50 protein-coding genes are annotated in these 57,671 nt (G+C 35.7%); 9 read left to right on the top strand and 41 right to left on the bottom strand.

What is annotated here, in order from left to right:
* Positions 1 to 1,513: 1,513 nt before the first annotated feature.
* Positions 1,514 to 2,503, top strand: a complete 990-nt coding sequence (locus LACPOB_RS0102075; protein WP_017867180.1) for an aldo/keto reductase — start codon at positions 1,514 to 1,516, stop codon at positions 2,501 to 2,503.
* A gap of 91 nt (positions 2,504 to 2,594) precedes the next feature.
* Here LACPOB_RS0102075 and LACPOB_RS0102070 read toward each other — a convergent pair whose 3' ends face one another.
* Positions 2,595 to 3,341: a MurR/RpiR family transcriptional regulator gene (locus LACPOB_RS0102070; protein WP_017867179.1), complete on the bottom strand. Its 747-nt coding sequence runs from the start codon at positions 3,339 to 3,341 to the stop codon at positions 2,595 to 2,597.
* Positions 3,342 to 3,495: 154 nt separating this feature from the next.
* On the opposite strand from LACPOB_RS0102070, the gene pfkB reads away from it, so the two are divergent.
* From pfkB to lacD, 3 genes are read left to right on the top strand one after another with little or no spacing between them, the layout of a single operon-like run.
* Positions 3,496 to 4,428 carry a 1-phosphofructokinase gene (gene pfkB / locus LACPOB_RS0102065; RefSeq protein ID WP_017867178.1) on the top strand — a complete coding sequence of 311 codons (933 nt, stop codon included), beginning with the start codon at positions 3,496 to 3,498 and terminating at the stop codon, positions 4,426 to 4,428.
* Positions 4,429 to 4,449: 21 nt separating this feature from the next.
* Positions 4,450 to 6,402 carry a fructose-specific PTS transporter subunit EIIC gene (locus LACPOB_RS0102060; protein WP_017867177.1) on the top strand — a complete coding sequence of 651 codons (1,953 nt, stop codon included), beginning with the start codon at positions 4,450 to 4,452 and terminating at the stop codon, positions 6,400 to 6,402.
* A gap of 34 nt (positions 6,403 to 6,436) precedes the next feature.
* Positions 6,437 to 7,420 (top strand): tagatose-bisphosphate aldolase, encoded by a 984-nt coding sequence (lacD, locus tag LACPOB_RS0102055; protein ID WP_017867176.1) that lies wholly within the window; start codon positions 6,437 to 6,439, stop codon positions 7,418 to 7,420.
* 249 nt (positions 7,421 to 7,669) lie between these two features.
* On the opposite strand, the gene LACPOB_RS0102050 is transcribed toward lacD, so the two are convergent.
* From LACPOB_RS0102050 to LACPOB_RS0102035, 4 genes are all read right to left on the bottom strand, one after another.
* Positions 7,670 to 9,598 carry an acyltransferase family protein gene (locus tag LACPOB_RS0102050; protein ID WP_017867175.1) on the bottom strand — a complete coding sequence of 643 codons (1,929 nt, stop codon included), beginning with the start codon at positions 9,596 to 9,598 and terminating at the stop codon, positions 7,670 to 7,672.
* On the bottom strand, positions 9,561 to 9,956 hold the full coding sequence (locus LACPOB_RS0102045) for an MORN repeat-containing protein (RefSeq protein ID WP_017867174.1): 396 nt from the start codon (positions 9,954 to 9,956) through the stop codon (positions 9,561 to 9,563). Before LACPOB_RS0102045 ends, LACPOB_RS0102050 begins: the two co-directional genes overlap by 38 nt.
* 488 nt (positions 9,957 to 10,444) lie before the next feature.
* Entirely contained in the window at positions 10,445 to 10,768 is a 324-nt protein-coding gene (gene trxA, locus LACPOB_RS0102040) for a thioredoxin (protein ID WP_017867173.1), read from the bottom strand.
* An 8-nt stretch (positions 10,769 to 10,776) separates the two neighbouring features.
* Positions 10,777 to 11,601: a Cof-type HAD-IIB family hydrolase gene (locus tag LACPOB_RS0102035; RefSeq protein ID WP_017867172.1), complete on the bottom strand. Its 825-nt coding sequence runs from the start codon at positions 11,599 to 11,601 to the stop codon at positions 10,777 to 10,779.
* A 253-nt stretch (positions 11,602 to 11,854) separates the two neighbouring features.
* Between LACPOB_RS0102035 and LACPOB_RS12925 the strand changes: the two genes are divergently transcribed.
* A complete protein-coding gene (locus tag LACPOB_RS12925) occupies positions 11,855 to 12,589 on the top strand; it encodes an FMN-binding protein (protein ID WP_026142709.1) in 735 nt (244 codons plus the stop codon).
* Entirely contained in the window at positions 12,555 to 13,211 is a 657-nt protein-coding gene (locus LACPOB_RS12920) for an FAD-binding protein (RefSeq protein ID WP_258420980.1), read from the top strand. Before LACPOB_RS12925 ends, LACPOB_RS12920 begins: the two co-directional genes overlap by 35 nt.
* A 136-nt stretch (positions 13,212 to 13,347) precedes the next feature.
* Here the strand turns inward: LACPOB_RS12920 and LACPOB_RS0102020 are convergent, their stop codons facing one another.
* From LACPOB_RS0102020 to LACPOB_RS0101995, 6 genes are all read right to left on the bottom strand, one after another.
* A complete protein-coding gene (locus tag LACPOB_RS0102020; RefSeq protein WP_017867171.1) occupies positions 13,348 to 14,097 on the bottom strand; it encodes a TerC family protein in 750 nt (249 codons plus the stop codon).
* Between the two features lie 70 nt (positions 14,098 to 14,167).
* Positions 14,168 to 14,575, bottom strand: coding sequence for a helix-turn-helix domain-containing protein (locus LACPOB_RS0102015; protein ID WP_017867170.1), 408 nt, complete (start codon positions 14,573 to 14,575; stop codon positions 14,168 to 14,170).
* A 31-nt stretch (positions 14,576 to 14,606) separates the two neighbouring features.
* The gene (locus LACPOB_RS0102010) at positions 14,607 to 15,383 is read right to left on the bottom strand and encodes a tyrosine-protein phosphatase (protein ID WP_017867169.1); all 777 of its coding nucleotides are present in this window, start codon (positions 15,381 to 15,383) and stop codon (positions 14,607 to 14,609) included.
* A 215-nt stretch (positions 15,384 to 15,598) separates the two neighbouring features.
* Positions 15,599 to 16,534, bottom strand: coding sequence for a 2-dehydropantoate 2-reductase (locus LACPOB_RS0102005; RefSeq protein WP_017867168.1), 936 nt, complete (start codon positions 16,532 to 16,534; stop codon positions 15,599 to 15,601).
* Positions 16,535 to 16,627: 93 nt separating this feature from the next.
* Positions 16,628 to 17,059, bottom strand: coding sequence for a hypothetical protein (locus tag LACPOB_RS0102000; protein WP_017867167.1), 432 nt, complete (start codon positions 17,057 to 17,059; stop codon positions 16,628 to 16,630).
* 215 nt (positions 17,060 to 17,274) lie between these two features.
* A complete protein-coding gene (locus tag LACPOB_RS0101995; protein WP_017867166.1) occupies positions 17,275 to 17,742 on the bottom strand; it encodes a hypothetical protein in 468 nt (155 codons plus the stop codon).
* Between the two features lie 234 nt (positions 17,743 to 17,976).
* On the opposite strand from LACPOB_RS0101995, the gene LACPOB_RS0101990 reads away from it, so the two are divergent.
* On the top strand, positions 17,977 to 18,885 hold the full coding sequence (locus LACPOB_RS0101990; protein ID WP_017867165.1) for a glycine betaine ABC transporter substrate-binding protein: 909 nt from the start codon (positions 17,977 to 17,979) through the stop codon (positions 18,883 to 18,885).
* A 706-nt stretch (positions 18,886 to 19,591) separates the two neighbouring features.
* Here the strand turns inward: LACPOB_RS0101990 and LACPOB_RS11565 are convergent.
* The 6 genes from LACPOB_RS11565 to LACPOB_RS0101960 are packed head-to-tail and all read right to left on the bottom strand — an operon-like array spanning position 19,592 to position 26,041.
* Complete coding sequence (locus LACPOB_RS11565; protein WP_017867164.1) at positions 19,592 to 21,256, bottom strand: gamma-glutamyltransferase; 1,665 nt, start codon at positions 21,254 to 21,256, stop codon at positions 19,592 to 19,594.
* A gap of 14 nt (positions 21,257 to 21,270) precedes the next feature.
* The gene (locus LACPOB_RS0101980) at positions 21,271 to 22,563 is read right to left on the bottom strand and encodes a CapA family protein (protein WP_017867163.1); all 1,293 of its coding nucleotides are present in this window, start codon (positions 22,561 to 22,563) and stop codon (positions 21,271 to 21,273) included.
* Positions 22,564 to 22,585: 22 nt separating this feature from the next.
* The gene (gene pgsC / locus LACPOB_RS0101975; protein WP_017867162.1) at positions 22,586 to 23,038 is read right to left on the bottom strand and encodes a poly-gamma-glutamate biosynthesis protein PgsC; all 453 of its coding nucleotides are present in this window, start codon (positions 23,036 to 23,038) and stop codon (positions 22,586 to 22,588) included.
* A 10-nt stretch (positions 23,039 to 23,048) separates the two neighbouring features.
* A complete protein-coding gene (gene pgsB, locus LACPOB_RS0101970) occupies positions 23,049 to 24,233 on the bottom strand; it encodes a poly-gamma-glutamate synthase PgsB (RefSeq protein ID WP_017867161.1) in 1,185 nt (394 codons plus the stop codon).
* 14 nt (positions 24,234 to 24,247) lie between these two features.
* Complete coding sequence (locus LACPOB_RS0101965) at positions 24,248 to 25,426, bottom strand: hypothetical protein (protein ID WP_017867160.1); 1,179 nt, start codon at positions 25,424 to 25,426, stop codon at positions 24,248 to 24,250.
* Positions 25,427 to 25,438: 12 nt separating this feature from the next.
* Complete coding sequence (locus LACPOB_RS0101960; RefSeq protein ID WP_017867159.1) at positions 25,439 to 26,041, bottom strand: hypothetical protein; 603 nt, start codon at positions 26,039 to 26,041, stop codon at positions 25,439 to 25,441.
* A 604-nt stretch (positions 26,042 to 26,645) separates the two neighbouring features.
* Here LACPOB_RS0101960 and asnB point away from each other — a divergent pair.
* Entirely contained in the window at positions 26,646 to 28,604 is a 1,959-nt protein-coding gene (asnB, locus tag LACPOB_RS0101955) for an asparagine synthase (glutamine-hydrolyzing) (protein ID WP_017867158.1), read from the top strand.
* A gap of 54 nt (positions 28,605 to 28,658) precedes the next feature.
* Here asnB and LACPOB_RS0101950 read toward each other — a convergent pair whose 3' ends face one another.
* The 23 genes from LACPOB_RS0101950 to LACPOB_RS12405 form a co-directional block, all read right to left on the bottom strand.
* Entirely contained in the window at positions 28,659 to 29,039 is a 381-nt protein-coding gene (locus LACPOB_RS0101950) for a type II toxin-antitoxin system HicB family antitoxin (RefSeq protein ID WP_017867157.1), read from the bottom strand.
* Between the two features lie 39 nt (positions 29,040 to 29,078).
* Positions 29,079 to 29,267, bottom strand: coding sequence for a type II toxin-antitoxin system HicA family toxin (locus tag LACPOB_RS0101945; RefSeq protein ID WP_017867156.1), 189 nt, complete (start codon positions 29,265 to 29,267; stop codon positions 29,079 to 29,081).
* A 194-nt stretch (positions 29,268 to 29,461) separates the two neighbouring features.
* Positions 29,462 to 30,832, bottom strand: a complete 1,371-nt coding sequence (locus tag LACPOB_RS0101940) for an aldehyde dehydrogenase family protein (protein WP_017867155.1) — start codon at positions 30,830 to 30,832, stop codon at positions 29,462 to 29,464.
* A gap of 146 nt (positions 30,833 to 30,978) precedes the next feature.
* Positions 30,979 to 32,070, bottom strand: a complete 1,092-nt coding sequence (locus tag LACPOB_RS0101935; protein WP_017867154.1) for a C40 family peptidase — start codon at positions 32,068 to 32,070, stop codon at positions 30,979 to 30,981.
* Between the two features lie 189 nt (positions 32,071 to 32,259).
* Positions 32,260 to 34,230 (bottom strand): DUF6020 family protein, encoded by a 1,971-nt coding sequence (locus tag LACPOB_RS0101930; protein WP_017867153.1) that lies wholly within the window; start codon positions 34,228 to 34,230, stop codon positions 32,260 to 32,262.
* Positions 34,231 to 34,280: 50 nt separating this feature from the next.
* The gene (locus tag LACPOB_RS0101925; RefSeq protein ID WP_017867152.1) at positions 34,281 to 34,685 is read right to left on the bottom strand and encodes a GtrA family protein; all 405 of its coding nucleotides are present in this window, start codon (positions 34,683 to 34,685) and stop codon (positions 34,281 to 34,283) included.
* On the bottom strand, positions 34,678 to 35,643 hold the full coding sequence (locus LACPOB_RS0101920; RefSeq protein ID WP_017867151.1) for a glycosyltransferase family 2 protein: 966 nt from the start codon (positions 35,641 to 35,643) through the stop codon (positions 34,678 to 34,680). Before LACPOB_RS0101920 ends, LACPOB_RS0101925 begins: the two co-directional genes overlap by 8 nt.
* 72 nt (positions 35,644 to 35,715) lie before the next feature.
* Positions 35,716 to 36,828 carry a CDP-glycerol glycerophosphotransferase family protein gene (locus LACPOB_RS0101915; RefSeq protein WP_017867150.1) on the bottom strand — a complete coding sequence of 371 codons (1,113 nt, stop codon included), beginning with the start codon at positions 36,826 to 36,828 and terminating at the stop codon, positions 35,716 to 35,718.
* On the bottom strand, positions 36,818 to 38,002 hold the full coding sequence (locus LACPOB_RS0101910; RefSeq protein ID WP_017867149.1) for a CDP-glycerol glycerophosphotransferase family protein: 1,185 nt from the start codon (positions 38,000 to 38,002) through the stop codon (positions 36,818 to 36,820). The genes LACPOB_RS0101915 and LACPOB_RS0101910 overlap by 11 nt, the downstream gene beginning before the upstream one ends.
* Positions 38,003 to 38,032: 30 nt before the next feature.
* On the bottom strand, positions 38,033 to 39,676 hold the full coding sequence (locus tag LACPOB_RS0101905) for a CDP-glycerol glycerophosphotransferase family protein (RefSeq protein ID WP_017867148.1): 1,644 nt from the start codon (positions 39,674 to 39,676) through the stop codon (positions 38,033 to 38,035).
* A gap of 160 nt (positions 39,677 to 39,836) precedes the next feature.
* Positions 39,837 to 40,646: an ABC transporter permease gene (locus LACPOB_RS0101900; RefSeq protein ID WP_017867147.1), complete on the bottom strand. Its 810-nt coding sequence runs from the start codon at positions 40,644 to 40,646 to the stop codon at positions 39,837 to 39,839.
* Positions 40,646 to 41,869: an ABC transporter ATP-binding protein gene (locus LACPOB_RS11560; protein WP_017867146.1), complete on the bottom strand. Its 1,224-nt coding sequence runs from the start codon at positions 41,867 to 41,869 to the stop codon at positions 40,646 to 40,648. Before LACPOB_RS11560 ends, LACPOB_RS0101900 begins: the two co-directional genes overlap by 1 nt.
* 290 nt (positions 41,870 to 42,159) lie before the next feature.
* Positions 42,160 to 44,214 (bottom strand): XcbB/CpsF family capsular polysaccharide biosynthesis protein, encoded by a 2,055-nt coding sequence (locus tag LACPOB_RS12255; protein ID WP_017867145.1) that lies wholly within the window; start codon positions 44,212 to 44,214, stop codon positions 42,160 to 42,162.
* Between the two features lie 166 nt (positions 44,215 to 44,380).
* A complete protein-coding gene (locus LACPOB_RS0101885) occupies positions 44,381 to 46,303 on the bottom strand; it encodes an XcbB/CpsF family capsular polysaccharide biosynthesis protein (protein ID WP_017867144.1) in 1,923 nt (640 codons plus the stop codon).
* A 98-nt stretch (positions 46,304 to 46,401) separates the two neighbouring features.
* Positions 46,402 to 49,653 (bottom strand): CDP-glycerol glycerophosphotransferase family protein, encoded by a 3,252-nt coding sequence (locus LACPOB_RS0101880; protein ID WP_258420979.1) that lies wholly within the window; start codon positions 49,651 to 49,653, stop codon positions 46,402 to 46,404.
* Between the two features lie 1,044 nt (positions 49,654 to 50,697).
* Positions 50,698 to 51,570 (bottom strand): UTP--glucose-1-phosphate uridylyltransferase GalU, encoded by an 873-nt coding sequence (gene galU / locus LACPOB_RS0101875; RefSeq protein ID WP_017867142.1) that lies wholly within the window; start codon positions 51,568 to 51,570, stop codon positions 50,698 to 50,700.
* A 486-nt stretch (positions 51,571 to 52,056) separates the two neighbouring features.
* Positions 52,057 to 52,218, bottom strand: a complete 162-nt coding sequence (locus LACPOB_RS12590; RefSeq protein ID WP_017867141.1) for a CAT RNA binding domain-containing protein — start codon at positions 52,216 to 52,218, stop codon at positions 52,057 to 52,059.
* A 120-nt stretch (positions 52,219 to 52,338) separates the two neighbouring features.
* Positions 52,339 to 53,343, bottom strand: coding sequence for a hypothetical protein (locus tag LACPOB_RS0101865; RefSeq protein WP_017867140.1), 1,005 nt, complete (start codon positions 53,341 to 53,343; stop codon positions 52,339 to 52,341).
* An 18-nt stretch (positions 53,344 to 53,361) separates the two neighbouring features.
* Entirely contained in the window at positions 53,362 to 54,174 is an 813-nt protein-coding gene (locus LACPOB_RS0101860) for a PTS system mannose/fructose/sorbose family transporter subunit IID (protein ID WP_017867139.1), read from the bottom strand.
* Positions 54,164 to 54,967 (bottom strand): PTS mannose/fructose/sorbose/N-acetylgalactosamine transporter subunit IIC, encoded by an 804-nt coding sequence (locus LACPOB_RS0101855; protein WP_017867138.1) that lies wholly within the window; start codon positions 54,965 to 54,967, stop codon positions 54,164 to 54,166. The genes LACPOB_RS0101860 and LACPOB_RS0101855 overlap by 11 nt, the downstream gene beginning before the upstream one ends.
* A complete protein-coding gene (locus LACPOB_RS0101850) occupies positions 54,964 to 55,446 on the bottom strand; it encodes a PTS sugar transporter subunit IIB (protein WP_017867137.1) in 483 nt (160 codons plus the stop codon). The genes LACPOB_RS0101855 and LACPOB_RS0101850 overlap by 4 nt, the downstream gene beginning before the upstream one ends.
* A gap of 21 nt (positions 55,447 to 55,467) precedes the next feature.
* Positions 55,468 to 55,875: a PTS sugar transporter subunit IIA gene (locus LACPOB_RS0101845; protein WP_017867136.1), complete on the bottom strand. Its 408-nt coding sequence runs from the start codon at positions 55,873 to 55,875 to the stop codon at positions 55,468 to 55,470.
* Between the two features lie 285 nt (positions 55,876 to 56,160).
* Positions 56,161 to 56,325, bottom strand: a complete 165-nt coding sequence (locus LACPOB_RS12405) for a CAT RNA binding domain-containing protein (protein ID WP_017867135.1) — start codon at positions 56,323 to 56,325, stop codon at positions 56,161 to 56,163.
* A gap of 377 nt (positions 56,326 to 56,702) precedes the next feature.
* Here LACPOB_RS12405 and LACPOB_RS0101835 point away from each other — a divergent pair, with 377 nt between their 5' ends.
* Positions 56,703 to 57,023 carry a helix-turn-helix domain-containing protein gene (locus LACPOB_RS0101835; protein ID WP_017867134.1) on the top strand — a complete coding sequence of 107 codons (321 nt, stop codon included), beginning with the start codon at positions 56,703 to 56,705 and terminating at the stop codon, positions 57,021 to 57,023.
* A gap of 161 nt (positions 57,024 to 57,184) precedes the next feature.
* On the opposite strand, the gene LACPOB_RS12915 is transcribed toward LACPOB_RS0101835, so the two are convergent.
* Positions 57,185 to 57,671: UTP--glucose-1-phosphate uridylyltransferase (locus LACPOB_RS12915; protein ID WP_258420978.1), on the bottom strand; the 487-nt coding region annotated here is incomplete at its 5' end.

The following is a 57,671-nucleotide window of genomic DNA, read 5'->3' as shown; positions in this document are numbered from 1 at the left end:
CAAAAGCTGAACTGAAAACTAAATAAAAAAATATTTTTATTCTTTAAAACTGGAAAGTCCTGATATGTTTTAGTGCTCAAAAATTACTCAGATATATAACCTATCTTAAAAATTGTAACTCAGGCTGAGATATTCTTTACTAATCCCATAAATTGACCTGAATAACAACAGTTTACAAAACTTAACTATTTTTTTATAAATTCTGAGCCCGCGTTCAGTATGAATTGTAAAATTATCTCGAAATCTTAGTGCTTTTGGGCTGCCTGAACCAAACTAGTAAGAATTCAACCCGCAATAATGGTATTTAGTGCGTTTTTACGCGCACTTGCCCTTTACTCCGCTAATCCCTGCCAATCACGCTGAATCTGCAGTAAAAGTTACATAAAAAGCTAAGCCAAATTAGCGATAAAATGCAAGCCCTCTATTCTGAGAACTAACTTGCTATACATCGAAAGGGGAAAGTTTTTTAATCACGTAGCAACAACGTTTGATCTTCCAACGTTGTTTATGGTAATCTAGGGTCCGCCAAATCTCAGTCTTAATTGAAGTTAGTTTCAGTAAATCCTGAGGTGACAGCGTGAAGTGAACAAACGCTTACCTTCACTACAGTTTTGACTGCGGGTGATCCACACGGTTTGCGCAAAAAGCTTCGTTATATATCTCTGCATAGTAGTCATCTTGTCCAATCAAAACAATTTCAGTTGTTTTAAATTTTTGACCATATTTATGTAGTCGCCTTGTTTTTCCTGTCCGCTGAGAAATTCGATAGAGCACGTTGCCATTGAGAATACTAGCGATATAATCAAGATTATCGTGGAACTTTACAGAGTTCAAGGCATTTTTTAGTGTACCAACTGTCAGATTCGAAAATGATGTGTTGTTATTGACCGGTGATTTTAAGAGCTCGTTCAGCCAACTCGATTTCCATTTTAAGCTTAGAATTCCCTGCGGACTAGTACATTCAATAAGAACAAAGAGGGCCATAGAATATGCAGCGCAGCAGAATTCTGTGTGAGAAAAGCAATCTCCAAAGCAACGAAGTCATGCACATTTATAAATTTTTTCCAAGTAACGAGTATGGTATGGTCGTGTAAGATCTTCACTTGTTCAAACCTTTTACTGAACTTAGGATAGGGAGTGTCATCGGCTAAAAAAAGAACGGATATTGTTTCAACAATTCGGTTAAGTGCAGGGTCACAAGACACAAGGTTCCAGATCACTATGCTTAGAACTCACTTTTTCAAAGTGGGGGGTAGTATGAATGGAGTACTCTGTTGCGAAAACCGCTTAAAAAAAGTCATATTAATGACGGGCCAGAGAGATTTCCAGCAAACATAACATAGCTAAAACTAACGTAACAATATTTTGATAGTCGGAACTGACAACACTGTTGAAAAAATGACCTCATAATTTGCATTCTTTGTATTTCAGTTTTTGAGCTATAACCGTTATACTATACTTATAGTAAATATTTTTGGACGGATCACTGATCCGTTAGAGAGGGGCATTATCTATGTACGTAGCAGATGACGACAGATACAATAAATTACCACACCGACGAGTTGGTGAGACTGGTCTTCGTTTACCGTTGATTTCCCTTGGTTTATGGCACAATTTTAGTAGTGCTGACCCATTATATGATCGCAAACGCGTGATCTTAAAAGCCTTTGACCAAGGAATTTTCAGTTTCGATTGTGCCGATCATTACGGTTCTCCAGAAATTGGAACTTCCGAATCACTTCTAGGCCAGGTTTTAGCCAACGAATTAAAACCTTACCGTGATGAATTAGTGATCACTTCTAAAGTTGGTTATCGCACAGTCCCTGGTCCATACGGTCATTTCTTATCCAGAAAGACGATCTTACAATCGATCGACCGTACTTTGGAACGACTACAAACCGACTACGTTGACGTTTATTACGCTCACCGTTTCGATCCTAATACCGATTTATGGGAAACAGCCCAAGCATTAAACGATGTAGTCCGTGCAGGTAAAGCCATGTATATCGGCATCTCAAACTTTGATACTGATCAAGCTAAGACCGTTGCCAAAATGTTTGAAGATTTAGGTACACCATATACAGTCAACCAAGTTTCATATAACATGTTGAACCGTCGACCTGAACGTATCGGTTTAGTTGATGAAATGAAACGTCAAAACCGCGGTATCGTTGCTTATGGTCCGTTAGCTGAAGGTTTACTCAGTGACCGTTATTTAGACGGTGTTCCTGAAGACTTCGCTATTCATCCAACTAGCAAGTATGTTATGCAAGCAGGTGCCGATAAAGTTACAGATGATCTTAACAAGTTAAATGACATTGCTAAAAAACGTGACCAAACATTATCACAGATGGCTTTGGCATGGTTATTAAAAGATCCAGTCGTTTCATCCGTAATTATCGGAACGACTAACATCGATCACTTACAGGATAACTTAGAAGCAGCTAAGAATATCCGCTTCGATCAAGAAGAACTTGATGCGATCGATGCAATTACTAAATAAAAATTAACAAGTGCTTAGGTTTATCAATTTTTGTTGAATAGACCTAAGCACTTTTTTCTACCAAATTTTTATATTTTATTGGTGAACCAAATTATTTTTTCGTTCTAACTGCATAAGTATCTGTGAAGATCCGCATCATAACATTTAAGGGTAATCGTGAAGATATCTCATATTCTGGAAAATAACTTGTTGCAGATTTATGTCCTAAAAACAATAAATCAGAAAAAGGCACGATCGAAGAATTCTTATTAGTAGTAAAAGTTATTTTCGAAACATCACTTTTTTCTAAGTTTTTAGCTGCATATACCAGTTCGGGTGTTTCACCGTTTAAGGTAATAAAAATAACAATACAATTCTTTTTTATCTTCTTAGATATTATCTTTATTATATTCGGGTCACTAAACATTTCGGTATATTTTCCACTCAACTGAAGTTTAGTTTGCATCTCGCGCGCGATACTTTCAGACAAACCTCTGGCAAAAATATATACCATTTTTGCTTGTCGTGTAGCTGCTACACTATCCTCTATCGTACTCGTTTCTAAATTATTCAAAGTATTATTTACCTCGATCTCATTCTTTAAAATAACATCTTTAATTGTAGAATCAACAGAATTCAAAATCTTAAACTTTGCGTTATAATTTCCAGAATTCCTTAAATTCTCTCTATAAGCCGTATATCCAGTATATCCCATCTTTTTCATTGTTCTAACAATTGTAGCAGTTGACACATTTGCAAATAAACTAAGTTGAACGATCGACATATCCACTATTTTTTCTTGATTATTTTCCACTACTTCCCAAAGGTGTGCTTCAGCGCTACTTAAGTCACTACTCACATTTTAACCCCCTTAAAACTATATTCTTGCTATCTTAAATTTCTGAACAGTTTTTCCCAAAAAAGGAACAAAAAACACTTTATTTAGAAAATATTTTCAATCCTCACTTCCTATAATACACTATAGAACACATATGAAAATGGAAGGTGAAAGCATGATTTATACTTTAACTTTGAATCCTGCAATAGATTTATTTATAGAAACAAATGAACTTAAAAAAAATTCAGTAAATCGTACAAAAAAATATGATATTCAAGCCAATGGCAAAGGAATCAATGTCTCCTTTATCCTAAAAAGATTAGGTATTTCTAACACGGCTACGGGTGTTGGCGGCGGCTTTACTTTAAATTATATTCAACAAGAATTAGCAAATAATAATATTGAAAACTTTTTTATAAATACTGATGGAATAACGCGAATAAATGTTTTTACACACGTGAATTCTCAAGATTGTGAATATAAATTAGTCAATCCTGGTCCAAAAGTTACCCAAGAATCCCAGGTTAAGTTACTTCAATATTTCGACAGATTAAAAACGGGAGACATTGTTTCACTATCTGGAAGTTTTTCATCGGGGATAAACCCAAATATCATTACTAAACTAGCTAAAATTATAAAGCAAAAAGAGGCCGATTTTATCATTGATACCAGTTATTCAGAAGTACTGGACGTTTTAAAATATCATCCATTATTAATTAAGCCCAATCAAGAAGAAATCAAGAAATGGTTCAATATTGATAAAGAATTTTCTATTAAAGAAACTATCACATTGGCTCAACGTTTGATAAAAGCTGGTGCACAAAATGTATTACTTTCATTAGGAGAAAACGGGGCTGCATTTATTTCTAAAGATTCAGTTTATTATGGCAACGCTCCAAAAATTACTGCACTTAACTCGGCTGGTGCTGGCGATACGATGCTGGGAACATTTATTGCCGGTATGGTAAATCAACTAGATGCAAAATCAAATTTGCAAAAAAGTATCGCAGCAGGTAGTGATACAACCCAAAGTATGTGGATCACGGATTTTAAAAACGTGGATCTACTTGAAAAGCAAGTAAAAGTAGAAAGATTAACTGACATTTAAAAATACAAGGAGTGAATAAGAATGACTAATTATGACATTGTTGCAGCTACTGGCTGTGCTACAGGTATAGCACATACTTTTATGGCAGAAGAAGCCTTAGAACAAGCAGCAAAAAACAAACATTTATCTATTAAGGTAGAAACTCACGGACAAGCAGGAATAGAACACTCGTTAACTTCTAATGAAATTAAAAACGCAAAAGCAGTTATTATTGCTTCAGATATCGACGTAGATCCTGATCGTTTTGTTGGTAAAAAACTCGTTAATGTAAAAGTCGCCAAGGCCATCAGTGATTCAGACAAGTTGATCGAATTAGCTTTGTCTGATAATGCCCCGATCCACGAATCTAGTAATACCAGAAGTAATGACGATGAAATACAAAGTTCAAACAGTGAAGAAAAAAAATCAATCGGTAACATTATCTATACTTCTTTAATGAACGGTGTTTCACACATGCTACCACTTGTTGTAGCTGGCGGTGTTTTGACAGCGGTATCTTTCTTTTGGGGGATCTATTCTGCAGATCCCAAGAGTGACCAATTTAATCAATTTGCTTATATGCTAAACACTGTGGGCGGAACAGCCATGGACTTAATGGTTCCAGTACTTGCTGCTTACATTGGTGAAGCAATTGCTAAACGTTCTGGTTTAGTTGTCGGCTTCGCTGTCGGGATGATTGCATTCAATGGTGGTTCAGGTTTTCTAGGAGCTATCGTTGGTGGCTACATTGCAGCACTCGTTATTTTAGGACTACAAAAAATCTTAAAGCCTTTACCAGACAAACAATTCAGGGGATTAAAATCGATTTTTCTTTACCCTGTTTTAGGTGTTTTCACAGCCGGAATGCTTATGATGCTTATCAATGTTCCAATGAAAGCATTAAACACTGGTATGATGGACGTTTTAAAAGGCATGGAAAACACAACTCCACTTCTTTTAGGTATCATTATTGGTTGCTTATCAGCAGCTGACTTTGGCGGTCCTTTAAACAAAGCGGCATATTTAACTGGTACCGCACTTTTAGCTCAAGGCAATTATTTCTTTATGGCTGGCGTTTCAGCAGCATGTATTGCCCCACCGTTAGCAACCGGTTTTGCTGTTTTATTTAACAAAAAAGCATATTCAAAAGAAGAGCGTAGTGCAGGTTATGTTAACTTTCTACTAGGATCGACCCACATCACAGAAGGTGCGATCCCATTTGCAGCGACAAATCCACTAATGAATATTCCCGCCTTCATGGTTGGATCATCTATCGCTGCTGTTCTAACATACTTTTCTAAAATACAAGTCCCAGCACCACATGGTGGTTTTATCGTATTACCTCTAGTAAATCATCCCATTTTATGGGTCGTATATATTTTGATTGGTTCTGTTGCTTCCGGGATATTACTAGCAATGATAGCAGAGCACTCATACAGAAAGAAAAGTCAGCAACAGCCCGAGTTTACTGAAACAAATAACAATAATGTTGAAAACCAAGAGTTATCAGATCAAAATTCTGCTGCAATCGAAAAGGACAACTCGCCAGCATCAATTTTAAGTGTTAACAATATTGCTTTTGATGTCACTGCAACTGGTCGAAATGATGTATTACACCAATTAAGTACGTTTGCTGAAGACAAAGGTTTAATTACAAATTCACAAGCAGTTTATCAAAAATATTTACAAAGAGAACAAGAAGGATCTACCGGAATGGAACAAGGAATTGCCATTCCACATGCTCAAGATAGCAGTATCAAGACTTCTAAAATGATGATCTTCCGACTTAAAAATGAAGTTGAGTGGAAAACATTTGATGGGAAACCAGTTAACACAATAATCTCTTTCTTAATTCCTGAAGAAGATGATGGCGCTCACCTTAATTATCTATCAGACACTGCTAAATTGTTAACTCATCAAGATTTTATTCAAAAATTAAAAAATGCCAATAACGCAGATGAGGTTTACGACCTTTTTAAGGAATATAACGAATAACAAAAATCGCTGTTGAAAAGGAGAAGTTATCTAAATGTCTAACAAAATTGAAGCTTTAAAACGTATGTCCAATGAAAATGGTGTAATTGCTGCTTTAGCGATCGACCAACGTGGTTCTTTGAAGAAAATGTTAGCTGCAGCAGCTAATAAACCTGCTAATGAAGATGATATTGTTGAATTTAAGAAAGTTATTTCTTCTGAATTAACAAAATATGCTTCTGCGATCTTACTGGATCCAGAATATGGCTTGCCAGCTGCTGCACAACGTGATGCTGATTGTGGTTTGTTAACTGCTTATGAAAAGACAGGTTATGACACAACAGCACCTGGCCACATGCCAGACTTGTTGGCTGATTGGTCTGTTAAACGCTTAAAAGAAGCTGGTGCAGATTCGATTAAGTTTATGTTGTACTATGACGTTGATGAAGGCGAAGAGATCAATCGGAAGAAACAAGCATTTGTGGAACGGATCGGTGACGAATGTGTTGCTGAAGATATGCCATTCTTCTTGGAATTAATGTCATATGACGCAAATATTGATGATACAAAGAGTGCAGAATATGCCAAGGTAAAACCACACAAGGTTAACGCCATGGTTGAAGAATTTGCCAAAGATCGTTATAACGTTGACGTTTTGAAGGTTGAAGTTCCGGTCAACATGGACTATGTTGAAGGCTATAACGGTGATAATGAAGTTATCTTCAGTAAAGAGCAAGCTTTGAATTTCTTTAAAGAACAAGACAAGGCTACTGCTGGAGTACCATTTATCTTCTTGAGTGCTGGTGTTTCTGCAGAACTCTTCCAAGAAACTTTGAAGTTTGCTCATGAAGCAAGTTCTAGTTTTAACGGTGTGCTTTGTGGACGTGCCACATGGCGTCATTCGATCGAACCATTTGCTAAAGATGGAGAAGAAGCAGGTCGTGAATGGATGCGGACAACTGGTCGTAAGAACATCGAAGATTTGAACGAAGTTCTTGCAGCTACAGCTTCATCATGGGAAAGTAAGATTCAGCCATAAGTAAAATGGCAAGAGAGTGAGACAAAAGATGTTTTGAAGCCGATTTGTAACGATGATTGCGTTATTTTGGGTCGTAGCGAAGCGAAAAACCAGGATAACGCAATAGTTGTTCCAGTATGGCTTCAATCTTTTGGAACACGTTTAAGGGCCATCGATTTAACCCATTTAATGGGATAGATCGATGGCCCTTTTATAACCACACAGCTAGTTTTGTCCCAGCCCCTTGCCATTTTTAGGAGCATTTATTTTCTATTTTTTCGCTGGGCCCTTAGCGGATTCGATCAGCCCATCATTGATCACTTTCGCATACAATCGATCACCAGCAGCGCGTCCGGCAAAATGAACACCATCGGTCCCATCAAACACCTCTGGATGTTGCGGTGCGATCTTCCCCCAATCGGCAATAGTGATCCAGTCATACTTATCCGGCAAGGTCCGTTCAAATTGTGCCAACTTAGTTGAGTTCCATGAAGCCGTAGCTGTTTTGTCATAAGGCGTCATGAAAACTAATTTATGCCCAGGTTTCAAGTCAGCAATGATTTTTTTGGCTTGTTGTTCATAATCATTAAGCGAATTAGTCCCAACACAGATCACGACAAATTCACGTAGGGTATTATTTTTCTGTTGTTCAACCATCACTTCATGGGCCTGATTCAACTTACGATCCCCTTCAGCATCGACCGAAGCGTCAGCTACATGTGGTTCCAAGTATCGTCTTGTTCCGAGAGTCACACTATCCCCAATGATCGAAACACCTGAAGGTAATTTATACTTAGCAGCCGTACTTTTTTTATTATGTCCCCGGTAGTCATTCGTATCTGTCTTTTGTTTAGTAGCGGGATTCTTTTTGGGCGGCTTAACTTGTGCCATGACAGTGTCTTTAGCACTCTTAACGCCATCTTCACCCTGATAGATCCCACCGATCCACAAATTTCTTTCTAATTTCGACATCCGTGGTGCATTATAGGCCGTCACACCAGTTATTATTAACAAGACTGCGATCAGCGCGGTAAGCGGTAAAGTAAGTGCTTTGCCCGACACCCGTTGACCAAATAAATGTCCCCGTCGTCCAGCGATCAATGGTTCGACCAAATAATAAGAAAAAGCAGCAAATAAAAAACTTAAAACAGTCGTCCAAATTGCCGCCCAACCATTACTCATTCGATGCGAAAAGATCACATATAAAGGCCAGTGATACAAATACACACTGTATGAACAATCCGCTAAGAAACCAAAAAGCCATGGTTCTTTGATATTGGGCGTTTTTTCATGCAGGATCCGAGCCCCTAATATCATTGTCATTGCTAACAAGACTGCTAAGACCATTCCATATGGATAAGTAAACGTTGCACTAAAATCTAGTTTGAATGTAATGATCAATAAACCGGCCAAACCTACTAACATCAACAAAACGGCTCTAGAAGCAGTACATTTTTCCTTTACTTGACGGGCAAATGAAGCAGGCAAAGTTGCGATACCCGTTAAAGTAGCGAGAACAGCTCCAAGAAAAAAGGGAAAACAGTGCGTTAAACTCGAGAAATACACTGGTGAAAAATCCTTTAAACCTTGCCCACCAATTTTCATTCCCACAATACTAGAAATAGCAAAAAATGCCGAAACTAAAAAAATTATGGTTCGAAAGCTTTGCGTTTGTTTGCGACGACCACCAGAAACAAAGTGGATCGTCTTTGAAAACAGATAGACTAAAAAGCCCCAAATAATATAAAAATGCATTTCAACGGCCAACGACCAAGTATGCACGAACAAATGCGGAATGAAGTTATTTTCATAGCTCCCTCCTGTCGCAATTTCAAAATAGTTAGTCACAAAACCAAAAGCCGCTGCGACCTGCTTACCGATGCCCGTAATAAAGTCAGAACCGACTAAATAAGTAAACGGGATCACGATCAGGACTGATAAGATCAACGGTGGTACGATCCGATAAAAACGCCGTTGATAAAAACTTTTCAAACCAAACGCCCCGCTGGAGGAAAACTCATCGATCATCAATGAAGTGATCAAAAATCCTGAAAAAGCAAAGAACACATCAACTCCGACAAAACCACCAGGGTAAGTATTTTGAAAGAAATGATAGCCTAATACTAAAAATAACCCAGTGATCCGCACAAGGCTAAACCACTTAATCCTGAGTCTTTTTGGTTTGTTTAAAGTTTCCATTCGCAAACACCCCTTGATAGATTTTGTTATTTTTAGTGGTTAATTTACCTTGTCCAGTTACCTCTCCCTTAGAAAAGTGACCCCTAAATTGCCAACCCTCATTTGATTTAAAAATGCCTTGACCATCGAAACGACCGTCTTTAAAATGCCCGCGATACTGATCACCATTCTTTAATTTCAAGCTACCTTGACCATTAAATTTATCTTTAAACACTTGACCATCGTACACGATCTTACCGTGATCAAGAATATAATGTTCATCAGTAACACGTGCTGGTTTTAGCGCGATCCAGGCAAAAACAATGATCACAATGACCGTTACAAGTTCAGCAATTACTCTAATTTGTTTAGCTTGCATGTTGACCTCCGTTCTAGCCTTTTCGGTTGCAAATTTTCTGAAATCATTTTAATGATATCAAACTCTCTCTGATTTAGCTATTAAATAAACAAATCGCTATCACGATTTAGATAATACTAGTGAATTATTTATTTACTGGCCTAGTTACTTTACGTCTGGCCCATCTAACATATTATCCAATATTATTTTCCCGACTTCATCTAATTCAACCAAGCTTTAAATCCAAAAATAAGAGTAAAACTTCAATCCTTTAAAATACGCTTAAGGGAGAGTGAGACAAAAGATGTTTGAAAGTCGATTTGTAACGATGATTGCGTTATTTTAGGGTGTACGTAGCAAAGTGAAGGACCAGAATAACGCAATCGTTGTTACAGTAAGGCTTCAATCTTCTAAAACACATTTAAGGACCGCCAAACTAACCCATTTCTTGGTTAGTTTAACGGCCCTTCTAGATTCACATAACTAATTTTGTGACGGTCCCACAATTTTTAATTATTTTCTTGGACTTTTTGTGTTAAATACTGGCTAAGAGCCTTTTTAGGTTTGTAGCCAGTAATTTTTTCTTTCGCGACACCATCTTTAAATAAAATCAAAGTGGGAATACTCATCACGTTGTATTCTTGTGTCAAATCTCGCTGTTCTTCCACATCAAGTGTGGCAAATTCAACTTGACCATCAAAGTCTTCTTCCAGTTCTTCTAACACTGGTTCCAACATACGGCATGGCCCACACCAATCCGCCCAAAAATCAACTAATGTTAAACCTGTAGCAGTGACTTCTGACAGATTGTCCGCAGTTATTTCGACTGCCATACTATTACCTACTTTTCATTAAAAATAAATTTATTGATGATCTCGACCATCGGATCATTGTTATTATCAGCTTGCGTCACGTAGTCCGCTTCGCTTTGCAAGTAATCTTGCCCATTAGCAACACTAATGCCTAAACCAGCAGCCTTGATCATTGGTAAATCATTGTTGTTATCACCCACTGCAATTACTTCACTTGGCTTGATCCCTAATCTTTCAGCCAATGCCATAGTTGCTTGCCCTTTATCGGCCGATGGATCGTTAAATTCAATATAACGAGCTGAGGAAAAACTGACATTCAAAGCAAATTTAACATGTTCATGCACATAGTCTTGCACAGAGATCCGCCGAGCTTCTTCATCAATATTGAAAATAATTTTAGTGATTGGTGTATCTTGCAAGAACTTAATATCAGTTCCACGAATAATATGCCAATCCTTAACCCGACCCGTTAAATAATCTTTTTCATCATCATTGAGGTTCCAAATATATAAATCATCCACAGTATAAACGTGGACACACACATTTTCTTGCATCCCGATTTCAAAGATCTGTTCAACAACATCAAAGGGTAAAGGATTGACTTGTAAGATTTGGTTTTCCTTATTTTCTACGATTACAGCGCCATTATTTGAGATCACATACTCATTGGGCTTTTGGCTCAAGCCCAGATCAATCAAGTTATGTTGAATACTCCTAAAGCCACGCCCAGTATTAGGGACAAAATGTACTCCAGCATCACTCGCCTTTTTGATAGCATCGATCGTTTTAGGTGTGATCGTTTTATTATCATTCAACAAAGTTTCGTCCATATCACTTGTAATTATTTTATACATTGAACATCCAACTTTCTTTATTTGATCATAGGGCCATCTTCATCATTAACAGTATTAATAACTGCCTACAATTCCAATTTATCGTACTTCTACTTACAATTCAAGTTTCATCCACTATATTAGTCTAGACCATTTTGATAACAAATACTCATTGGTTTAATCTTGTGAATATATTATAATGAAATTATAGACAGCGTTTACATGATGCTTATGTTCAATTTGTGGCTATCCGTGCTCAGGAAGGATGTTTATTATGAATGAGACAACCAAATACACAGGTAAATCAATCGGTTTCCACGCAACTGTGACAGCTACTTTAGAGATCAACAATAATAAGATCACCAAAATAGACGCCGACTACCAACCTAATACAGTCGGAAGCCTTGCAATAGAAAGAATGAAAGACACGATCTTAGCTAGAAATTCAGTAGAAGTCGATGCAATTTCAGGAGCCACTTTTAGTTCAAGTGCCTTTCGTGCTGCGGCACGCAAAGCATACCACGTTTATACTGGTGATTTAAGCCCTGAAAAAGCCATCGATCCTGAAGTATCGAATTCTTTGGACCAAGAAGGTGCTGATATTCAAACGAGTGCCTCTAAGCAAGTCGATACCAGCAAACCCCAAAACACTTCGCTTGTAAAAAAACCGGTTTACGCAACAACTGACACTAAGTTTGCGGCTGAATACGATGTTATCATCGTTGGTGGCGGCGGTGCCGGTTTAGCTGCGGCCGCTCAAGCAGTCAGCGAGGGATTGTCCGTTTTATTATGTGAGAAATCCGGGATCGTGGGTGGTTCAACCAGTTATTCTGGTGGTGTGCTGCAAGCTTCCGACACTAAATACCAGAAGAAACTCTCACATTATCAAAATGACGATCCCCAAAAACATGCCAAATACTGGCTAGCTGCGGGAGAAGGATCAGTTGATAAAGATCTAGTGACCGACCTTGCCTATGGTGCACCCCCAAAATATCGAATGGCTAGCTAACTTGGGCATCAAATGGACTAGTATGTACGGTAATTGCCACATTCCTTACATTGACGACCAATTATTCGCTGACCGGATCCATGTTTATGAAGGTGGCGGCATGGCTGGAAATGGAACTGTTTTAGTTAAAGCACTTTTACAAGCTGCCACCAAAAATCAGACAACTTTCTGGTATAATTCACCCGCTATTGCTCTGATCAAAGATCAGTATAATGAAAAAGTCGTTGGAGTAGTCGTTGATAAAAAAGGCACACCAACTAAGGTGAAAGCCAAGAAAGGTGTCGTGTTAGCGACAGCTAGTATCGACCACAATCCCGCACTAGCGTTCAAACTTAACCGCCAGCATTACGATGACTTAATGCATAAAACTTGTTTGTCAGCTCAAACTAATACTGGTGACGGGATCATCATGGGGATGTCAGTGGGTGGGGCGATCGGCGGCTTGAAAATCAACACTGATAGTCAGGTGCTCGACAACTTCGATCAACCGATCACTGGCTTGTATGCTGCCGGTTTAAACGCAGGTGGCTGGTTAGGTCCGTACTATCCTGGTTCAGGGACAGCCGTTTCTGGGATCATTCATCAAGGCCGCAAAGCAGCAATGCACCTAGCTAAAATCTGAGTCGTTAATAAAAATTGAGCTAGGCCATAACTAGCTTCTGCGATTCTAAAAGGGTCGCCAATCTACCCCGTTAAATAGGTTAGATCGGCGGCCATTAAACATGTTCTAAAAAATTGAAGTATCTTTTGTCTCACTCTCATTTTGAAGCTCGATTATTTTTTACTCGGTTCACAATAATTGCACCTAAAATCGACAAGATCACAATTACTCCAAAGAGAACTGCTGGGATCTCGATATCAATGGCCGGGATCGTCAAGAAAAGTTTGACGGCGATCAAAGCTATCAAACCATAGGCAACGACTTCCAGTTCAGGCACGATCTCCAATAAGCGCATAATGACTTCAGCGACTCCACGCATAGCGAGGATCCCAACTAAACCACCGATCAAAACGATCACTGGATTAGGTGAGATGGCCAGAGAAGCCAGGATAGAATCAATCGAAAAGACCACGTCCATCGCCTCGATCGAGAGTACGACTGACCAGAATTGTGATAGGAGCGGTTTTCTTTTCTTTTTTTTCTTCTTAGTTGCTTGTTCATCCTGAGGACGTGCACGTCCCCAGAAATGCTTGATAGATAAGTACATTAAGTAAGCGGCACCGATGACTTTGATCTCCCAGAAATTGATCAGATAACTCCCAAGACCGATCAACAAGAAACGGAATAAATATGCCCCCCAGATTCCATAGAACAGTGACTTTTCTTGTTCTTGTTTAGTGGGCAATTTCTGGGTTTGTGCCGCTAATACAATGGCGTTGTCCACAGACAACAAACATTCGATCAAGATCAACGACAAGATGATCATCCAGTCCTGGCCAGATGTGAGCACCGTTTGCCAGTTGTGCAAATCAAAAAAAGGACCATATAAATCTTTAATTAGTGACAATCAATATTTCCTCTCTGTAGTTTATTTGTTAGATTAGATTTTACCATAACTATTTATGCAAAATCATTAATTATTCTAAAGGTAAAGTCACTTGGTCAGGGTCTTGTTCTTCATCATCTCTGGGTGGATACTTAGCACGCAAATAGCCCTTGATCATCCCATAAACTGCATTACGATCGCCTTTATTCAAAGTTTTACCGTTAAAACGCAAGCGTGAATTTGACGCGAAGATGTCTTCAATTTCAAAATCATCATAATCGCGACCAATCAAAAAATCCAAAGACACATTAAAATAATCGGCTAATTTCACTACTTCAATGTATGACGGTGTATTTACGCCGCGTTCCCAACTCCCAATTTGATGTCCGGTATTTTTTCGGTCTTCAGCTTTACTCATCACCTTATTCAATTCTTTAGCTAAACCAGGCAATGATAAACCACGACCTTGCCTCAAAGCTCTTAATCTGACTGGAAACATTTCACTCACCCCACCTATCGTTTTAAGTTGCTTAAAAGAACAAGAACCTTTTCTTTTTCTTGATCGGTGAATAATCATGGGCGGTCACATATTCACCATTGATCAAGTTTTCAGCATTTTGTTCAAACTCTCTTGCCTTATCTTCACCAAAATCATCCGCAATTTTACCCAGTGCTTCACCCAAGACAAACTTTCTGCCTTGCAATGCATGGGCATCAGAAGACACGATCTGAACCAAATTATTTTCAACTAATTGATGTGCAATTTTTTTAACATGGTCACCAAAACCACCCATATAACTGGTAGCTGTCACCTGGGCTAAAGCACCATTTTGAATAAAACTATATAATAAATTCAAATCATTTTGAATCCCCTTATTACGTTCAGGGTGCACGATCACTGGCGTTGTTCCTTGTTTTTTCAAATCAAAGATCAAGCGGTCAGCGTAGTGTGGTACTTCCCCGTGCGGAAATTCGAGTAACATATATTTTTTAGTTTCATCGATCCCTAACAGATCATCATAGTGGTCAACTAGATCACCATTAATATGGACTTCCTGACTTGGAAAAATAGTCAGCGGGATCTTCCGACTATCCAACTCGGTTTGAAACATATCAACCGCCTGGATCACATCATTAGCATGATTGACGTAGTCATTATCTAAGTGATGCGGTGTGGCTAAAATATGGGTCACACCGTCACGCACTGCTTCATTAGCCAACTGTAGGGAATTTTCTAAATTAGGCGAACCATCATCTATCCCTGGTAAAATATGACAATGTAAATCGACCATTTTTTCAAATCTCAATTAAAAATCTCCCTTTCTGCAAGCTTGAGTCCTTAAATCATCCGTATTATGTTGCCTGTTACCTTATAGTATACACTATTTGTTCGTAAAATTTCGCTTAAAATAGAGTACATTTAACAAAATTAAGACGTCCTTTTTCTTTTACCGATAGTGACTTATCCACAAAAAGTCACGTCCACTTGATTTTTAGACGTGACTTTCAAAGTATCTGGTATTTATTTAGCCTCTAATAATTCTTCTTTAGCATGGATCATAGCTGTCAGTAAGTCACAGTATGGTGTCGGTACACCATATTTTTGACCTTTGCGAGAGATGGCACCATTAATATAGTCGATCTCTGTTTTACGCTTATTTTGAATCAAATCTTGATACATGGACGGATAATGATCAGCAACTGATGGATCATAACATGATTCAACGTGTTTAACCAGCTCAGAGACATCTAAGTTGATCTTTTCAACTTTGGCGACCGCCGCAAACTCATTCACGATCTTAACTACGATCTGGTGAGCTGTACTGGTTGCGCCAAATTGCCCCATGTTGCAGTCCAACAATGTAGTCAAGCAGTTCATTGTGCCGTTGACACAAGCTTTACGATAGATTGAATACAAAATATTATCTGAGTAGCTTGCATTTAAACCAGACTGTGACAGAAAGTCAGCTATTTGTTTAGCATCTTCTTCTTTTCTTTCACCCACATTTTGTAATTCAACAGAACCAAAACCAAACAGCTTAACTTTTCCTGGACCCTCCAAGCCAGCAGTCCACATAGTGTTTCCTAAGAATATATTTTCACGCGGTACATATTTTTCTAGAGTTTCCACGTGTCCTAAACCATTCAGCAAACACAACACTTTTGTTTTCTGTCCGAGCACACCTTGGATATCACTTAACATCTGTGCTAGTTGCATTGACTTAGTAAAAATGATCACCAAATCAAACTTTTCTGTGGAGTCAACCTCTGACTGTAATTTAACTGGTAAATGTACTGAGACATTTTTACCATTATAGTTAGCCTGTAAACCATTTTCTTGAATCGCTTTGATATGTGCAAGCCAACCATCGATCAAAGTTACATCATTGCCGCCTTGTGCTAACATCATTCCAAAACGACTACCCATTGCCCCTGCACCTGCAATTGCAACTTTCACTTCAAAAACCTCCAATAAATTATTATTCAACGGTTTTTATTATACTCCAAATTTAGCTGACAAAAAAAGATGGTCTTCCAAACAACCATCTTCCTACTTAACTTGCCACTCAATTCCTTTGATCGCATAGTTCAGATCTTCTAAATCAAAGTCGTCCATGTCAACCAAATCATCTTCGACCATCTGTTTCAAGTCTTCAATGTCTAAGACCCCCATCACTCCATGCCCTTTTCCTTTTAAGACCCGTGGCAACTTCGTATCAGCTTGAGCTTGTCTTTCTTTTAAGCGCGTCTGACCTGGCTTAACAATATTTGGTGTCCAGTCTTTTAAATCAGCCGCACTTTGTTTTTCCATTACATAAGATATATTTTTCATACGAGGATCAAGCGGTGTGATCTTAGGGCCAGCATCCTTCCCAGCAGCTTGCAATTCTTTTTGCTTTTTGTGATATTCACGCTTAAACTGGTCACCGGATAATTCCGTCAATGAATACCAGTTGTCTTCAAGAAAATCAAAAATCCACATTACTCTTAGCGCTAACTCCTGCATCGTTTCATTTTCAGACGCCTGAAATCGACGCCACATTGCGGGCTTAATAGCCTTTAGATCAGCCCTAAATTGATAAACTCTTTTTTAACCATATCATTTCACTCCTCACATTTATATATACCATTTGTAAAAGAAAAACCATGAAGTTGACTAATTGGTCTACTTCACGGTTTTAGCATAAAAGCAGTCTTTTACGTTTCGATTTGTGCTTCAGATGGTAATTTACTTTTTAAGAAACTCATCAATTCATTCAGCGACATTTCAAAAACTAAGGCATATTGCCGTTTTGTTTTCTTTTCGACAAAAGTCGCAACCACAACATCGCTTTGTTGGTTAATATCCAAAGGTTTCAAATTGACCTTGATTATATTTTGGAAGTCTAATATCTTCGTAAGCAATTTCGGCAACAACACCCCACGCTCAGTTAATCCATTACGTCCAGCAATAAAAGTTAAAATCACTAAGGCAGACATTGTCATCAAAAAAATCAATGATCTACCAAATTCACGCATTAACGGAGTCAAAAAGCCTAATAAGATCATACCACCCAAAACAGGAGAAAAATTATATTTAGCTTTTTGTTCTAACTGCGACTGAAAATAAACCCGCCGTATGAGAGAAACAACTAGTAAAACAGCCGCTACTATAACTATTAACAAATTATTTAACCTCCTTTTTTGGTAATTTTTAATCTGTGTACATTATACCGTACTTTAACAGATTTTCCATAAATCGAAATTTTAAGTAAAGCGTCTAAAACTTCGAATAAATACACACTACTGATCCTACATGAAGTCATGGTTTCTGTATATGTTAATTATTTAACAAGCATCTAATTGTACGTTAAAATTTAAATAACATTAAATATATAAACCTTGTTTGGAGGTATTTTTTTGAAACGTAAAACTGACAAGATATTGTCGGTAGTATTGGCAGCGTTAACATCTTTACTGCTAGTTTCTTGTAGTAACCAGCAATCACAAAAATATGACCCTGATAAAAGCTTAGGTTCACAGTTGAATTATACCGTAACTGGGATCGACGCTTCATCAGGTGAAATGGGCAAAGCTAAAAAGATGTTGTCAGCTTACGGACTAAAGGAAAAGAACTGGCAACTAATGCCTAGTTCGACTGCAGCAATGGTCAGCACCTTAGGAAAATCCTACGCTAATAGAGAACCAATTGTTGTTACGGCCTTTCAGCCTCACTGGATGTTCGCTAAATATGATATGAAATGGCTCAAAGATCCCAAGAACGTTTTTGGTAAAGTACAACATTTCAGCACGGTGGCTAGAAATGGTCTGAAAGATGACAATTCTGGGGCTTACAAGCTATTACAAAATTTTCATTGGACGATCAGTGATTCATATTCGACCATGTTAAAAATCAATGACGGCATGAATTCTGACAAAGCCGCCAAGCAATATATCAAGAAGCATCCTAAAAAAGTGCAACAATTTCTTGCAGGTGTGCCTACTGGCCATGGTGAAAAAATCAAATTAGTTTATACACCTTACGATTATGAGCGTGCAGTCACGTCTGTCGTTAAAAATCTGCTTGAACAAAAAGGGTATAAGGCAACAACGCAACAGCTAGACGTTTCGATCATGTGGCAGGCACTAGCATCCAAAGAAGTGGACGCAACACTTGTCGCCCAGTTGCCGGTTAGTCACGGTGCTTATGCTAAAAAATATCAAGGCCAAGTCGATGAAGTTCGAGTCAACTTGCCAAATGCACGTATTGGGTTAGCCGTACCAACTTATATGAAAGATATTAATTCGATCGAAGATTTGAAAAATTAAAATATTACTGGGAGAATGTGATAAAAGATGTTTTGAAGCCGATTTGTAACGACGATTGCAGTAAGGCTTCAATCTTTTAGAACTAGACAGCTAGTTATGTCCCAGCTCCCCTTTTTTGTTTTCAATCAAAAGTCACATAGCGGTCACTATCTAAGGCACTAAGCAAATTAGTTAAAAAAACAGACTAATGCTGGTATGGTAACGGGTAGGAACAGGAACAATTGCCACAAATTGTTTTCCTATGTAACCTGTTCTAAACCACGAGTTTCACTACATTCTCGTGGTTTTATTTACATAATTTTATCTGACTTAGTATTGTTAATTCGAGCGTTATTGGTCAATTCATAGAAACATCTCACGTTTTTTTAGACGGAATCCTAAATAAAACTATCGTTAAAAAACAAATAACTCTGAAGTAAAAACATCATAGCCAAGTGCCCCATAACTGTTATCTTTTATGTCTAACAGTTATGGGGCACTTAATAGTTGAACTCATTTCATGCCATTCCTGTCTTGCACTTTGCTACGGCCAAAAATGGCGTAAACGACGTTACACACCGGCTTCAAAACAACTTTTGTTCCGGTCTCGCAGTAAATACATAATAAAAACAAAAAAGAATCCTACCTTTCGATAGAATTCCCACAAGTAAAATCACATTACTTATTTCAAACTACTATTTAGCACTTAACAAATAATCAATCAAAATTAGTCATTATCACTGACCTTAGCTGATCCGTTACGACGTGTATCATAATATGCATGTGTCTTACCATTGTCATTATTCCGTTCAACGATTTGCATTGAGCCGAAGTACTCGTCACTACGTTTCTTTGTATATGGTACTTCTTTAACCTCGTCAAATGGAAGGTAATCTTTACGTTTAGAATTATCTTCAAATATAAACTGATTTTCCTTAGTCAAGTACAAACGGTTCTTTTCAATGTCAGACTTAAAGTCAGTTCCAAATTTCAAACGGTCGGTTATTGTTTGGAACATAAACTCAGGGATCATATTACCACCTGGAGTTCCTAGGCCGATCGTATTGTTATCCTTTGTTTGAATGATCGTTGGAGAAGTAAAGTTACGTGGCTTTTTACCTGCTTCATATTTATTCATACCGACATTACTTGGTGAGAATAAACGGTTAGCAGCATTCAAATAGAAGCCGCCTGTTTCAATTTCAGAACCATAAAAATTACCTAAAGTATTAGTTACTGACACTGTCATCCCATCTGAGTCGACAATAGAAAAATGGGTCGTGTTATTACTATCTTCTTCTTGTTGACCAGCAGGTGTTTTCGTCACATTATTTCTAATGATCTGATCAACATAATCATCAGAAACCATCGACTGTGAGTCAACATCATTGAATTTAGGGTCACTCATATTTTTAACACGGTCAGCGTATGCCAGACGCTTTATCTTCTTATAATCCTTTAGATAACCATCTGGATCCGCCTTGGGGTCGACCAAGTTGGTAGTATTAGCCATCTTAAGCATCTGCAGCATCGTTACACCAGAAAATGGTGCTGGAAGTGTGGCAAATTCATTACCATTAATTTTAGTAGTAGTTGGTTTTGCATTTTCAACTCGAGCAGATTCTAGGTCCTTTTTAGTTAGGGTAGTGTTATTAACGATCTCATCAGCATTTTTTCCAGTATAGTATGCATCTGGACCATTTTCTTTAACTGCTTCTAAAGTTTTGACCATTTTTTTAGGATGCATTACTTCGCCCTTAGACAACAAGTTTCCAGAATCATTTTTATAATCAGAATTATCATCCAAGAAATATTTGTAGATCCCAATATAAGTTGAGAACACAGGAGAAACTTTAAAGCCATCTTTACCTAACTGGATCGAAGGTTCGATCATATCCCCCATCGATTTAGTCCCATAGTTCTTGCTTGCATAGTCCATCCCTTTGACAAAGGTTGGTACAGCTGTCGGCGAAGACATTTCATCCGAGGAAACTGGTGCACTGTCACGATAATCAATTCCCTGATATTCATCTTTTTTCGGATCATAAATAATCATTCCGCCGCCACCACCAAGCCCGGAAGCATATGGTTCTGTCAGTGCAAGTGCATAAGATACGGCGACAGCAGCATCAACCGCATTACCGCCATCCTTTAATACCTTTTCACCAACTTTTGTTGCATAAGTGCTCGACGTTGATACTGCATATTTTGTACTATGTGTGTTTTCATCTTTTTTCTTCCAAGGCATTTTATCTGCGATTTTTGCGGTAAAAGAGGAACCATCGTCACCGTCGCCTGAATTCATTGAGGAAATAAACCCCGGCAAGGTAAATAATAACAGTATCCCAATTCCAATCAGCAGAAAACTACCTATCATTTTTAGATACTTCATAAAATTCCCCTTCTCTATTTAACTTTATATTGATATCCGAAATTCTTGATCAACAAAGAATTAGAAAGCTTTTCATAATTTGATTTATCTAAATTCTTATCTAATTGGTGATAAATTCTTCTTTTGAAAAATGGATTCTTCGTGACTGCAGGGACACCATCTTTAATTCTCATTGGCACCAGTTCCAGTTCCATTCTGCCGTCCTTATTCATACGCATGTTGGCAACAACGGAATCTTTCTCACGTGATTGTTCCTGTTCAAATACGAAGTTACCCATTCCATATAATATCAGACCATTTTTATACTTCTCTACAGGTTGAAGTACATGCCCATGCATTCCTACAACAACATCTGCACCTGCATCCGTCAATTTATGGCCCAATTCCCTTTGCCGATCGGTTACATTAAGGCCATTTTCATGTCCCCAATGTGAGTAAACTACGGTGTAATCAGATTGAGCCGAGGCTTCTTGTACCAGATTTAAATAATCATTATTTCGCGTAGTTAAAGCTCCGGCCTCGTTAGACTTAAAGCTCGTGTTTTTAGGTATAATATCCGTAACAGCAACGAAACTAACTTTGATACCATCGACATTATATATTTGATAACTTAAGCCATTTGAAGCATCTCGACCAAGTCCTACATGATCCATATTACGATCATTAAATGTCTTGAGCGTATTATCCATTCCTTTATGCCCAAAATCACTGATATGATTATTGGCCAATCCCATGGTAGTAAAGCCAGCCTTATTGATTGCGTTCAGCCCATCAGTACTCATTTTTAAATGAATGTTTTTATCAGGATTCTTCTTGTATCCCTTAGAGCCATTCAAAACTGTGGATTCCAAGTTACCGATCGTTAAATCAGAATCTTTCCATAAGTTCTTACTATGTGAAAAAAATTGATCATAACCGCCATGTTGTCCTTTTTTATAGTTACCACGGTCCATCATGATATCACCAACAAAAGTCATTTGAAGTTTATCTGATTTTTTACTTGTCAATGGAATTGAATCTTTAGCAACAAACACCGAATTATGTAAATAATCGGTCAGCCAGGCACCTGTAAATAAACACACTGCCGTAATAAGCAAGGTAGAGATCGTAGCTTTTCGATGATAGCGTATCTTTCGACTGATCTTTTCTTTGAAAGAGAGCTTTTCATCATCTTCTAACTCTGGCAGAAGTTTTATATCCTCTTTTTTTGTTTCACGTTGTTCTTGTTCATCCTTAATAGAATACCAGCGTGTTTTTTGCTGTGATCTGCGCCTTGAAATATCTTCTTTTTTTCTGCGTTTTACCACTTTTAACTCTCCTTAAACTAAATCACATAAATAAATGCACACCAGCAATTAATAAGAAAACAGCGATCGCAACAGTTAAAGTCGAAAATGTTGTTAGCTTAATACCCTGCTTAGAAAAAGCATTTGCTATTAGAGCCGGCACAATGATCCCGATCCCTCTGAATAGGAATGTTGAAAATGGCATTACTGGATACACGATCTCTAGTAACAGTTTCAAAAGTACGGCTGTCACCATAAAAGCCACAAACTTTCGCCGACCAAATAAAATCATGTACCTAGGCAACACATACTGAACGATCAAATACGTCAAAATAGCGACTAAATAGATCGAGATCACAACTTCTGGTGTATCTAACGACAGTGATAAGTAACAGGGAGCAATAATACCGCCAGTATTAATACCCGTTAATTCTGAAAAGATCAAACCAATAAACAAACCAAATACTAAAGCTAAATAAAAATCTGTTATAACCATTTTTTCTCCCCTACATTAATTCCTTGATAATGTCTAGCAGTTCCTCAGCATCTCCATGAATATTACCAACCGCCAATAACACACGCCCGTTTAACATTGGCATGATCTCACGCATAAGATCGACTGGTTTAGCATTCTCACGATCAATATATTTTTTTGCATTAGGATAAAAGCCCTTGCCGTAATAGTAACCTATTCGACGGATGGCTTGTCCCATACTGATAATAGTGGCATTTTCAACCTTAGGGAAAAATTCACGTGCAAACAACTCAGTCCGATCACCACGGTCAGAACGTCCATTGAATAAAACGATCGGGTCATCACTAGGGATATCAGGAGATTCTTTAATGTATTGCCAAATATTCAAACTTGATGCCGGTTCATTGGCCGCAAAGGCATTAACAAAAGTAAAGTCAACTTTAGAATTTTTAATATGTTTAACCTTTAAAGCACCTGGATCGGGTTGTCCTTGTAACATTCCTCGGTAAGCCACTTCCTCAGAGATATTTAAAGTCTTTGCAACAGCCAAAGCTAAGCTGACATTGTCTGGAAACAAAACATAATCAAACTGGTCAAGGTACCCCGGCTTGATCTCACTATTATCTGCCAAGATCATCTGAGTGTTACGCTCATCAGCGATCCTTTGGAAATAGTCTGTATACGGGCTCGGAACTGTTATCAAGTAACCATTGTAAGGTATTGATTTAGCAAATGTGTATGCAACCTCTGTAGTCGTTGGTCCCATTTGATCCAAATGATCTTCCAAAACATTAACGATCACATAAATATTACCACGGAACATTTCATGCTGATAAATCTCCTGGTATTCGGGCTTAACTGCCATACACTCACAGACTAGAGCATCAACATCGAACTTAGCAGCTTCTTTGATCGTTTCTACTTGCTCTTTTATATTGGCCCCTTGCGGTTTTCGCTCAATTGGTAATTCTTCGTGGCGATATGGGAAAATTTTCCTTGCTGCTGTGCCGGTTGTTTTCCCCATAGTTTTATAGCCAGCTTCATTCAAAATTGAGGTGACCAAACGTGTAACGGTCGACTTACCACGAATACCATTTACATTGATCCTTACTGGAATGCTGTTCACATTCTTTTCATTCTTCTCTTTTTCCCTGTATCCGAGTAAAATAAGTATAACTGCCACGACCACAAATGGTAGAAATAATATTGTATCCATTCTAAAATTAACTCCTACTCTTTCATTAACCTTGTATTCATCAGGTAAACGTACTGCGAATTCTTTAATTCAAGACTAGTTGAATCAAGTACAGTCCCTTCTTCAGGCTCACTTGAAATTGGTTTACTGTAGACTTTTGCAATTGAATAATCATCAGTCGCTTTAACTTGATAACTTCCTGCAGCCATATCCTGCCCAACCTTTAACATGCCATTATCAGTATCACTTGAACCGAAACCGACATCTTTTTGAACTGGGATCAAGGTTGCATTTAAAAGTGTGATCGAATCGTCTTGGGCTAACTTAACGTACAAGCTTTGATCAAAAGACTTACTGTTTTGACCACCATTCTGCCAGTTTATTTGACCAGTACCATCGGATAACAAGAAATATTCTCCAGCCTTAATATCTTTATCCACATTATAGCTACCATCAGATAATGCTTTTTTCTGCGGAATACTGTTTACATTTAATTTTTCGGTCGCCTTAGCATTTTTATCCTTTTTCACGGTATTATCATTCAAAATCGAAATACCATTCACATACAATTGAAAATTAACTGAATTTTTCAACTTTTTCTGGGGTACGATTGCCGAAAATTTTCCTAAATTATTGGCTTTAGTTAAAAATATTTCCGACTCATCTGTCGGATTTTCACAGTAAACATAAACTCCTGGTGTTGTTTTGCCACTGATCGTAACAAAATCATTATAATTATTAGTCCCGTCTTTCGATAATGTTAGCTGATTGTTGGATTGTTGACGTACCCTTAAATTCCTGTTTTCGGTAGTTTGAACATAATAATCCTTGGTTGACGATTTTTTTTGCTTTTCTTCTTGTGTATTTACAACCGTTTGTAACTGCCCTGTTGCATAAACTGAACTGATCAGCGGAAAAATTAACAATAACCCTAGAAAAATCTTGTTCCTTTTAATTGGCTCTGCAATGACCTCGATAATAATCTGTAAGTAAATGATGATCGAAACTAAGATCATGACTATCCCAATTTGTTGCCGGTTAACTTTCAAATATTGACAAGCAATTAGTGCTCCTGCAATGATTGAAAGTGTATCGAACAAAACTTTGATCAAATGATTGACAATGTTTGGATCCTTTTTTCTTGTTTGACTAACAAAGTAGGAAACAATTAAACTAAAAGCTAAAATTCCGAGTAATACAACACGATAAAGCAAATCTAGCACCCCTTATTTATGATTGGCAAATGGCTCGATTTTGCCGTCGTCTGAATAAACTTGATAAATTTTAGTGAATTTATGCTGACGGTCACTAACTTTAATTTTATAGTACAAGCGGCCATCTTTATCACTATCACGCGCGTTCGATCCACTAACTATAATGTTTTTCTTGAGCTTTTTTTCTTTTTGAACCTTGTCGATCGCCGTTTGGACATTTAATATTTCACCACGCCCACCGGACTTTTTAAAGGTATTATTATTGTAGATAACTTCCTTATTTTTTTTATCAAATATCAATGATATATCAGGGTCATTTTCATCAACATACGACTGCATCTTTCTATTTTTTAAATTGACAGCTTTATCTTTAGATAATACATACTGTCTTTGCCTATCCAAGTCGCGTAGTAAAAAATGCCCATTAACATATTCAATATTAACCGTTTCTGTCTGCTTACTTTGATAAAGAGCACTATCATTGCCATCTTTTTTTACAACAATTTCCTTGACAGGACGTGAACTTACCGTTGTGGCGTTAATTTCTTTGTCTACCACAAAAATAGCTGCTAGTGCAATTAAGCATATTACTCCTCGTACAATTTTTTTGTTCAAAATTTATATGATCCTCCCATTAATAAGAACATGAAATATAATATTCGTAAACCGGTTTCAAAAATTGTATGACAAAACTAACTAAAAAGCTCATTCTTACTTTAAAACCGCTTTTGCCATACAAATGATTTGCATATCCAAGTACACTTAATTTTGTCTTTTTTTTTGATTTTTGTCAATTGTGTCCACACCTACACATTGCTCGTGTTAATATCTTTTCTTGCAACAAATAAGCCAAAACCCCCACTTTTAGGGTGCTAGTTCAAAACATACAATTTGTGATATTTACCTACATTCTCAAAATACGTCTTTTACAAATAATGCAAAACTTATTGTCATAATTAAAGCATCGTGATAGTTTCAACAATCGTTATCAACTGATCGGGTTGCGTATGCCCGTACAAGCTTAATAGATAATATCACAAATGAAAATTATTACATAAATAATTTTAACGGATAGACGAGGGATTCTCAAGTAAGATCGTTGTCCTTTGTAAATTTTGTGTAATTTTATGTAATATAAGCGTATACTTAATAAGTAGCTGATCCATAGATCTGTAATTAATAGCTTTCTTACATAATATTTATAGAGGAGGAAATACCTTTGTGTGGAATTATTGCTTTTAGTGATCCACAGGTGGAACACAAAGAAGAAACAATTAACTCGATGATGAAACTAATTCAGCATCGAGGACCAAATATTGATGGACGTGGTCACTTTACAGACGATAAAGTCGCCATGGGATTTGTTCGTCTCAGCGTGATCGATCTAAAAAGTGGGGCTCAGCCTTTATATAACGAAGATAATTCAATTTTAGTGACCTTTAACGGTGAGATATATAATTACCAGTCCTTACGTGCAGAATTGATCGCAAATGGCCATGACTTTAAAACTCAAACTGATACTGAAGTGCTCTTGCATGGTTATGAAGAATGGGGCATGGCAGGAACTCTAAACAAGATCCGCGGAATGTTTGCCTACTTCATTTATGACACTAATAAACAAACAATGTATGGTGCCCGTGATTTCTTCGGTATCAAACCATTATATTATTACCAGCAAGGTGAAACATTTATTGTTGGTTCTGAAATCAAAGCTTTTATGCGCCACCCTAACTTTAAAATGGAACTCAATAAAAAAGCTGTTAAGCCATATTTAATGAACCAGTACAATGATCTTTCAGAGACATTGTTCAAAAACGTTTACCGTTTCCCTGCTGGTCATTGGTTTGAATATCATGATAATAAATTAATGACCCATAAATACTGGGACGCTCACTACGATATAAATGACGACCGAAGTGAAGAAGAAGTGATCGAAGATATCGACAAGGCCGTCACTGAATCAGTCGGTCTGCATAACATTGCCGATGTTAAGGTCGGTAGTTTCTTATCTGAAGGTGTTGATTCTTCCTACGTCACTTCTGTGTTAAAACCACAGGAAGTCTTTAGCGTTAATTTTGCTAATGGTCCATACGATGAAGCCAGTGTTGCTAAAGAATTAGCGGATGAAAATGGTCTAAACTTCAACGTTGAGACCGTTGATGCAAAAGAAGCATTCAATGATTTTCCTGAAATGCAGTACCATCTGGACGAACCTGATGCTAATCCATCTGTTGTGCCGCTATGGTATCTTTGCCGTTTAGCCCGTCGCAAAGTCACAGTTGCACTTTCAGGTGAAGGTGCTGATGAACTGTTCGCTGGCTACGTTAACTACGGGTTACATTCTAACAATGATAAGATCAAAGCATTTGCTAACAAATTGCATCACATGTCTGACAGCAAGCGTCAAAAAGTAGCTAAGCTTATTAAGAAAATGCCTAATTTCCCTGGTAAAACGCAAATGTATACCTTAGCTGCTAAGCCTAAAGATTTCTATCAGGGTGAATCATGGATCTATGATCCAGCTCAGCCTGCGATCTTTACAGATGAACAAGCTAATCGTGTACTTCAAGGTAATTATCAAAACAATTTAACGATCAGCAGTATCTACCAAGACGACTTTGAAAAAGTCAAAGATATCGACGAAGTCAAACAAATGCAATACATTGATTTACATCACTTTATGTTCAGTGATATTTTACAAAAGGCGGATAAGATCTCGATGGCACATTCACTTGAATTACGGGTACCATTCTTGGACCGTGAAGTAGCTAAAGTAGCCAATAATATTCCAACCAAGATGTTATTGAATGAACATGGATCGAAACAAGCCTTCCGTAAAGCTGCCTCAAAACATTTACCAGAAGATTTTGCTAAACGTCCAAAACTTGGCTTCCCTGTTCCAGTTAAAGCTTGGTTGGAAGAAGAGGAATACTGTGACCAAGTTCGTGACTTATTCGAGGAAAGTTGGGTCAACGAGATCTTTAACCAGCGACAGATTTTACGTTTACTTCAGGATAATTACGACGGTAAAATTAATGGTCGTCGTCAGATCTGGACCATTTATACTTTCTTAGTTTGGTACAAATTATTCTTTATTGATTTTGATAAAACTGTTGAAAAATATGGCCATGTTCAACCAGAAGTTAAAGCTTTGATGGATAGTGGTAAATTAGTTTAAAATACAGAAAAAGACATTCTTCCATGCTCACTGAAGAATGTCTTTTTCTATATTCTAAATTTCTAGTTTAGCCTTCAGAGCTGCTGTTAACAATGCGGAAAAATTAATATTTTTTTCTTTACCCATCTTGACCAAGTATTCTGGGATCGATACATTTTTCCTAACAGTCTTAGGGTTATTACGTCGAAATTCATCTATATCGACGCTAACAATTGTTTTTATATCACCTTTTTGGCTGGGAATATCTTCTATTTTTGAAGCCACTGGATATTCTTGCTTATCTTCTAACATTAACCCAATCATTTCACTAGCCATCTCTATTGCGTTCTTAATATCTTTTCCCTGGGTAAAGCCACTCTCAATGTCGGGAACTTCAACAAAATAGTCATTTTTTTCTGGATGTAACACCACTGGGTAAACCAACAAATTTTTCATGTTAATATCCTCCTCGAAAAATCAGTAACCTATCTTATTTTATTTAAGTCCTGCTCGTTTCAAAACACTTTGCTCTAGACCATTTCCAAGTTCTTTTGCATGAATAGGGATAGGTATTGAAACTTGCGTTTGAGGATTATACATCTTTAGATGAGAACCTCGCTGTGACTTTTCTTTAAAACCATTAGCTTTAAGTAGTTTAACCATTTCTCTTGGTTTCATTGTCATAATTAGACTTCCTTCACTAACTACGAGTATTATACACAATATTAAGTATTGTAGCTAAGTATTAAATTTTGACACCATAATATATATACGCTAAAGCCTGAAAAATTTGCGAAAAAAAACTACAGCAAGTTTTACTTTACTGTAGCTTAACCATATCTTCAATAATCTAACTTAAAATTCATTGATTTATCCTATTAATTCAAAACCGTCTTAATGTTGGCAAATTCGTATATACCCCAGTCACTTAGCTCACGACCATAACCAGAATCTTTCACACCGCCAAATGGAACTTCAGCTTGTTCATCTAAGATCCGGTTAACCGCAACTTGACCCGTTTCGATCCGCGAAGCTAATTTATTGCCATGTTCAGTATCAGCAGTATAGATGGCACCACCTAGACCATGACGAGAATTATTAGCGAGTTTAACCATCTCATCTTCTGAACTGACCCGATAGATTTGAGCTACCGGACCAAAAAGTTCTTCTTCATACATCGGATTATCAGTTTCCATACCAGTTAAGATCAATGGTGAAAACTGAAATCCTGGCCCATCTGTAGGTGTTGGATCACCATATAAAACCTTAGAACCGCCAGCGATCACTTTTTCAACTTGTTCTTGCAGCTGATCTTTAGCACTTTGCGATGACAGTGGTGCTAAAGTCGTCTTTTCATCCAAAGGATCACCAAATTGATACTTATCAAATTCCTTTTTGACCTTATCTAGAAATTCATCATAAACTTCGTCACTAACTAAATAACGTTTAGCAGCTGTACATACTTGTCCTGCGTTAGATAAACGAGCCTGTGCAGCATCTTTAGCCGCTTTGTCGATATCTGCATCTGCTAGGACCGCAAAAATATCTGTGCCACCTAATTCAAGTGTAGATTTCATCAGATTCTTAGCAGCTTTGGCGGCTAAATTCCGCCCCGCTCTTTCTGAACCGGTTAAAGCAAAACCCTGTACACGAGGATCATCAATTATGTGGTCAATCTGTTTATGACTTGCAAAAGCATTAGCGAATGCACCCTGTGGAATGCCCACTTTTTGACAAGCATCTTCAAACGCCTGTGCAGGCTGAGGAACAATGCTTGCATGTTTTAAGATCACTGGGTTACCCAACATAAAGTTTGGTGCAAAAACACGCATTACTTGGGTAAAAGGAAAATTCCATGGTTCAACTGCCAAAATGGTCCCGATACCAGAAAATTCAACATGGGCCTGGTCACCGACTGAAAGTTTATTATACTTTTGCGGCTGTAGTAGCTCAGGTCCCTCTTTAGCATAGTAACGTGCATAGTTAATAATACTCTTAACTTCAGAACGTGATTCATTGATCAATTTCCCCATATTAGTAGACGATAAACGTGCATAATCATCTAAATGTGCCTCAAACTCATCGGCTAACTTATTTAACAAATCAGCACGCTTATCTAACGACTCTTTTTGCGCCTGATGATAATATTCTTCCGCTTGCTCTAAAATATGACTAATTTGTTCATCAGTTGCAGTAGCAAATGTTTGAATTGTTTCACCATTGTGTGGATTAACGGCAGTATATGCCATAAATAAATGCCTCCTTAAAAGCACAGAAATCCTCAGTTCTTACTACACCTATAGGTTAACAATTCATAATTTAACTGACAAAGAAATTGTTTAAAAAAGCCACTGCCCTCAAAAGAGAACAATGACTTAAACATTAAACTATATTTTTATCTTACACGAACTGCGTAGCTGTCGCCCCAGTATTTGAGGTTAGAAGTGCGTACACCATCATTAGGGTTTTGTGCAGAAATAAAGCTATTATTACCTGTATAAATACCAACATGTCCTCCACCATTAGTGATGATCAAATCACCAGGTTTAGCTTGGCTAGTTGAAATACGTGTACCGGCATTTGCTTGTGCCTGGCTTGTTCTTGGAAGTTTCTTGCCATATTTATTGAAAACATATTGTGTAAAACCTGAGCAGTCAAACCCTGCAGGAGTTGTTCCTCCATAAACATAGTTAGAACCTGTAAATGTATTTGCGTAACCTACAACTGAACCGTAGTTTGCACTACCGGCATTGTTGTTGGTAGCACGTGTTTGTGGTTGAGCTTGACTTCTTGTGTAGTTTTGAGTACTTTGACTTCTAGTATAACTTTGGTTATTTTGAGTACCATTATTGTTATAATTAGCAGCCTGGCTGTTCTCACCATTATTAGATTGTGTTTGATTATTAGCTTGGGCTGAATAGTTATTAGCAACTGCTTGAGACTGACTTTGGGCTGATTGTCCTTGAGTCTGTGTAGCAGATTGAGTCTGATTTTGTGAAGTTACTTGAGCTTGATTGCTTTGTTCAGCAACTGCTGGTTGACTTTGAACGTTAGCAACTTTAACTGCACCATTGACTTGTAATTTCTGTCCAATTTGTAAAGCTGAACCTGTTAAATTGTTAGCCTGACGCAACGCTGCCACAGAAACACCAGTGTTTTGAGCTATTGTATAAAGTGAATCTCCAGCCTTTACGGTATATGTACTCTTGGCTTGTGTTGGTGTACTTTGTTTAGCTGGTGTAGCTTGTTCATTCTGGTTACCAGAAACATTAAGATTTTGGCCAACAGTGATCAAATGTGAGTTAGTATCGATATGATTTAATTTTTCGATTGATTTAATTGAAACACCATATTTTTGTGACAAATCCCACACGGTATCATTTGCAGCAACCTTATGTGTTGTTGCAGCATCAACACTAGCTGAAGCCATAAATAAACTAGCAGCACCCACAGTACCGACTAAAAGTTTTTTAACTGAGTTATTCAAATTAGCAACTCCTTAATTTTTATTTGTTATTTTTTATACAAGATATATTGTAACGCTTTTATTAAAAATGTCTATAATATTTTCGTTACATTTTTTTAAATAATGTAACAAAACGGTTAAAAATGTCATTTTAACAATCAAAAAATTCTGACATGAAACTCTTTATATCGTTTCATACCAGAACTAATCTTATATTATTTCATCATCATCGCTAAATTTATTATTTGTATCCGTTAAACTACTATATTTAGTTTGCTTTATTTCTGTGGCAAGCGCTAATAAAAACAGTGGAAAAAGAAATACAAAAACTGCAGTATATCGAGTATAACCTTGAACGACTGGACCGGCAATTAAAGTTAATAACAAGAAGAAAGCAGGCATCATTAGATAGGCAGTCCGTTTCAGTTTAAACTTAATGGCTAGAGCAAACATAAAGAATGACCCAATAATATAAACAGCTGGATTATCCAGTAATCCCACTAAAGGAAGCCGATCAAACATCTGGAAATATTGTATTTTTATTTCCTGCCATGACCAACGTGTCTTTGAATTCGTCAGCTTGTACTTTTTATAAAATTGATTTCTGCTGTCTGATCCCGGACGATAACCAGCATTTATATGCTTAAAGGAAAATTCATTTTTATCAAAAGGTGAAATTAAAGATATATTTTGCTGGATAGTTGCCTCAAAATATATGACTGGGTGTTGTGTAAACTCATACAGCCATGTTTTAAAATAATTTTTCATCTCAATTGGTGTTGCCTTTTCATTGAAATAAAATTTCACACTATTGGAAAGCAATGGATCATACCTTTTTCCAATATTATTGGTCTCTAGTACACGGTCTATATTTTTCAACTCAGATTTCGTCATATCATCTTCATGATACTTGATATATCTTGCCGTTTGTTGAAAAGGCAAGGATAATGCTTCTCTCTTTAAAGTTGAATTGTCGGCATGATATGCATTAGCTAGTCCGGAATCAATGCCTTTAAAAGCAAAAATAGACAAAGCTAAGGCTAAAAGAGTAGTAAACTTAACATATTTATTATTTTTGAATGCCCTTAAAACTAGAGAATATAAAATAAATAATGCTATTACGTAAATAACATTTTTTCTAAATAACAAAGCTATAGTTGCCCAAATAAATTCATTTAATACAATAAATTTGTACTTCTTTGGTTCTTGGTTAAACAAAGAAAACCCTAAATAAAAATTAAACAAAAGAAATGCTCCAGAAAAAATCACATCTTTTGTAGCAAGTGTAAAGAGGCTTAATATTATTGGTAATGTCCCTATCAAAAAAACCAAGCCTATTGATATGCGCCTGTCCTTAACGAATATTTGAAATAAAGTTACAATTATTGCCAGCGCCCCAGCTAATATAATCGCTTGTACCAGTATCCCTAAAAAAATCCCAAGTTTTGCAGAACCTAAAAAATTACCTAACTCAAAAAAATAATTCAAAAATAAAGTCGAAGTAATTGGGTGTTGCGTTACAAATGGTGTATACCCGTGGAATTGTAATAATTGGGACAAAGCATCAAAAATAACCATCCCTGGATAATCAATTACTAAAACTGGTATCCACATAGCCAATATCAAACCTGTGTTTTCAAGGAAAACGGCTCTTTTAGTCTTAGGCTTGGTGTGTTGTCTTGTAGTTTTATTAGAGCTATTAAAGTCAATCATACTCGATAACTTAACTACGGCCAACTCAAAATACTTTTGTAACGTATTATAGAATATAAACCAACTAGTAAAGGTACAAACCGTCTTAATTAACTGTACGTCATCTTTAACAAGAAGATAAAAGTATGAAGTCTCAGTTTCACCCAATCGCAAAGAAAACGAAAATCTGAAAACTATCCCCAAACTTAAAATCGCGGATAAAAATAGTTGTAATTTTGAGAGTTTAAAATCTGCAATTTTGTCAACATTTGCAAGCAAGAAAAAAACACCAACTAATACTAACCCGTCCACTACCGTGAGCGAACTAACTATACCAGCCATTTCATGAAAAAAATGATAAATAAATTTGAGAGGCTTTGAATTAATTTGATTGTAAACTGTTGGATCCATCTCCATTGGCATGAGTTTATTACTCAAAAAGACTGTCAATAAAAGTGAAATTAAGAAATATCCAACCTTTTTTTTCATACGCATTGACTTCCTAACTTACTTAAAATTATTAATTAGATAAATTCAGTTTATTTCTGCTTAAAAATATATAATTTACTGAACACGTAATTAGAAATAACTACAAAGATATTATCTAAAACCTTTACTAAAAAAGAATCCCAGTTTAATAACGAAATTCCGACGTACGTAATAACGATATCCATAATCAAAGTAATACCCCTAAAAAAGAAAAACGATAGCATTTCACTTATCGTTGCCTTCAAACCTTGATAACTACTACCAAAAACCCAAAACTTATTCGAAAAATACGCTACTAACACAGTTAGGATCCAAGCAACTACATTACCAACTTGATAATTTCCTCCAAAATATATCCAAATCATGAAAACACCAATATTGATAATTGTAGTAACTACACCCCAAAATAGATAAGCAATTACTGACTTGTATTTCTGGAACATACTTCTAATCATCTTTTGTAATATCCTCTTTTATCAGCCTATCCGTATTGATTTGTTGAAGCTTAAATTCAAATTCTTGTTTATCTTTTTGATTCACTGAATCCAACACTAACCCCGCTGAATACAAGATCAAGGAAGCGACGACCATAAAACCACACATTACCATTGTTGGCATATTTTGCACCATGCCAGTATGGATATAAGGTAGCCAAACTTTCGGCAAGAAAAAGGCCGCAGATATTATTATCAACAAAAGAGAAACAATGCTATAAAAATTATAAGGATGGAAATTTCGGTACAAAGAGAAAACTTTACGCAAGACTTTAAAGCCATCACTATACGTATTTAGTTTTGATTCGCTTCCCTTTGGACGATCTCGATAATCAATTATGCAATTTTCGACGGACAAATTATTTTCAATAGCAAAAATACTCATCTCCGTTTCAATTTCAAATCCTTTTGCTAAAACAGGGTAAACCTTAACAAATTGAAAACTAAAAGCACGGTATCCAGTTAAAATATCTCTGATATTACTCTTAAATAGGTGATTAATTGTTCCCCGAACCAAGACATTACCGATATTATGAAATGGTCTTTTATTCTCATTGAAATAACTCGAAGATAAACGATCACCTACGACCATATCTACGTTTTTATTTGTTACGAGATCCATCATTTCAGGGATTGCATCAGTCGGATAAGTATCATCGCCATCCAACATGATATAACAGTTAGCATCGATTTCACGAAACATCCTGCGGATAACGTTTCCCTTTCCTTGCTGGTACTCACGTCTAACTATTGCTCCAGCTTTTCTTGCTTCTTCAACGGTATTGTCAGTCGAATTGTTATCATAGACATAAATTTTGACTCCAGATATGTACTTCGTTGATTCCTTACAATCTTGAACAACTTTTTTTATCGTAATACCTTCATTGTAACAAGGAATTAAAATCGCTAAATTATTCATTTACACATCCCCTTATCAACCAAAAGTTAACTGCCGTTAGTTAATTGTTAATAACGTTTAGTATCTTAATACTTAAATTGGAAACATAATTGAATCGATCAATTCGATCACACGCTTTGTTGACTTACCGTCTGTAAATTGGTAGACCTTATCAGTAAACTGCCTGCGCTTTTGCTTATTCAAATCAGAATCAGCTACTTCAATAGCACCAGTCAGTTGACTTTGATCACGTACAACCACACCAGGAAATTCTGATTCGTAATCGATATTAAGTCCTGGCTTACGCGCATATTTATCCAGATCAGGCACATAAGCAATTGTTGGCTTATCAAAAGCCATCCAGTCTATCGTAATAGCTGAATAATCAGTTATCAACAAATCAGTCACACAAAAAATATTTGAAATCAACTCGTCCTTGATAAAAAGAACATTAGGATCATTTGCATATACTGAATTTGAAATTAATGGATGAGCCTTATAAATAAGGATATAGTCGTTACCTAGCTCTTGACGAAGGTACTTTAAATCGATTTCTGCCTCATTAAATTGTGTCCCAAATCTTCCCCGAAAAGTCGGAGCATAAGTAACGACTTTTTTGCCAACCAACTGAGGGTACTTTTTTAACAATCTCAACTTAGTCTGTCTAGTAAAATTCGCATCAAAGTTTTTATCATTATCAGGTATCCCAGTCACCACCACCTGGTCTTCTGGAAGATTAAAAGCCTGAGAATAGATTGTCTTAAAAAAAGCTGAATTTGCCAAAGCATAATCATAATGTTGAATGACATAATCGCGCTCAACTTCATTGCCAAATTTCTTTAAAGCTCCAGTTGCGTGCCACAGTTGCAAAACCTTGACCTGACTCTTATGTGGAAATTTTGACACTACAAAATTATTAAAATCTAAGATAACTAACCGCGAACTTTGAATCAAGAACAACTGACGAATACAAGCTAACCCATATTTTATGTTACCCCAAAAAGAAGGTTCAAGTTTAAACAAAACTGTCTGCAAATCATAATCTTCTTTAGTCTCAAGTTGATCATAAATCAACTTGAAATCCTTGGATAAATGATCATGTTCTAACGAAATAAAAGTTATCCGCCTAGAATGAACTCTTTGTAACAAAGCAAAAGGATAAAAGATAGCTAACAGAGCAGTTAAAATAATTGACTTAAGTTTCATCAAATACCTCCTCGATAATTTTGGCACTTGATCTACCATCATTCCACAAGTTAAATTTCTGGTTAAATTTAGCCAATCGCTCATAGTCAAAATCACCATGTTTAATTTCTGCTAGTAACTCATCTTCCGTTCTATCAATATCATTAGGCAAATCATCGGGGACGTTTAAATAAAATCCTCGTAACTCACCTTCGTATTCGTCAAAATCATACATATAAAAATATATTGGCCGATTAAGTACTGCATAGTCGAAAAAGACACTAGAATAATCAGTCACTAAAACATCACTCATCAAATATGCATCATTAATATCAGCATTAGCGCCCATCAGAAAAACAAAATCTGTTAAATCATCAGGGACTTCATAGTTGCTAGCAATCAAATAATGTGGTTTAAAAATCACCACATAGTCGTCACCCAAAGCAGAATACCACTTATGAAAATCAACTTGTAATTCAAAAGTATAGCCGCTTAAAGCAAAAGAATTGTCACGCCAAGTCGGTGCATATAAAATTACTTTTTTATCAGCTGGGATACCAAATTCTTCTTTTAATTTAGCAATTTTGCTTTGACTATTTTGGACCAGACAATCAACTCGTGGGTAGCCAGTTTCCAGCATCTTTCCTTTTGGAAAATTGAAAGCACTTGAAAAAACTTCACTAGAAAAGGCGTTCGGAGAAACTAAATAATCCCAGTGTCGGCTATCATTATCATAACTCGTTACCATTTGGTCATAAGTCTGTCGACTACGGTAATAAGTCGAACCATTATCCGCAATGTCATGGCCTAAACGCTTTAATGGTGTTCCATGCCAGGTCTGCAAATAAACTTGGGAAGATTTTTTGTAATAATAAGGAGCCATTTTAGAATTAAAAAGCCAGTATTTAGCTTGTAACAACACGTAAAAATACTTGAAGGAATTGAATTTAACTGTTTCGGCTCCTTCTATTTTTCTAGGAGACTTAAAAGCCCACACAAAACGGTAGTCAGAAAATTTTGGCTGTTCTTTCATATATTCAAATAAATAACGCGGACTATCAGAATATGACTTTCCACCAAAGGATACAAACAACACTGTTTTTGGCTCCACCTTTATAAAGGGTGCCAATACTCTTAAAAAAAGTGCCATTGTGTACCTTAGAACATATAATTTAATAAAACTTAAGACCTTCATTTTCTACCTCTTTTATTTAGTAACTAATTTTTATTCATAACTATGTGACTTTCCGAAAACTTTTTTGGCAACTTTAGATACTATCTTTTTAAACATTGACTCAAAAGGATAACCTTTTTCCCAACGTTGAACTGCCTTATTGATTCTCTGCGAATTGTGCTGATCAATATAGTCAAAATACTTTTGTTGATAAGAACTAACGTTAACAACTTCTGCACCATTAAAAAACTTCCCTATTTGATCTAATAGCGAACTGGAATTTTTAACGATCAATCCAGTTAAATCTTGGTTAAAATCAAGATAGCTTCCCTGTAATTTTTCATATTCTTCTTGATCAAATTGGAACAATAACACGGGAATACCATAATACAAGGCATCCCAAGTAATACTACTATAATCAGTGATCAAAAGCTCACTAGATTTTAGTTCACGATCAATCGAAATCTCACTCTGATGCATCACTTTAATGAGATCATCATCTGACTGAAAGTATTTTTCAAATCGAACAAATTTAGGATGCATCATGAAATGTAGCGTATAGCCAGACTCGCTTAAGATTTTTTTTATTTTATCAGAATGTAATAATTTAGAGTATGCTTGATAAAAGTCGCTTTTCAAAAATTGTTCATCATCTAAAAATTCCAGCTGAACGCGCCAAGTCGGCATCACAAAAATCTTCTTTTGCTTTTTCTCTCTTCTCGGGTTATCCCAACGCGCTAGGCCAGTCACAACAACATTTTTCGTTTTATACCCAAGAAAATCTGTCACGATCTTTTTTTCTACTTTTGAACTGGTAATAAAAAGGTCTGCATGGTTCATTTTGTCATCAGCAAAGAAAGCGTGTGGTACTTGCTTTAAACCTAAGACGCCGTGTTGCAAAAACACAAATGGCTTGCGATTAATCAAAAATTTAAAAACACTCTGATTATGACGCCAAGCATAAGCATGCATCTTTGTTTCTGAAGCAATAAAATACTTGGAAGCCATAATCAAAATTAAATGCTTCAAACTCATAAAATAAACAATGTGTTTTTTATAAGGTAACACATTTTTAAGATCAGGCGAATCTTTTCTAATCACATAAAATAAATGATTGTTTGGAACATGTTTTTGAACATAAGAAAAATAATAAAAGGAATTATCACGTGCATAATTTGAAAATTTTTCATAAATTAACTTGGTATCCCTATAATACCAATAAACAAATGGCATACATAAACAGGCAACAAACTCTTTAAACTTAGCAGTATTTGTATCATAACAATCTTTCTCTCGTACCTGAAATGCCAAAACGCCCCCAGCAGCAAAATACTCTGTAACCACATACGAATGTTTTGTGTGCTCAACGCTTTGATGCTTTAAGTTAAAAATATTTGTCGAAAGCCGCTGAAAACTCGATTTAGCCGATAAAGCCTGCGCCTCAACAACCCCATCTGCACCCACATATTCCAATAGAAGATCATAATAAAGGTTCATAGGAGATAATGTCGTTGCATCGATTACAAAAGCTACACCATCACCAGTTATCTCTTGAGGCGTTATTTTTAAAGAATACGTTTCATCCTTACGAGCTTTTACATACAAAACTGGATCATTTAACAATTGAACTTTATCAATTGTCAGCTTAATTAAATTATCTACATTTTTAATACTATTAATTTTTATTTTTGTCACTTTATTTATAATCCTCACCTAATAAAAATATTTAGGTCGATCCAGTCTAAAAGGTTAAAATAAATATATTTCCTCCAACATTGGATAGCCTAAATAAGTTATTCAAACTATATTTAAATTTAACAAATATATTCAGGACGTCAGTATGAATACCAAAAGTTTATAAGTAGTCTGAAATGCGATCACGTATTTTCATATGTGTGTTAGCGGCAATGATCAGAAGAAATAAAGTTATCAAAACAAAACCTAAGTTAAACATTCCTTTATCCCAAAACCACTCTCTGCCAAAAGCAATATCACGAAATCCCTCAATTAAATAATAGAAAGGATTGATCAATTGCGCTTGAATAAACAAATTAGGTATTACACTGAAATGACCTAAATCAAAAATTACCCCAGAACCATACATTAAGAATCTAAAAATGTAGTTCAAAAAGAATTTAAAGTCCGGAAAAACTACTTCAATCGAAGAACAAAGTAATGACATTGAAAGTGAAAAAATAATCAACAGTGGAAAATAAAAGAAGATCTGCAACCAATAAATAGATGGATAATAGCCATAAAACATTGCAATAACTAAACCGCCACCAACCATAATAGAAAATTCTGTCAGAAAGCCAACCATTGAAGAGGTCGGCATAATGCTGACTGGAAATTTCATTTTAGCTGTTAACTTGAATTGTCTAGTTACGCTTTTTGAGCCAACAGTGATCACGTGTTGCATAAAAGTATAAACTCCCATACCAATAAACATCCAGGCTAAAGGTGGCAAGCCATCTGGAGCAGTCCGGTGCATCAACACGCCAAAAATCAAATAATTAATTGCTAGTTGCACTAACGGATCTAAAATTTCCCATAATCTACCAAATTTATTCTGCATTGAAGTACTTTTCGTACTATACTGTGACAAATTAACCGCCACACGAAAATATTTAATTTGTTCCTTGATGTAAAGAATTGCATCTTTCATTATTGATCTGCTCCATCTACTAGTTGTTGTATTGTTTCATTACTCTGATCACCATTTTTCATTGCCAATTCCGTATGCTGTGGTTTCTTATCTGCGAAATCAATAATAGCAACGGGGCTACCCTTGATCTCTATAACGTCGCTACTCTTAATTTCCGATGATTTTTTTTCTTTAAAGAGCCGCTCCGTCAAAAATTCTCCCGGATGTTTTATTGATTCTATCAATCTTGTATCACTAATAGACACAAGACCTGTCCATATAAAGCCAAGTAAACAAAACCAAACTACAACTTTTGAGAGTAAAGATAATTTATGACTGTCCTTATTCTTTTTAAGATTTTGGGTGACCTCTTGTTTCTCCGCTTCGGACATATTGGGATCTTCGCTAAGAACATCCTTTTTTAATTGATTTACTGAATAATCCATTTGCTTTTGTCTTTGTTTATCTTTATATATTTTTTGCTCTTTTCGCGAAAGTTTTTTAAACCAATTAGCAAATTTATTATATTCTGGTAAAATTTCTTCCGGTGTACCATACGCCTTAACTTCTCCATAGTTCAGCCAAATGACACGATCACACCATTCTTTGATCGTTCGCATGTCGTGAGATACAAGTAAAATGGTTTTCCCTTGATCGCGAAATTCAAACATTCTCTTCCGAGATTTATCCACAAAAGTCTTATCACCTACTGACAGGCCTTCGTCAACGATCATAATATCTGGATCTTGATGAACCATAATTGAAAATCCAAGCTTTGCTTTCATACCAGATGAATATGTTTTTACTGGTTGATCTATAAAAGGACCTAACTCCGAAAATTCAATAATATCATCCATTTTGTTATCAATTTCTTTATTCGACATACCAACCATCAATGCTTTTAACCGGATATTTTCACGTCCTGAAAGATTTCCTTGCATACCCGCGTTGGCTGCGATAATTGAAACATCACCATTAATTTCAACTTGGCCGGTAGTTTGCGAAATTTGTCCACTAATGATATTAGATAATGTTGATTTACCAGCCCCGTTTAAGCCAATTACACCAACACACTCACCGTTACGGATCTCAAAACTAATATTTCGCAATGCCCAAAAATCCTGGTCTTCTTTGTTTGAAGAACTAACTAATGACCTAGCCTTATTTTTAGTGTTTTTAGCTGGTAATAACTCAAATTTTTTGGTCAAATATTCAGCTTTAATTTTTATTTTGTCAGAATTCATAATTTTCCTATCCTCTAAAATACTCCCTCAAATTTTCTTACAAGGGGATCTCTAATTTAATTAATTACTTTTCCTACTAGTCCAAAGTCCATCGTTAACCATTTTAACGCATCACCATAAAAAACAGAAGAAAATTTTAAAAACTTAAACAATATACAAAGCACATACAAGCTTTCCCTAATTTAAAACGTTAGCTAAAAACTCCCTATTCTAGTAGTACATACTAAATAGGGTGAATAAAAATCATACTTTTAAAATTTAAATTTTGAACAACACCAATTAAAATTACATTATTTTACACGAAAATATAAAAAGTTTTTATCCCTACCTGCACGTTTATATTTTGCAGCAATGACTCTCTTTGCTTTATTATATAATTTCTTATTACTATTTTTTATATCAGACAGCCTAATTCTAAAGCAAGACAATTTTTCAAAATTTATTGCTCCCTGAGCTACGTTTTTAACTTCAAGAACGGCTCCACCTTTTGGCAAATCATCACAGTCCTTAATAACATCTAGGTCATTTTGTATCAATAAACGGTTAATATAACTCAGTTGAATTGGTACAGTTTTACCATTAAAATCACCATGATCAAATAAATCATACCCTAAATCTAATAAAGAAAACTTATTTAATGGTAACCTTAAATGTGAAGAAAAAGTAAGACCTACATTACTAGTAGACAGAATAAAACCTTCATCTTTGGGTCTGGAATAATTATTTAAAGCATTTGACACTTTATCGGTCAAATCAATTTCTCTAACCCCACCTACAAAATGCGAATCAAAGGGATAATACCACTGTGTATCGTTTATCACCGGATCAGCGCCAACAAATTTGTAGTTTCCTAAAGCACCGTGCAAAACAGCACCTGTTCCTCCACGAGAAGCACCATAAATGACAATATTGTCTGTAGAAACGTTATAATTTTGCGCAATTTTAAAAATCAATTCCTGGATTCTTTGTTCGTAATCTGGGAAATTTTTTGTACTAGTATAAAAACTTCCACCTATTAAATTTATATCTCCAATTTCTAAAATATAAGTATTTTTAGCTATACTATCTTTTAAATTTCTAAAATCAAATTGAAAATTCCTCTTGAAGATAGAAGTTTTCTCATGTACACCAAAACTTAACATACGTACTAAAAGATGATTTTCAAAATACTTCTTGCTTTCCTTTGGCGAAATTATACGGTAATGAACTCCTTCATATATAGGGAACTGGCTCTTAAGCTCTGTTCTTTTAACAAATCTATATGCAGACCCTCTGTTGCCATGAAGAACATAGTCTTGACCTGCCAAGGCCAAGGCAATTCTCCTAGCAGGAATATTTTTTTCAAAAACTCGCATACTATTTTTTCTATTATTAGGAACATTTAATAAAACAACATCTTGTTTTAACTGTGAAATATCTTCATCAATATTTGCATCAATCGTTTTAATAGTTGGTCCTAGAGTATACTTTTGAGCTATCATTTCAATTTGACACTGAACATCAGTATAATAATTTTGGTTATATAGATAATACCAATTCTCACCACTTGGAAAGTTTACCTCTGCCGCACTATTTTTCTGATCAAATCTCAATAAATCATAGCCTTTTTCAGCAAGTCTACGTTCTAAAGCTCCTAAATTTCTATTGTATCCGTTAATCTTTTTTTCAGATAATCCGTACTTATCATGATCATATTCGTCCTGGATAACGCCATCTTTTGACATATGATTTGGTAGTCTCATACTATTAAAAACTAGTTTTGTTTTTGGAGATATTTTTTTTACTCTCTTTTCAAAAGTTTCCACTTCTTCTACCAACTTTTCAACATAGTTAGTTGTTTTTGTGTTAAAGAGAACAGTATTTTCAGGCATTGAATCGGTTAGTCTAAAGTTGCGTGTAATTAATGTTTTTTCTCCTGAGTTAAAACTACCAAAATAAATATCTGAAAACATATCAAATACCAATAAATCTGGTTGAAAATTTTTCAATTTTTCCCAAAGTCCAACTTCAAAATCCCAACTTAAAAATTCATATAAATCACTATTTTGCTTGACAGTATCTGCATATTTTTTTATGTCTCCATAATTTGATAAAAAATGACCCAGAGTATAAAACTCTTTAACCTTTTGGACATTATAATTTCCATTGTATACTTCATTAATTTTTTGATCAAAAATATAAGTAGACGCAGGAGAGCCCATTGTTAAAATTTTCAGTGAACTATTTTTTTTAGATAATTTAGACTTCATTTCACTAAAATCGCTCGTTATTTTTTTTATAAAATTTGGCACATGTTTTTTTTTGGAAGAACCGGTACCACTTTCACTATATAAATTTTCCCTCATAATTTATAAACCACCTTAAAACCGATCAAGAATTATCACGTTCAGTATACTTAAAGATGTTCCATATATCCATAATGTCATTAAGAATTAAAAACTTATTCAATATGATTAGCTAAGCACATTGAATGGGGACATATGATGTACCTCAATAGATGTTATTTACTATTTATAAAGTAGTATAATATTCAAAGAAATCATCTGTTCGTATATGCTTATATTCATTGTAGATATTTTTCATGGCTTTTTCATACTCAAGCTCGCTGGAACTTTTAATGTCATCTAAGCGAATCCTAAAATTTTCTATCTTGTCAAAGCTAATTGCATTTTTAGCAAGGTGTTTAATTTCAAGAACAACTCCTCCAACTGGTAAGTCTGCATTACTATCTATCACATTTACATTGTCTTCCATTAATAAACGATTGATAACACTTAATTGGATAGACACAGTTTTGCCATTAAAACCAGGATGCTTATACAAATTCATACTTAAATCTAATAAAGTAACTTTTTCTAGTGGAAGTCTTAAATGTGAAGAAAAAGTAACACCAACATTACTTGAAGATAGTATTACTCCATCAGAACTCGCACGTTTATAATTTTCCAATGAAGACCTTACTTTTTCAGTTAAATCGACTTCCCTAACTCCTTCAATAAAATGAATATCAGAATCCTTATACCAAGGCATATCATTAATAACAGGATCCGCAGCTACAAACTTATAGTTTCCTAAAGCTGCGTGGATAAAAGCACCTGTTCCTCCACGAGAAGCACCGTAAAGTACAATTTCATCCTTTTTAACATTATATTTTTCAGATATAAATCGAATTAACTCTTGGACTTGCTCCTCATAATCTGGAAAGTTTTTTGTGTTCGTATAATAACTTCCGTTTATTAAATTGATATCACCGATCTCTAATATATATGTGTTTTTAACAACACTATCTTTTAAAGTTTTAAAATCACGCTGAAAATTTCTACCAAGCATCGAAGTCTTATTATGGGCGGTAAAACTAAGCATTCTCACAAGCAATCTATTACTCCAGTATTTTTTATCTTCTTTAGGTGGAATAACTCGATAATGAACATCTTTATATTTTGGATAATTAGTATCCAACTCCGTTCTTTTAACGAAACGATAAAAAGTTCCCATATTTCCATGAAGGATATAGTCATGTGCAGATAATTTCAGGGCAATTTTTTTAGCTTTCTTATTTTTTTGAAATACTTTTAAATTTTCCTCCGAACCAGGTACATTCAAAAAAACAATTTCTTGGTTGATTTCTTCGATGTTCATTTGGGAATCTTCATCTAAAAATAAAATCGTTGGCCCTAAATTGTAACTTTGAGCTAAAACTTCAATTTGGCTCTGAACATCCGTATAGTAGCTTTGATTATAAAAATAATACCACTGCTCTCCAGTAGGAAAGTTCACTTCCGCTGCACTATTTTTCTGATTAAATTCTAAAACATGAAAGCCCTTTTCTCTTAATACCTTATCCAATTCTTCCCAATGGCGATTATAACCGTTAATTTTGTTAACCGAAAATTTATATACACTACGGTAATATTTTGTTTTAATAGCTCCATCTTTAGACATATGAATGGGAAATTTTGCACCATTAATAATCAATTTCGTATTTGGCGAAATCTCATGTACTCTTTTTTCAAAACATTCAACCTGTTGTGCCACCGTTTCAATATAATCAGAACTCTTAGTGTTAAAAATTGTAGCGTCGTCAGGCACTGAGTTCATTAGCCTAAAGTTTCGAGTAACCATAGTTCCATCTTTTAATTTCAAACTACCAAAATAGATTTCTGGAAATAAATCTAGTACTAATAATTCAGGTTGGAAATCTCCTAACTTCGCCCAAAAGTTGTCCTCAAAATTCCAACTTAAAAATTCGTACAATTTTTCATTTTTTTTAAAAATTTCCGCAAATTTTTTCACATCTTTATAACGTGATAAAAGATGGCCTAGAGTATAAAATTCTTTTACCGTCTGGACATTATAATTCCCGTTATATATTTCATTAACTTCCTGTTTAAAAATATATGTGGACGCCGGAGAGCCCATAGTTAAAATCTTCATCAATTTAACCCCTTTGCTAACTTCACCTTAAGCATACTGATTTTATTTAATTAATTTTAACGAAAGTTTCTTAGAATATTCTAAGTTCTTCAAAGCTATTATTGAAGCTTTTTCTCAAATTCACGAACTGCCTCAAACGTACGCTTTGAATTATTATGGTCAGCATATTTAAAGAACTTATTCCTTAAAGGTGAATATTGTGGATTTTCCTTAAAGCCATTATTGATATAGTATTGGATAGCACCTAGCAATTCGTCAACATTTGCGACTGAATCACCAAACAAATCCTTATCAAAATCCATATAAGTCCCCTGATAACGTTCATAATCGTCCCGATCAAATTGGAAGAACACGACTGGCTTTTTCATATAGAAAAATTCAAATGAAACACTTGAATAATCAGTAACTAGCAAAGAACTCTCCATCAACATTTCATTGATTTTTACATCCCCAAATTGGTGTGTTTGGATATGTTCTCCATGAATCGTAAATTTGTCACTGTATTCACTAAACTTAGGATGTAACATAAAATGTAAAACAATATTATTTTTTTCCAACATTTTATCCAATTTTTTGGATTCAAGCAGTTCTTTATAATGCTTAAAATAATTACTTTCAATAAATTCCTTCTCAGGGATACCATCCATCCAAGAACGCCATGTCGGCATGACAAAAATCTTCTTGGCTCCAGTCTGTGATTTATCCTGAAGCACATCCCACCGTGTAAGTCCTGTCACCATAATTTCAGACTCATCAAAACCAAAATTGTTGTGAATTATACCCTTCTCGAAATCAGATGAAACAGCAAATAGAGATATTGCTTTATTTCTCCGCTTATTAAATACATAATCAACTCGTTTAAGAGCAATTACTCCATGTTGTAAGAAGATAAATTTCTTTCTATTTAAAATATTATGCAAACGTCCCTTTTGAATCCGAATATCATAACTATGACCCTTAGACTCAGAAGAAATCATTAATTCTGCTCCAAACATATAAAGCATATACTTAAAGCTCATAAATTTTAAAATTTTATCACTTTGATACTTGATGTCTTCATAGTCCGGAGAATCCCTTTTGATCACGAAGTAATAATTATCCTTTTTATTATTATTGTAACAATAATTAAAAAACTGGTAGCCATTATCTTGCGCAACCGCTGCATTTTTCTCATAACCAATCCAAATTTTTTTCTTTTCTAATTGTCTCTGGAATAGACGGTATACAACATACGCAATATTTTCCTTAAATCTATTTCTTCTATTTTCATAAGGCATTCTTTCACGATATGTTAATGCAAAAGATTTATCAGCAGTGATATATGGATAAATCATATAATGGTCAGCCAAATCAATTTCGTTACGTGTGATTCGTTTCTTAACTGAGCGTTTTAAATGTCTAGTCGGATTTTTTAAACGAAATGGGAACTTCTCTTCTCCAACTTGAAGAATAACATAAATATCCCAATAGAAAGGCAAAAAATGAAATTTGTGGGGATCAATATTTAATTGAACCGTGAACTGCTCATCAGCTACTGAAACGACCTTTGCTGGGATCTCATGCTCAACAACCATAGACTTGTTTCTCAACTTAATTTTACCAGGTACAACTTTAAAATTAGAAACACCAATATTTGAAAGCGTAGCTTCTACCATAATATTTTTTTTAGTGACTTTATAATTAGTGATTTTCATATCATGTTCAAGTCGTTCATTATGGATATTATCACTATCATTCCAAATCAAGCATAATTCATTTTTAGAACTAAAGTATGGTACTAAACGAAACTTGTTGTCTGATTGTTTTTTACTGATTGGAGATAAGTAGCGATTAAACTTATCTTTCACTTCACTTGAAAATAAGCCTAGTTTGCCATGGTTTTTCCTTCCCTGCTGTCGTAATTCAACCAACACATCCCATCTAGTTGAAATCAATTCCTGTTCACTTATAAATGAACGAAAGTCCAAAACCACTGTTTGTAGATCTTTAATTCTAAAGTTAATAGCTACTTTTTGTTTTGTCTTGCGTTCGCTTAAGTAAAAGTTAACTTCACTTTTTGAATCTAAAATTATTGATTTTAGTCTTACCTCAATTTCCCCAATATCTTCCTTAAAATAGGCTACGGGAATCTCAATTTCAGCCTCTTTATAAAGGATATCCTGGTACCTTTCTGAAGTAACTGTTTTAAAGATCAATTCGCTGTCAACATTCCAATATACTAACAAGTATGAATTACTATCAATTTTTATAGACTCATTTGGTCTCTTTTTCTTAAGTTCTTCATCGCCATATTCTTTGTTATAAAAACCAAAATATCGATAATCAGTAGACATGACCTCACTGTCTTTTTCTGCTTCGTCAAACATTTGTAAATTGTCACCGTTATTTTGAGCGTTCGTTTTCTCAACAAGGATATACCGGTAGTGCTGCTCGGGAGATTCTAATACTTTGTCAGAAATTTCAATTCTAGAATCGCTAATTGTAAAATTTTCAACCGATTCAAAATACTTATTATCAATATTTTCTTTAAAGATAAAAACATTTTCAGCTTGATCACTTTGCTCAAGTAAGTCAACACTGAGGAGCTCAGGGGAAAACGAATGTTTTTCTACAACACATGCTTCTTTAGGAACACTGAGCACCTTTTCCAAATACGATTCTAAATTAGAAGTTATCCTAAATTTGCCATGATTAGAATAACAATAAATCCCTAATTTATTCCCGATTTGGCTCTTTGAAGTAGTTAAATCGGTGGTCAACCTTCCTTCATAAAGAATATTTCCTCTAATAAATGCAACAATAGGAGTTGCATTTTTCAGCTCAATAATTAATGGTAAGGCTCCTCTATTAATTTCAATCGTTGCACGGTTTCCATCAACCCGAAAATAAGCACCAGTATGCAAAATATATTTATTCTTTTTTTCTTTCCAAGCAACATAAATATTGTCACCCTTACTCTTGAGTGAGGTATTTAAAGCCAGCTTGTCATTAAAAAAGGTAAATGAATCGATAGGGATATCAATTTTACGTTGCCGCTTAAATTTACTTTCGACATTCAGATAATTCCCTCTTAATAATGAGACTTGATTATCCTTTGTAAAATAAAAACGAAAGCCATACTGCTCATCAGTGTGATAAAAAACTTCTCTTCTATTCAGATTTAGTCCAAACTTTCTCTTCTTATTTTTTAGACGAATAAGCCCTTCTTCCTTCGTAGATAAAAAAACTTCATAATTGACTTGCTCAACTTTTGGTAAACAAATTTGCTCATAATCAAGTATGACTTGCTGATTTTGAATATCCGGTTGAGCATCCACATAAAAAACATCTTTTGTTTCTTGATTTTGCAAGGCAAAAGACAATTCTTCATTTTCATTAATATTCTCTATTTTAACGAATAGTTGTTTTTCTCGTATTAAGACTCTTGAAACATCCATATGTAAAAATACGCTACCTTTCTTTTACTTAACTTATAATCAAACTCAGCTTAAATTTAGAAGTTAACTAAAATTACACGCTTAATCATTTAGTAACAAAATATACAATGCTGTACTTAACTTGCAACAATCCATTTTTTACATTTTTCTATAAATAATAACAATATTTTTTAACTGGACCCTAAAGCCACCTAATCAGTATATCTCAATTAAATTAGCTGAAGCGAAATTCGACTTATATTTAACTGAGTTTTAAAGAAATCTACCTATAAATATACTACTTTCACTATAAATTTCAAAATACGTTACTTACTGGCTAGCTACAAAACCTTATAATCAAAGCAGTAAATTTTATCAGCCATATCACACCACTCATATCGTTTAACGGCATAGAGTTCGTATGTCTTCAGTACACAATTTTTCTGTTTTGCTTCTTCAAGTAAGAAACCAGTTCTAAACGATTATATCTTCAATTATTTCTTCTTTGTTACGCCTGACATAGTCAAAAATTACTTGAATTATCTTAATCTAAATTTTGCTTACATAACGAGCCATTCTGAATTCTTCTTTTATTACACGCCCATGTTCCCTTTACTCCCTCTAGCACTCTTTGCTGGTAGTTTTATTTCTGCTTTCTGCAATTATCATATTCTCCCCGTCAAAATTATTATTGGTTAATATTCTTTTGGCTGACTTCTGTCGTATGAAGCTAAACATTACTGTACGGTCTGTTCTTATCAGAAATAATTTCTGACTTGAAAGACCTCCTATGACATGACAGTTACTTTACTGTTTGGCTTCGAGTAGTCTGCCTTCGGTGCGTGTTACCACCCGCTATATCTCACAACGGGCTCCAACCGCCTAGTTATTTACCCTAAGCACGCCAAAAAACATCACAGACTTAAAATCTGTGATGCTTTCCATAAACTTATCTTAACAAATATCTAAAAACGCTTGTTATTTCAATTTTTTACTTAATTCCTTAATATAAGCTTTCAAGTCATCCTTAACTTCAGGATGTTTTAACCCAAACTCAATCGAGGTCTTCAAGTACCCAAATTTATACCCTACGTCAAAACGGTCACCCTTAAATTCATGAGCAAACACACGTTGAATTTGGTTCAAACGGTCAATGGCATCCGTCAACTGTACTTCATTACCTGCACCTGGCTTTTGTGTTTCTAACATATCAAAAATCTCGGGTGTCAAAAGATAACGACCAATGATTGCCAGATCAGAAGGCGCCTTTTCTACATCTGGTTTTTCGACAAACTGTTTAACATCATATAATCCGGGTTGAGATTGAGCACCTGGATCGATCACACCGTACTTATTAACTTCTTCATGCGGTACTTTCATGACAGCTAAAGTTGAAGCATGTGTTTGCTCATAGTGCTGCATCAATTGTTGAGTCAAAGGAATCTTATCTTGCATAATGTCGTCACCCAACATTACAACAAATGGTTCATTACCCACAAAATCTTTAGCCATTAGCACAGCATCGCCCAATCCACGTGGATGAGATTGACGAATAAAGTAAATATTAATATCGGTTGTTTGTTCAACCAATTTTAATAGACCGTCTTTACCTTTTTCTTTCAAATTTTGTTCTAATTCCGGTACCGAATCAAAATGATCCTCAATTGGGCGTTTTCCCTTCCCCGTAACAATTAAAATATCCTCGATTCCCGACTTCTTAGCTTCCTCAACTATGTATTGAATCGTTGGTTTATCGATGATCGGTAACATTTCTTTAGCCAATGCCTTAGTCGCAGGTAAGAAACGTGTCCCTAAACCAGCGGCTGGAATGACTGCTTTTCTGACTTTCATGTATATCCTCCTAATTTACTATCCTATTTAATACTGATATTCTACCATTTAAAAAGGCCATTTTGAAATGAATATTCTTATACTAAAGTAAATCAGGCTAAAAAAGATTATTAAAAACATCCCACAATTATTAGATTGTATGTCTAGCAATTATGGGGTTCCTCTCAACCCGAGGTGGACTTTCTTACGTAAGCACCTGTATTAAAATTTACAGCAACAAACCATTTATCTAGCAATATTACTACTAAACTTAAACTTTACGTCCCATTAACTACATTCACAGTCTGACCTGCCAAATACTGCTCCAAGTTTTCAGCCGCAATATCCATTCCTTTACCACCTTTCAAAAATGTTCTTATTTGAATTAAGGGTTGTCTGAAAAAAGTCCCAAAAATTATCCAAAATACAACCCGAATCTTTCTATCAGAATTACCTGTGAAAGATTCGGGTCAACTCTCTTAAATAGTTACTCCCTATAATAGTTATTTAAGCTATCTTTTTTACAAAATTACGTATGTTGGGTCCTGGATGAACTTCATCACCTCTGTGCTTCTTATAACCAATTCCTTTATCAACCAACATAATGTTTTCGTCCGTACTATCCCGAACTCTGACAAGATTTCGCCCGTAAACATGGATAACTTTCATCACAGCATACCCTACTTGCGGCCCTTTCTGTAATCGTTAATATTTGCAGTGGAGAAATTAGCAACTCACACTCTTTTATTTGAGCGTCTCGACTCCAGCAACAGAGAAATCTTCCCTCACTCAGTATTCAACGATCTTGTAGTATCTTCTCGTTTTAACTGACCGACCAGTTCTTTCAGTATACAAATTTAGCAAAGTATCAAAATACTCACTCAAAGCGGCACATTCAACAAAGCTAGCGACTACTGGATGCAAACCACTAGTATCAAATTCTTGCATATCCAAGAAGAAAAATTGGTCAGTGTACTTCTTCAAAAAGTTTAGTACTCTAACATCTTCAGAACGAGTAGCTCCAGAATTTAAAACTACAAAAACCGGCACGCCTTTTTCTACTAGTTCAAACGGACCATGGAAGAATTCAGAAGAATGAACTCCTTGAGCCGGAATACGTTGGATCTCTTCCAACATATAGTTGCAGAAGCAACAAACTTCACCCCATAAATTGCCGGATGTAAGCCACATCTGCGGTTTGGCCAAATCAACGTTATTAACCATCTCTTGAGCAGCCGTAAAAATTTTTTTAAGTCCTTCTACAATAATTTCCCCTGCTTGCGTAAAGCTCTTTTGTATTTTCAGTAGCTCCTCTTCAGTATACTTCTGACTCAACAAAATCATTAACCACCCAAAAGCTACAAGATGAACATCCGTCTCACAAGAAGAAATACGATAGTCATACAATTCCTTCTGATCGATGACTGTGTGGTCACTTCCAATTTGTCCCACGATCGTAACGTTTAAGTGAGCCGCCTTTATTTTCTCCAAGGTTGCTATCAACTCTTTGGTTTCGCCGGACTCTGTCCCAAAGACAAGCAAAGAATGACTATCTATCTGATCATGATAGACATTCCACAGCTCATCAGGAGTTGTGATCACAATTTTAGTATTCATTATTTTTAGCAAAATTGCGCGTGAATCGACATATTTTGTAAAGGCACCACCAGAACCAACTAAGTAGATAGTTTCAATATCCTTGTGGTTAATTTCCTCTGCCATTTCTGAAATCTGTGGCAATTGTTTGACTGCTTTTGAATAACTGTTTAAAATACTCTCACCATTAAAATTCATGCTATTGCTCCTTTTCTATTATTTTCCTAAGAATCCGAACTGCGCTCCCAAGACACTAATTATGATAATTACCAGGAGGATCACAAAGACATTCACTTTCTTCTTTAATAAGTATGCGATGAAAAAAGTCAGTAAGAGCGGAACTGCATTGGGTAAAATCGAGTCTAAGAGAGTCTGAATCGTCTGTGGGTCTTTGCCGCCAGCAATTTTAGTCGGCAGTTTAACAATGACCATTGAGGCGATCATGCCGCCAATCACTGTGTTACCCAGAATGTTTAAGGCAAATGTAATGTTGTCCATTAACCCACTCGCCATCTTTTCGACAAAAGTAACTCCTGTCTTATAACCTAACATCGTGCCGTAATAACGAACCAACAAATTAGGCACGTTGTAGATAACTAAGAATAGCAGCGGCCCTAACACACTACCCTGTTTGGCTAGAGAAATACCGATCCCACTCGCAATAATGCGTAGGGTCCCCCAGAAGAAAGAATCCCCGATCCCAGCTAATGGACCCATTAAGCCAACCTTCATTGCGTTAATTGATGAAACATCGAATTCTGGGTCATTGGCTTTCTTTTCTTCCATAGAAGCTGCCACACCTAAAATAAAAGGTGACATTGCGGAAGTACAGTTGAAAAATTCCAAGTGACGTTTTAGAGCTTCTTTTTGATCATGAAGCTTGGGGTATAATTTCTTGATCACACCCATCATCGAAAAGCCAAAAGCAATACTCATCATTCTTTCGTAGTTAAAAGAGGCTTCCATCGGCATTGACCGCCAAAAGATTCCTTTTAGTTCTTTTTTAGTAATTTTTTTCTCAGAAGTCATCGGAGAACTCGTCTGTTTCTTCGTTGCTGCCTTGTCCATTACTTCCACCCTTTTCTTGAATTTCATTTAAAATAATATAGATGATTGCAGCAACTATTGTCCCAATAATAGCAATAGCAATCATATCTAGCTTGAAATAAGTTACCAAAACAAAGCCCATAAAGAAGAATGGTGCGAGCTTGTTGGAAAATGTCATATTCAAAAGCATCGCAAAACCTACAGCCGGCAAGATATTAGTAGCAATTGTCATCCCATCAATAAAGGATTGGGGAATAATTTTCAAAAAGGCTGTGATTGGACCACTACCAGCTGCAAAGGCCACTGTAATGACCAGCGATAAAACAACCGGTCGTACCAGACTGATCCAGATATGCATATTAGCCGCTGAAGTTAACTTGTCTTTTTCAACCATATCATCAGCCTTATGTACCATAATTGGGTTAATAACCAGATAGAGGAAGTTTTCAAATAACATACCGACAGTCGCGATAGGAATTACTAACGCCAAAGCCACACTCATGCTATAACCGTTTTTCATAACTAGGGCAGAAGCAACGATCCCACCAACGATCTCATTGGGTGGAATTGAAGCACCAATCGCCATCATACCCATGAAAATCAACTCCAGAGCAGCACCAAGTACCAGCCCCTGGTGAACATCACCAAATAAAATTCCGACCAAAAAACACATCACTAAGGGTCGTCCTAAAAAAGAAGTGCCCATAAAATCTTCCAGGTTACCCACCATTGAGATCACAAAAATTCCAATTGTTTGACCTATCAAATCATTCACCCTCGATCTTTGACTAAGCTGCTAAATCTAACGTCTCCATCATTGGGAGCTTGCTTAATAATGACATTCACGCCCTGTTTTTCAACTTCAACCAATTGTTTAATTTCCTCAACTGTCACATAAATTGACTTAGCAATTTCTTGCGTCTCAGGCCGACTGGCAACTAAACCTACATTGATGTCATTGATCTGTTCAGTATTCTTCACTAATTCATAAGCATCTTTAACAGTTTCAACGATCACAAAAACTTTATACTTGTCCGTCACACCACTGTTGATTGCTTGGACAGACTCCGCGACAGTTTTAAAAATCAACTTCACCCCGCTTGGTTTAGCCAAACTAAGTGTCTTTTTTCTGAAATTACTGTGAGCAACCTTATCGTTAGCAATCAAAATAGCATTCACACCCAGAAAATTCGTCCAGGCAAAGGCGACCTGACCGTGTAGTAAACGATAATCAATGCGCATTAACTTAATCACGTTATTTCCTCCCTTTCTTAATTAGAACTCATCCTCACTTTTGCTGACAGTTAACTCCGCACAGTTTAGCAGCGCTTTTCTAGCAGAAAGAACGGCTTTGTCAATTGCTTCTTTTGCTGACAAATTACTGCTATTTACTAATTCAAGGACCAAAGTAAGGTTCAAACCCGTAACTAAATAATAATCAAACGTTGGTTGCAATTTTAAGAATTCGTTATTGACACTGCCACCAAGAAGATCAGTAATGACAATCAGTTCACTAGAAGCATGCGCTTTCAAAAAATTAATAATTTCACTTTCTAGGTCATAATCACTCTGTACATACGCACAGAGAGTATAAACATTTTCTTGCTTACCCATGATCAACTCTAATGAATCCTTGACACCTCTGGCCATGTTACTATGTGAAGCTAATAAATATTCCCGCATTCTCATCACCTCCTTTCAAATTTTGTTGACTCGCATTAGGTACTCAAAGGAAAATAACAAATTTTCCCAAAATAAAACCCGTTCCTTTCCCCTAGAATTACTGGGAAAAAAACGGGTCAAGCCTGCCAAGCAGTTACTCCCCAATTATTTATTTTTGTTACAAGCAGAGTCTAATTCACTAAGAGCAAATCTGACGTAATTTTCCCAATAAAAAAACCCAAATCTTCAACAAATAGTGAAAATTTGGGTTAAGCCTACCAGATAGTTACTCCCCACAGTATCATATTATTTAACTGTTTTTTCGATAAAGACCTGAGTTGTTGGCCGCTGCTGTATCAAATCCCCTCTTCTTTTCTTAAACCCAATTCCCTTGTCGACCAACATAATACTTTCGCCAGCACTATTCCGAACTCTAACAGCATTTTGACCATAAACCTGGATAACTTTCATCTAACCAGCTCCCTGATTAATGTCATACATGTAATCGTTAACATTTAAATTTTGAAAATATGTATTCAATATGAACATCAAATTATAACCAACAGTCAGTTACCAATACTTTCCATATTCAAAAACAAATTCTTACGACATAAACAGGGAATTAAGCCTACTTACTCTAAATAAGAATCCCACGATATATGTCAAGTTTTGTTAATAAAATCACTACTAATGTTCTCTCTATCAACTATACTAAACTACTTACATCCAATAATCAAGTATGTGATTACTCTTTTTAACATTAGATAAGTAAATGTTTCTCTTCTAAATAAAAAAAACTTTAAGTATGGTTAAACTATTAGCAAAGTTTTTTAAGGAAATGAGAATAGATGATACCAAAAATTGGAAAAATAATTCGTAACCAAAGACTACAAATGTCCATGACTATTGATGAACTAGCGGAAGCGTCTAACTCTTCAACTAGTTTTATTTCAAAAATTGAACTAGGAAAAGTCAGTAATCTCAAAATAAATAAATTAGTTGAAATCTTGGAAGCTTTAGATCTATCAATTCAAGATGTTTTTAATTTTCCACAAATTTCAGATAATGAAACGTTGGAGTTACTGCACTACTTAGAAAAACTCCCCGAAGATAAACGCGCAAAACTTTCCGAAGCAATTCTCAGCTTTGTATCTGCTATTCAAGACTAACTTTTCAAAGTATTACTCTGCTTGGATAGAAGCTTTTTAAACAAATATGAAACTTAAGGACAGCGATGTCCTTTTTATTTTTAAGAAAATAAAAAGTGCTGACGTTTTTTATTCATCAACACAATGGGATTTTATTCAATTAAAAATGAGAAACAATAACTTTATTTGATTTTCTTCCCTAATTCTTTTATATAAGCTTTCAAGTCATCCTTAACTTCAGGATGCTTCAACCCAAATTCAATAGAAGTCTTCAAATAGCCAAACTTATATCCTACGTCAAACCGGCCACCTTTAAATTCGTGAGCAAACACACGTTGAATTTGGTTCAAACGGTCAATGGCATCCGTCAATTGAACTTCATTCCCTGCCCCTGGATTTTGAGTTTCTAACATATCAAAAATCTCGGGCGTCAAGAGGTAGCGACCAATGATTGCCAGATCAGAAGGCGCCTTTTCTACATCAGGTTTTTCGACAAATTGCTTAACATCATATAATCCGGGTTGAGATTGAGCACCTGGGTCGATTACACCATACTTATTGACTTCTTCATGTGGTACTTTCATCACGGCTAAAGTTGATGCATGTGTTTGATCATAGCGCTGCATCAATTGTTGAGTCAAAGGGATCTTATCTTGCATAATGTCATCG

The sequence above is a fragment of the Ligilactobacillus pobuzihii E100301 = KCTC 13174 genome (assembly GCF_000349725.1).
Taxonomy (GTDB): Bacteria; Bacillota; Bacilli; order Lactobacillales; family Lactobacillaceae; genus Ligilactobacillus; species Ligilactobacillus pobuzihii.
This window is presented reverse-complemented; position numbering and strand designations above follow the sequence as displayed.

What these genes read in the sequence shown, in the direction of transcription:
- LACPOB_RS0102075 (WP_017867180.1), top strand. Translation starts at nt 1,514, where the DNA reads ATGTACGTAGCAGATGACGACAGATACAATAAATTACCACACCGACGA.
- pfkB (WP_017867178.1), top strand. Translation starts at nt 3,496, where the DNA reads ATGATTTATACTTTAACTTTGAATCCTGCAATAGATTTATTTATAGAA.
- LACPOB_RS0102060 (WP_017867177.1), top strand. Translation starts at nt 4,450, where the DNA reads ATGACTAATTATGACATTGTTGCAGCTACTGGCTGTGCTACAGGTATA.
- lacD (WP_017867176.1), top strand. Translation starts at nt 6,437, where the DNA reads ATGTCTAACAAAATTGAAGCTTTAAAACGTATGTCCAATGAAAATGGT.
- LACPOB_RS0102050 (WP_017867175.1), bottom strand. Translation starts at nt 9,598, where the DNA reads ATGGAAACTTTAAACAAACCAAAAAGACTCAGGATTAAGTGGTTTAGC.
- LACPOB_RS0102045 (WP_017867174.1), bottom strand. Translation starts at nt 9,956, where the DNA reads ATGCAAGCTAAACAAATTAGAGTAATTGCTGAACTTGTAACGGTCATT.
- trxA (WP_017867173.1), bottom strand. Translation starts at nt 10,768, where the DNA reads ATGGCAGTCGAAATAACTGCGGACAATCTGTCAGAAGTCACTGCTACA.
- LACPOB_RS0102035 (WP_017867172.1), bottom strand. Translation starts at nt 11,601, where the DNA reads ATGTATAAAATAATTACAAGTGATATGGACGAAACTTTGTTGAATGAT.
- LACPOB_RS12925 (WP_026142709.1), top strand. Translation starts at nt 11,855, where the DNA reads ATGAATGAGACAACCAAATACACAGGTAAATCAATCGGTTTCCACGCA.
- LACPOB_RS12920 (WP_258420980.1), top strand. Translation starts at nt 12,555, where the DNA reads ATGGTGCACCCCCAAAATATCGAATGGCTAGCTAACTTGGGCATCAAA.
- LACPOB_RS0102015 (WP_017867170.1), bottom strand. Translation starts at nt 14,575, where the DNA reads ATGTTTCCAGTCAGATTAAGAGCTTTGAGGCAAGGTCGTGGTTTATCA.
- LACPOB_RS0102000 (WP_017867167.1), bottom strand. Translation starts at nt 17,059, where the DNA reads ATGTGGATTTTTGATTTTCTTGAAGACAACTGGTATTCATTGACGGAA.
- LACPOB_RS11565 (WP_017867164.1), bottom strand. Translation starts at nt 21,256, where the DNA reads ATGAAGTATCTAAAAATGATAGGTAGTTTTCTGCTGATTGGAATTGGG.
- pgsC (WP_017867162.1), bottom strand. Translation starts at nt 23,038, where the DNA reads ATGGTTATAACAGATTTTTATTTAGCTTTAGTATTTGGTTTGTTTATT.
- pgsB (WP_017867161.1), bottom strand. Translation starts at nt 24,233, where the DNA reads ATGGATACAATATTATTTCTACCATTTGTGGTCGTGGCAGTTATACTT.
- LACPOB_RS0101950 (WP_017867157.1), bottom strand. Translation starts at nt 29,039, where the DNA reads ATGAAAAATTTGTTGGTTTACCCAGTGGTGTTACATCCAGAAAAAAAT.
- LACPOB_RS0101945 (WP_017867156.1), bottom strand. Translation starts at nt 29,267, where the DNA reads ATGACAATGAAACCAAGAGAAATGGTTAAACTACTTAAAGCTAATGGT.
- LACPOB_RS0101940 (WP_017867155.1), bottom strand. Translation starts at nt 30,832, where the DNA reads ATGGCATATACTGCCGTTAATCCACACAATGGTGAAACAATTCAAACA.
- LACPOB_RS0101930 (WP_017867153.1), bottom strand. Translation starts at nt 34,230, where the DNA reads ATGAAAAAAAAGGTTGGATATTTCTTAATTTCACTTTTATTGACAGTC.
- LACPOB_RS0101925 (WP_017867152.1), bottom strand. Translation starts at nt 34,685, where the DNA reads ATGATTAGAAGTATGTTCCAGAAATACAAGTCAGTAATTGCTTATCTA.
- LACPOB_RS0101920 (WP_017867151.1), bottom strand. Translation starts at nt 35,643, where the DNA reads ATGAATAATTTAGCGATTTTAATTCCTTGTTACAATGAAGGTATTACG.
- LACPOB_RS0101915 (WP_017867150.1), bottom strand. Translation starts at nt 36,828, where the DNA reads ATGAAACTTAAGTCAATTATTTTAACTGCTCTGTTAGCTATCTTTTAT.
- LACPOB_RS0101910 (WP_017867149.1), bottom strand. Translation starts at nt 38,002, where the DNA reads ATGAAGGTCTTAAGTTTTATTAAATTATATGTTCTAAGGTACACAATG.
- LACPOB_RS0101900 (WP_017867147.1), bottom strand. Translation starts at nt 40,646, where the DNA reads ATGAAAGATGCAATTCTTTACATCAAGGAACAAATTAAATATTTTCGT.
- LACPOB_RS11560 (WP_017867146.1), bottom strand. Translation starts at nt 41,869, where the DNA reads ATGAATTCTGACAAAATAAAAATTAAAGCTGAATATTTGACCAAAAAA.
- LACPOB_RS12255 (WP_017867145.1), bottom strand. Translation starts at nt 44,214, where the DNA reads ATGAGGGAAAATTTATATAGTGAAAGTGGTACCGGTTCTTCCAAAAAA.
- LACPOB_RS0101885 (WP_017867144.1), bottom strand. Translation starts at nt 46,303, where the DNA reads ATGAAGATTTTAACTATGGGCTCTCCGGCGTCCACATATATTTTTAAA.
- galU (WP_017867142.1), bottom strand. Translation starts at nt 51,570, where the DNA reads ATGAAAGTCAGAAAAGCAGTCATTCCAGCCGCTGGTTTAGGGACACGT.
- LACPOB_RS12590 (WP_017867141.1), bottom strand. Translation starts at nt 52,218, where the DNA reads ATGAAAGTTATCCATGTTTACGGGCGAAATCTTGTCAGAGTTCGGGAT.
- LACPOB_RS0101865 (WP_017867140.1), bottom strand. Translation starts at nt 53,343, where the DNA reads ATGAATTTTAATGGTGAGAGTATTTTAAACAGTTATTCAAAAGCAGTC.
- LACPOB_RS0101860 (WP_017867139.1), bottom strand. Translation starts at nt 54,174, where the DNA reads ATGACTTCTGAGAAAAAAATTACTAAAAAAGAACTAAAAGGAATCTTT.
- LACPOB_RS0101845 (WP_017867136.1), bottom strand. Translation starts at nt 55,875, where the DNA reads ATGCGGGAATATTTATTAGCTTCACATAGTAACATGGCCAGAGGTGTC.
- LACPOB_RS12405 (WP_017867135.1), bottom strand. Translation starts at nt 56,325, where the DNA reads ATGAAAGTTATCCAGGTTTATGGTCAAAATGCTGTTAGAGTTCGGAAT.
- LACPOB_RS0101835 (WP_017867134.1), top strand. Translation starts at nt 56,703, where the DNA reads ATGATACCAAAAATTGGAAAAATAATTCGTAACCAAAGACTACAAATG.